57 protein-coding genes, 1 riboswitch and 1 other annotated feature (2 of these 59 cut by a window edge) are annotated in these 57,671 nt (G+C 29.1%); of the genes, 54 read left to right on the top strand and 3 right to left on the bottom strand.

Features of this window, described 5'->3' with window-relative positions; translation table 11 throughout:
• From KGF46_RS15375 to KGF46_RS15350, 6 genes are all read left to right on the top strand, one after another.
• A protein-coding gene (locus tag KGF46_RS15375; protein ID WP_227829140.1) for a dTMP kinase crosses the window boundary here: on the top strand, positions 1-273 show its 3' end. It extends 417 nt beyond the left edge of the window; 273 of the gene's 690 nt are visible here — the last part of the coding sequence; its start codon lies beyond the left edge, outside the window; its stop codon occupies positions 271-273.
• Between the two features lie 2 nt (positions 274-275).
• Positions 276-1,211 carry an ATP-binding protein gene (locus tag KGF46_RS15370; protein ID WP_227436388.1) on the top strand — a complete coding sequence of 312 codons (936 nt, stop codon included), beginning with the start codon at positions 276-278 and terminating at the stop codon, positions 1,209-1,211.
• Positions 1,208-2,101 carry a stage 0 sporulation family protein gene (locus KGF46_RS15365; RefSeq protein WP_227436386.1) on the top strand — a complete coding sequence of 298 codons (894 nt, stop codon included), beginning with the start codon at positions 1,208-1,210 and terminating at the stop codon, positions 2,099-2,101. The genes KGF46_RS15370 and KGF46_RS15365 overlap by 4 nt, the downstream gene beginning before the upstream one ends.
• 76 nt (positions 2,102-2,177) lie before the next feature.
• On the top strand, positions 2,178-2,930 hold the full coding sequence (locus tag KGF46_RS15360) for a tRNA1(Val) (adenine(37)-N6)-methyltransferase (protein WP_227829139.1): 753 nt from the start codon (positions 2,178-2,180) through the stop codon (positions 2,928-2,930).
• Positions 2,931-3,764, top strand: a complete 834-nt coding sequence (gene rsmI / locus KGF46_RS15355; RefSeq protein WP_227829138.1) for a 16S rRNA (cytidine(1402)-2'-O)-methyltransferase — start codon at positions 2,931-2,933, stop codon at positions 3,762-3,764. It abuts the gene before it with no gap.
• 22 nt (positions 3,765-3,786) lie between these two features.
• Positions 3,787-4,491 carry an HDIG domain-containing metalloprotein gene (locus tag KGF46_RS15350; RefSeq protein WP_227829137.1) on the top strand — a complete coding sequence of 235 codons (705 nt, stop codon included), beginning with the start codon at positions 3,787-3,789 and terminating at the stop codon, positions 4,489-4,491.
• 178 nt (positions 4,492-4,669) lie between these two features.
• On the opposite strand, the gene KGF46_RS15345 is transcribed toward KGF46_RS15350, so the two are convergent.
• Both KGF46_RS15345 and KGF46_RS15340 read right to left on the bottom strand, forming a co-directional pair.
• Positions 4,670-5,098, bottom strand: coding sequence for an Lrp/AsnC family transcriptional regulator (locus tag KGF46_RS15345; RefSeq protein ID WP_227829136.1), 429 nt, complete (start codon positions 5,096-5,098; stop codon positions 4,670-4,672).
• 37 nt (positions 5,099-5,135) lie between these two features.
• On the bottom strand, positions 5,136-6,566 hold the full coding sequence (locus KGF46_RS15340) for a nicotinate phosphoribosyltransferase (protein WP_227829135.1): 1,431 nt from the start codon (positions 6,564-6,566) through the stop codon (positions 5,136-5,138).
• 131 nt (positions 6,567-6,697) lie between these two features.
• Between KGF46_RS15340 and KGF46_RS15335 the strand changes: the two genes are divergently transcribed.
• The 21 genes from KGF46_RS15335 to KGF46_RS15235 all read left to right on the top strand — a co-directional run bounded on the left by KGF46_RS15335 (position 6,698) and on the right by KGF46_RS15235 (position 28,131).
• Positions 6,698-7,282, top strand: a complete 585-nt coding sequence (locus KGF46_RS15335; protein ID WP_227829134.1) for a nucleoside recognition domain-containing protein — start codon at positions 6,698-6,700, stop codon at positions 7,280-7,282.
• 15 nt (positions 7,283-7,297) lie between these two features.
• On the top strand, positions 7,298-7,819 hold the full coding sequence (locus tag KGF46_RS15330) for a nucleoside recognition domain-containing protein (protein WP_227829133.1): 522 nt from the start codon (positions 7,298-7,300) through the stop codon (positions 7,817-7,819).
• Between the two features lie 65 nt (positions 7,820-7,884).
• Positions 7,885-8,133 (top strand) — a binding site (T-box leader).
• An 84-nt stretch (positions 8,134-8,217) separates the two neighbouring features.
• Complete coding sequence (gene metG, locus KGF46_RS15325) at positions 8,218-10,155, top strand: methionine--tRNA ligase (protein WP_227829132.1); 1,938 nt, start codon at positions 8,218-8,220, stop codon at positions 10,153-10,155.
• A gap of 29 nt (positions 10,156-10,184) precedes the next feature.
• The gene (locus KGF46_RS15320) at positions 10,185-10,955 is read left to right on the top strand and encodes a TatD family hydrolase (RefSeq protein WP_227829131.1); all 771 of its coding nucleotides are present in this window, start codon (positions 10,185-10,187) and stop codon (positions 10,953-10,955) included.
• Between the two features lie 274 nt (positions 10,956-11,229).
• Complete coding sequence (gene phnG, locus KGF46_RS15315; RefSeq protein WP_227829130.1) at positions 11,230-11,661, top strand: phosphonate C-P lyase system protein PhnG; 432 nt, start codon at positions 11,230-11,232, stop codon at positions 11,659-11,661.
• A 14-nt stretch (positions 11,662-11,675) separates the two neighbouring features.
• Positions 11,676-12,251, top strand: coding sequence for a phosphonate C-P lyase system protein PhnH (gene phnH / locus KGF46_RS15310; protein ID WP_227829129.1), 576 nt, complete (start codon positions 11,676-11,678; stop codon positions 12,249-12,251).
• Positions 12,252-12,253: 2 nt separating this feature from the next.
• Positions 12,254-13,342, top strand: a complete 1,089-nt coding sequence (locus KGF46_RS15305; RefSeq protein ID WP_227842877.1) for a carbon-phosphorus lyase complex subunit PhnI — start codon at positions 12,254-12,256, stop codon at positions 13,340-13,342.
• Between the two features lie 18 nt (positions 13,343-13,360).
• A complete protein-coding gene (locus tag KGF46_RS15300; protein WP_227829127.1) occupies positions 13,361-14,230 on the top strand; it encodes an alpha-D-ribose 1-methylphosphonate 5-phosphate C-P-lyase PhnJ in 870 nt (289 codons plus the stop codon).
• A complete protein-coding gene (locus KGF46_RS15295; RefSeq protein WP_227829126.1) occupies positions 14,223-15,095 on the top strand; it encodes an ATP-binding cassette domain-containing protein in 873 nt (290 codons plus the stop codon). The genes KGF46_RS15300 and KGF46_RS15295 overlap by 8 nt, the downstream gene beginning before the upstream one ends.
• 39 nt (positions 15,096-15,134) lie before the next feature.
• Positions 15,135-15,848, top strand: coding sequence for a phosphonate C-P lyase system protein PhnL (locus KGF46_RS15290; RefSeq protein ID WP_227829125.1), 714 nt, complete (start codon positions 15,135-15,137; stop codon positions 15,846-15,848).
• The gene (locus KGF46_RS15285) at positions 15,849-17,018 is read left to right on the top strand and encodes an alpha-D-ribose 1-methylphosphonate 5-triphosphate diphosphatase (protein ID WP_227829124.1); all 1,170 of its coding nucleotides are present in this window, start codon (positions 15,849-15,851) and stop codon (positions 17,016-17,018) included.
• 3 nt (positions 17,019-17,021) lie between these two features.
• Entirely contained in the window at positions 17,022-17,858 is an 837-nt protein-coding gene (locus tag KGF46_RS15280; protein ID WP_227829123.1) for a PHP domain-containing protein, read from the top strand.
• Positions 17,859-18,854 carry an ATP-binding cassette domain-containing protein gene (locus KGF46_RS15275; protein ID WP_227829122.1) on the top strand — a complete coding sequence of 332 codons (996 nt, stop codon included), beginning with the start codon at positions 17,859-17,861 and terminating at the stop codon, positions 18,852-18,854.
• An 18-nt stretch (positions 18,855-18,872) separates the two neighbouring features.
• Positions 18,873-20,561, top strand: coding sequence for a putative 2-aminoethylphosphonate ABC transporter permease subunit (locus KGF46_RS15270; protein WP_227829121.1), 1,689 nt, complete (start codon positions 18,873-18,875; stop codon positions 20,559-20,561).
• Positions 20,562-20,572: 11 nt separating this feature from the next.
• Positions 20,573-21,640, top strand: a complete 1,068-nt coding sequence (locus tag KGF46_RS15265) for a putative 2-aminoethylphosphonate ABC transporter substrate-binding protein (protein WP_227829120.1) — start codon at positions 20,573-20,575, stop codon at positions 21,638-21,640.
• 365 nt (positions 21,641-22,005) lie between these two features.
• Positions 22,006-22,536, top strand: a complete 531-nt coding sequence (rnmV, locus tag KGF46_RS15260; protein WP_227829119.1) for a ribonuclease M5 — start codon at positions 22,006-22,008, stop codon at positions 22,534-22,536.
• A 159-nt stretch (positions 22,537-22,695) separates the two neighbouring features.
• Positions 22,696-23,565, top strand: coding sequence for a 16S rRNA (adenine(1518)-N(6)/adenine(1519)-N(6))-dimethyltransferase RsmA (rsmA, locus tag KGF46_RS15255; RefSeq protein WP_227829118.1), 870 nt, complete (start codon positions 22,696-22,698; stop codon positions 23,563-23,565).
• Positions 23,566-23,630: 65 nt separating this feature from the next.
• Entirely contained in the window at positions 23,631-24,920 is a 1,290-nt protein-coding gene (locus KGF46_RS15250) for a hypothetical protein (RefSeq protein WP_227829117.1), read from the top strand.
• A 149-nt stretch (positions 24,921-25,069) separates the two neighbouring features.
• Entirely contained in the window at positions 25,070-26,185 is a 1,116-nt protein-coding gene (locus KGF46_RS15245) for a M20/M25/M40 family metallo-hydrolase (protein WP_227436340.1), read from the top strand.
• A 185-nt stretch (positions 26,186-26,370) separates the two neighbouring features.
• Positions 26,371-27,267, top strand: a complete 897-nt coding sequence (locus KGF46_RS15240; RefSeq protein WP_227829116.1) for a cation diffusion facilitator family transporter — start codon at positions 26,371-26,373, stop codon at positions 27,265-27,267.
• A gap of 69 nt (positions 27,268-27,336) precedes the next feature.
• Positions 27,337-28,131 (top strand): hypothetical protein, encoded by a 795-nt coding sequence (locus tag KGF46_RS15235; protein WP_227829115.1) that lies wholly within the window; start codon positions 27,337-27,339, stop codon positions 28,129-28,131.
• A gap of 77 nt (positions 28,132-28,208) precedes the next feature.
• Here the strand turns inward: KGF46_RS15235 and murC are convergent, their stop codons facing one another.
• Positions 28,209-29,561 (bottom strand): UDP-N-acetylmuramate--L-alanine ligase, encoded by a 1,353-nt coding sequence (gene murC, locus KGF46_RS15230; RefSeq protein ID WP_227862148.1) that lies wholly within the window; start codon positions 29,559-29,561, stop codon positions 28,209-28,211.
• 218 nt (positions 29,562-29,779) lie between these two features.
• Here murC and purR point away from each other — a divergent pair, with 218 nt between their 5' ends.
• The 27 genes from purR to KGF46_RS15095 all read left to right on the top strand — a co-directional run.
• Complete coding sequence (purR, locus tag KGF46_RS15225) at positions 29,780-30,658, top strand: pur operon repressor (RefSeq protein WP_227829113.1); 879 nt, start codon at positions 29,780-29,782, stop codon at positions 30,656-30,658.
• A 154-nt stretch (positions 30,659-30,812) separates the two neighbouring features.
• Positions 30,813-31,091: a septation regulator SpoVG gene (gene spoVG / locus KGF46_RS15220; protein ID WP_003421453.1), complete on the top strand. Its 279-nt coding sequence runs from the start codon at positions 30,813-30,815 to the stop codon at positions 31,089-31,091.
• Between the two features lie 211 nt (positions 31,092-31,302).
• Positions 31,303-32,682: a bifunctional UDP-N-acetylglucosamine diphosphorylase/glucosamine-1-phosphate N-acetyltransferase GlmU gene (glmU, locus tag KGF46_RS15215; protein ID WP_227829112.1), complete on the top strand. Its 1,380-nt coding sequence runs from the start codon at positions 31,303-31,305 to the stop codon at positions 32,680-32,682.
• Between the two features lie 94 nt (positions 32,683-32,776).
• The gene (locus KGF46_RS15210) at positions 32,777-33,727 is read left to right on the top strand and encodes a ribose-phosphate diphosphokinase (protein WP_227829111.1); all 951 of its coding nucleotides are present in this window, start codon (positions 32,777-32,779) and stop codon (positions 33,725-33,727) included.
• A gap of 850 nt (positions 33,728-34,577) precedes the next feature.
• Positions 34,578-34,663: riboswitch (cyclic di-GMP riboswitch) on the top strand.
• Positions 34,664-34,819: 156 nt separating this feature from the next.
• Positions 34,820-35,326, top strand: coding sequence for a type II secretion system protein (locus KGF46_RS15205; protein ID WP_227829110.1), 507 nt, complete (start codon positions 34,820-34,822; stop codon positions 35,324-35,326).
• 151 nt (positions 35,327-35,477) lie between these two features.
• Complete coding sequence (locus KGF46_RS15200) at positions 35,478-37,154, top strand: GspE/PulE family protein (protein WP_227862147.1); 1,677 nt, start codon at positions 35,478-35,480, stop codon at positions 37,152-37,154.
• A gap of 11 nt (positions 37,155-37,165) precedes the next feature.
• Entirely contained in the window at positions 37,166-38,374 is a 1,209-nt protein-coding gene (locus KGF46_RS15195; RefSeq protein ID WP_227829108.1) for a type II secretion system F family protein, read from the top strand.
• Between the two features lie 15 nt (positions 38,375-38,389).
• The gene (locus KGF46_RS15190; protein WP_227862146.1) at positions 38,390-40,105 is read left to right on the top strand and encodes a PilN domain-containing protein; all 1,716 of its coding nucleotides are present in this window, start codon (positions 38,390-38,392) and stop codon (positions 40,103-40,105) included.
• Entirely contained in the window at positions 40,098-41,006 is a 909-nt protein-coding gene (pilO, locus tag KGF46_RS15185) for a type 4a pilus biogenesis protein PilO (protein WP_227861419.1), read from the top strand. Before KGF46_RS15190 ends, pilO begins: the two co-directional genes overlap by 8 nt.
• A 26-nt stretch (positions 41,007-41,032) precedes the next feature.
• Positions 41,033-41,599 (top strand): prepilin-type N-terminal cleavage/methylation domain-containing protein, encoded by a 567-nt coding sequence (locus KGF46_RS15180; RefSeq protein WP_227862149.1) that lies wholly within the window; start codon positions 41,033-41,035, stop codon positions 41,597-41,599.
• A 38-nt stretch (positions 41,600-41,637) separates the two neighbouring features.
• Entirely contained in the window at positions 41,638-42,165 is a 528-nt protein-coding gene (locus tag KGF46_RS15175) for a prepilin-type N-terminal cleavage/methylation domain-containing protein (RefSeq protein WP_227829104.1), read from the top strand.
• Between the two features lie 20 nt (positions 42,166-42,185).
• A complete protein-coding gene (locus KGF46_RS15170) occupies positions 42,186-43,697 on the top strand; it encodes a hypothetical protein (RefSeq protein WP_227862145.1) in 1,512 nt (503 codons plus the stop codon).
• Between the two features lie 105 nt (positions 43,698-43,802).
• Positions 43,803-44,885: a type IV pilus twitching motility protein PilT gene (locus KGF46_RS15165; protein WP_227829102.1), complete on the top strand. Its 1,083-nt coding sequence runs from the start codon at positions 43,803-43,805 to the stop codon at positions 44,883-44,885.
• Entirely contained in the window at positions 44,866-45,648 is a 783-nt protein-coding gene (locus KGF46_RS15160; RefSeq protein WP_227829101.1) for a prepilin peptidase, read from the top strand. Before KGF46_RS15165 ends, KGF46_RS15160 begins: the two co-directional genes overlap by 20 nt.
• Positions 45,649-45,750: 102 nt before the next feature.
• Entirely contained in the window at positions 45,751-46,401 is a 651-nt protein-coding gene (locus KGF46_RS15155) for a prepilin peptidase (RefSeq protein WP_227854800.1), read from the top strand.
• 13 nt (positions 46,402-46,414) lie between these two features.
• Positions 46,415-46,975: an aminoacyl-tRNA hydrolase gene (gene pth, locus KGF46_RS15150; RefSeq protein ID WP_227436306.1), complete on the top strand. Its 561-nt coding sequence runs from the start codon at positions 46,415-46,417 to the stop codon at positions 46,973-46,975.
• A 16-nt stretch (positions 46,976-46,991) separates the two neighbouring features.
• Positions 46,992-50,378 (top strand): transcription-repair coupling factor, encoded by a 3,387-nt coding sequence (gene mfd / locus KGF46_RS15145; protein WP_227829099.1) that lies wholly within the window; start codon positions 46,992-46,994, stop codon positions 50,376-50,378.
• A 30-nt stretch (positions 50,379-50,408) separates the two neighbouring features.
• Entirely contained in the window at positions 50,409-51,404 is a 996-nt protein-coding gene (locus tag KGF46_RS15140) for a peptidylprolyl isomerase (protein WP_227829098.1), read from the top strand.
• Positions 51,405-51,527: 123 nt separating this feature from the next.
• Complete coding sequence (locus KGF46_RS15135; protein WP_227436300.1) at positions 51,528-52,067, top strand: stage V sporulation T C-terminal domain-containing protein; 540 nt, start codon at positions 51,528-51,530, stop codon at positions 52,065-52,067.
• A gap of 119 nt (positions 52,068-52,186) precedes the next feature.
• Positions 52,187-53,800 carry a polysaccharide biosynthesis protein gene (locus KGF46_RS15130; protein ID WP_227829097.1) on the top strand — a complete coding sequence of 538 codons (1,614 nt, stop codon included), beginning with the start codon at positions 52,187-52,189 and terminating at the stop codon, positions 53,798-53,800.
• Between the two features lie 106 nt (positions 53,801-53,906).
• The gene (gene mazG / locus KGF46_RS15125) at positions 53,907-55,355 is read left to right on the top strand and encodes a nucleoside triphosphate pyrophosphohydrolase (protein ID WP_227829096.1); all 1,449 of its coding nucleotides are present in this window, start codon (positions 53,907-53,909) and stop codon (positions 55,353-55,355) included.
• An 88-nt stretch (positions 55,356-55,443) separates the two neighbouring features.
• Positions 55,444-55,722: an HU family DNA-binding protein gene (locus tag KGF46_RS15120; protein WP_227436295.1), complete on the top strand. Its 279-nt coding sequence runs from the start codon at positions 55,444-55,446 to the stop codon at positions 55,720-55,722.
• Between the two features lie 71 nt (positions 55,723-55,793).
• Positions 55,794-56,036: an RNA-binding S4 domain-containing protein gene (locus KGF46_RS15115; RefSeq protein WP_227436285.1), complete on the top strand. Its 243-nt coding sequence runs from the start codon at positions 55,794-55,796 to the stop codon at positions 56,034-56,036.
• A gap of 61 nt (positions 56,037-56,097) precedes the next feature.
• Complete coding sequence (locus tag KGF46_RS15110; RefSeq protein WP_003421411.1) at positions 56,098-56,352, top strand: YabP/YqfC family sporulation protein; 255 nt, start codon at positions 56,098-56,100, stop codon at positions 56,350-56,352.
• On the top strand, positions 56,353-56,883 hold the full coding sequence (gene yabQ / locus KGF46_RS15105; RefSeq protein WP_227829095.1) for a spore cortex biosynthesis protein YabQ: 531 nt from the start codon (positions 56,353-56,355) through the stop codon (positions 56,881-56,883).
• A 5-nt stretch (positions 56,884-56,888) separates the two neighbouring features.
• Positions 56,889-57,173: an FtsB family cell division protein gene (locus KGF46_RS15100; protein ID WP_227436281.1), complete on the top strand. Its 285-nt coding sequence runs from the start codon at positions 56,889-56,891 to the stop codon at positions 57,171-57,173.
• A gap of 112 nt (positions 57,174-57,285) precedes the next feature.
• A protein-coding gene (locus tag KGF46_RS15095) for a Ppx/GppA phosphatase family protein (protein ID WP_227829094.1) crosses the window boundary here: on the top strand, positions 57,286-57,671 show its start. It continues 535 nt past the right edge of the window; 386 of the gene's 921 nt are visible here — the first part of the coding sequence; its start codon is at positions 57,286-57,288; the stop codon falls past the right edge of the window.

Genomic DNA, 57,671 nt, shown 5'->3' with positions numbered 1-57,671 from the left:
GATTGTGTTGTATTTTTAGATGTTCCTATTGAGTTTAGTGAAAAACTTATGGAGAATAGAAAAAACAAAATTACAGGAGAAAAAGAGAAAGATATTCATGAAAGTGATATAGAGTATTTAGAGAAATCTTATAATAATGCTCTATATATAGCTGATAAGTATGATTGGAAGAAAATAAATTGTGTTTCAGATAATAAATTAAGAAGTATTGAAAGTATACATAATGAAGTTTATGAAATAGTTCTTGATTCAATAAAATCTATGGAGAGATAAATATGTATTTTGAAAATATTATAGGACAAGATTTTGCAAAAAAGTATTTAATAAATTCTATAAATAAAAATAAACTTAATAATGCGTATATGTTTGAAGGAATAGATGGAATAGGAAAAAAGAAATTTGCTGATGAGCTATCAAAATTGTTACTTGACTATGTAAATCTAGAAAATAGTCCAGACTATGTACTTATAAATCCAGATGGAAATAGTATAAAAATAGCTCAAATTAGAAACTTACAATCAGATATAGTAGTACGACCTCATAAGGACTATAAAATATATATAATAAATAATGCTGAAAAGATGACTGTAGAAGCTCAAAATGCCCTTTTAAAGACATTAGAGGAGCCTCCAAGTTATGCTATAATAATTTTAGTCACAAATAATAAAGAATCACTATTAGAAACGATAAAATCTAGATGTGACATAATAAAGTTTTCGCCTATACCAATAGCAGATTTAAAAACCTATTTAATAAATAAAGGCATAGAAGAAGAAAGGGCTCAAATATTGGCTACTTTTTCAAGAGGGAGTATTGAAAATGCTTTAGATTTATCTCAGTCGGCTGAGTTTTCAGTAATGAGGGACGATATACAACAATATATCCAAATAATGCTAGATAAAAATATAGTAGAGATTCTAAATATACCAAATAACATGGAGAAATATAGAAATCAGATTATAAGTTTATTGGATATTATGATAAACTATTTTAGAGACATTATCTTATTAAAAGAGAATGTAAATAGAGATATGTTAATAAATATAGATAAACTAGTTTTTATCCAAAATATGAGTGGAAAAATTAGTTATTCTCAATTATCCAAAATTATTGATATAATAGAAGGTACAAAGACTAAAATTAAAAGTAATTGTAATTTCAATATAAGCATACAAGTTATGTCTTTAAATATATACGAGGTGATTAAATGATAAAAATAGTAGGAATTAGGTTTAAAAGTGCGGGGAAAATATATTATTTTGACCCTGTTGATTTTAATATAGAGCAAGATATGGATGTAGTTGTAGAAACTGCAAGAGGTTTAGAGTATGGTAAAGTAGTGGTTGGGCCAAAAGAAATGGACGAGAGCGAATTAGTTTCTCCTTTAAAGCCAATTATAAGAATAGCTACAGAAGAAGATAAGAAAATATATTTAGAAAATAAGGAAAAAGCAAAAGAGACTTTTGAATTATGCCAACAAAAGATAAAAGAACATGAGTTAACAATGTTTTTAATAGATTGCGAATATACATTTGATAGAAATAAATTGATTTTTTACTTTACAGCAGAAGGTAGAATAGATTTTAGAGAATTAGTAAAAGATTTAGCGGCTATATTTAAGACTAGAATAGAACTTAGACAAATCGGTGTTAGAGATGAGGCAAAGTCTATAGGAGGTCTAGGACCTTGTGGTAGAAAGCTTTGCTGTTCTTCTTGGTTAGGTGATTTTCAACCAGTTTCAATAAAAATGGCAAAAGACCAAAGCTTATCTTTAAATCCAACAAAGATATCTGGTATATGTGGAAGACTATTCTGTTGCTTAAAATATGAACATGATGTATATAGTGAAGCAATAGAAAAAATGCCTGTTGTAGGTGCATTAGTGCAATCAGATGATGGAAAAGGAAAAGTTGTAGAGGTGAATCCTCTGTTAGAACAAATCAAAGTGGAGTTCCAAGATAAAACAGTAAAAATATATACGAGAGAAGATATAAAAATACTTAAAGAGCCTAAAAAATGTGAGGGCTGTGGAGGTAAATGCAAGGGTAATGATGGATTAGATGAAGCTACACTAAAGGAGTTAAAGAAATTAGAAGATTAAATTTAAGGTAGGACTTCTCCTACCTTTTTTAAAGCAATTAATGCTTAGAGCTACTAATATTTGAGGAGAGTTATATATGGATATACAATTAAAAGATTCAGAGAGAATCGACGATTTACAATTAAAAGGTCTTAAAATTATACAAGATACTAATGGGTTTTGTTTTGGTATAGACGCTGTTTTATTAGCTAATTTTGCAAAAGTAAAAAAAGATGCTAAAGTTGTTGATTTAGGCACTGGTACAGGAATTATACCAGTTCTAATTGCAGGCAAAAGTGAAGCTAAAAAAATTATTGGTGTAGAAATACAAGATGATGTATATGAAATGGCAACTCGTTCTATAAAATTAAACAATTTGGAAGAAAGAGTTGAGATTATAAATGGAGATATAAAGTCAATAGACAAGGTTTTGGAAGTTAATGGCTATCATGTAGTTACATCAAATCCTCCATATATGCATATTGATGGTATAAAAAATCCAAATGATAAAAAAGCAATATCAAGACATGAAGTAAAGTGTAATCTAGAGGATGTAATAAAGACTGCATCCAGATTAGTTATGCCTAGAGGTAAATTTTTCATGATACATAGACCAACAAGATTGGTTGATATAATAACTTTAGGGAGAAAATACAGATTAGAACCAAAAGTTATTCAGTTTGTTCATCCAAGACCTAAAAAAGCGCCTAATTTAGTTTTGGTTCAATTTGTAAAAGATGGCAGACCAGAGCTTAAGATATTAGACCCACTATATGTCTATGGAGAAGATGGTAATTATACAGAAGAATTAAAATCAATATATAATAATGAAGATATAGGAGAGTTATAGATGAGTGGAAAATTGTACATATGTCCAACACCAATAGGAAATCTAGAGGATATAACGTATAGGACTTTAAGAATATTAAAAGAAGTAGATTTAATTGCAGCAGAAGATACAAGACACAGTATAAAGCTTTTAAATCATTTTGAAATCTCAAAACCTTTGACTAGTTATCATGAGCACAATAAAGATTCAAAAGGCGATTATTTAATCAATAAATTAATTGATGGAGAAAACATAGCTTTGATAAGTGATGCAGGTATGCCTGGTATATCTGACCCAGGAGAAGAAATAATAAGACAGGCTATACAAAATAATATAGGAATAGAAGTGTTACCAGGAGCAACAGCATTTGTAACAGCTTTGGTTGGTTCTGGTATGGATACACATAAATTTGTTTTTGAAGGTTTTTTGGATAGGGATAAAAAAGTTAGAAGAGAGCAACTAGAAGAAATAAAAGAGGAGAGCAGAACTATAATTTTTTATGAATCACCACATAGATTGAAGGATACACTAAAAGATATGCTTAAAGTTCTTGGAAATAGAAAAATTTCTGTAAATAGAGAGCTCACAAAAAAATATCAAGAGATAATAAGAGAAGATATAGAAACTGTCATAAAAATATTTGAGGAAAAGGAAGTAAGAGGAGAGTTTGTATTAATAGTAGAAGGTTTTTATGGTGAAAAATCAGAAAAAAGAGATTATGATGGTCTTACAGATAGAGAATATGTTTTAAAGTTAATTGAAAGTGGTATGAACAAAAAAGATGCAATAAAAATAGTTTGTAAAGATAGAAAATTAAAAAAGGATGTTGTTTATAAACAAGTTCTGGATTTATAAAACCTGAATCTGAGGTGATTTTATGGAAATAGGAAAAATTATAATAGAGAGTTTAAAAAGGAAAGATACACATAAAACGTTTATAGAGTTGGATAAAAAGAATGAACTAGAAAAAGTAATCCCTAAAGTAAAAGCAATGAAATCTGTAGGAGAATGTAAATATCATGTTGTTAACTGCTTTGAACATTCTATAAATGCATTAAAAGAATTAGAAGTAGTGCTAAATGACAAAGAATTTTTTCCAAATCATTTGAGAGAGCATGTGTCAAATTATTTGAATTTATATATTGAGGATGAAATAAATAAGTCACAAGTACTAAAGTTAGGAATATTTTTACATGATATAGGAAAGCCAGATAGTTTAACTTTAGATGAAACAGGTAGAGTTCATTTTACAAATCATGAAAAAATAGGTGCACAAATAGTAAATAATATGGGTACAAATTTAGAATTATCAACACAGACATATAAACTTATAAGTAAATATGTAAGATATCATATGATACTTTTATCTTTATATAAGAAAAATGATTTGAGTAAAAAAGAGTTAGCTAATGTATTTAATTTAGTAGACGAAGACACTATAGGTATAATATTACTTGGATATGCAGATATAGTATCTACTATAAAACTATTAGACAAGAACGAAGAAGTAGGAGTATTAAAGACCTATATGGAATATATTCTAACAAATTACTTATATAAGAGTAATTATACAAATGCATAAAGTTATTTAATATAATTTAAGGTTTAGACAGTTAATTTAAATTTAAAATATACAAACTTCAAAAACCTAAAAGAAGTTGTCTTTAATAAAAGACAACTTTTTTTACATCAAAACTTAAAATTTTATTAGAAATATCTAGTGGTGTATTAGCGAATAAGCCATTGATGTTCAATTTATCTTACAATATTGATTTTGCTTGTATCGGTGTTGATAATATAACAGAGGTCTTGGTAGAACCTATTTTCTTTATAGTATCAATCACGTTTTCTAATTCATACATATCTTTTACAATAACTTTTAAAAGTAAGCAATCATCACCTGTTATGTGGTGACATTCTACAATTCTAGGGTCATTTCCAGCAGACTCAATGAATTCTGTATATCCATTACTTGGAAGAGATATGTGAATAAACGCTTTTATAACTCTACCTAATGAATCTGGATTAACAATTGCTTTATATCCTTCTATAACACCAGATTCTTCTAATCTCTTGACTCTTTCTGAAACTGCAGGAGAAGTTAAACCAACTATTTTTCCTAAGTCCTTCATAGAAATTCTCCCATCATCCTGTAAAATTTCTATGATTCTGTAATCTGTAACATCCATAAATAAACAGTCCCCCTTAAATAAAAATAATTAATGCCTATAAAACTTTTTTAGAATCTATCATTTTTGTTTTTAAATACCAAAGATCTCTAGATAAATCAACCTTGTAAATGTGTGGATTCGAAAGTCTTTTGTATTGTTCCCAGATAGTACTTAATTCATATTGTACATGATTTCTTATTTCAAGAACAGCTTTTTTATTATATTTACATACACCTTTCATGTACAATGGCTTAAGAAGTTCTTTAACTTTGTAATTTGTAAAGACCTTTGTTTTCCAAGTATAAGTAGGATGGAAGATTTCTAAAGGTTTAGATTCATCTATAATTTCATCATGTAACATAATTAAATCTGCTTCTGCTTTATTGTCTTCGTTATATATTCTTATAACTTTCTTGTAACCAGGATTATTTATTTTTTCTGGATTCTCAGAAATTTTTATCTTAGGTTCAAGAGTACCTTCTTTACAAGATGCAGCTAATTTGTAAACGCCTCCAAGAGAAGGTGAATCGAAAGAAGTAATAAGCTTTGTACCTACTCCCCATGAATTTATAGTAGCTCCTTCTGCCTTAAGTGATGCTATAGTATATTCATCAAGGTCATTAGATGCAGTTATACTAATATCTGAAAAACCAGCACTATCTAGTTGTTTCTTTGCTTCTTTAGATAGATAAGCTAAGTCTCCAGAATCTAGTCTTATACCCATAGGTTTGTATCCTTTTTCAGAAATATTTTTGAAGACTTTTATTGCATTAGGTACACCACTATTTAATACATCATAAGTATCCACAAGTAGTAGGCATTTATCTGGATAAACATCAGCATATGCTTGGAATGCTTCAAGCTCAGTATCAAATTTTTGTACCCAACTATGAGCGTGAGTACCAATTATAGGAACATCAAACATCTTTCCAGCTAATACGTTTGCAGTTCCAGAACAGCCACCAATTACAGCAGCTCTAGCACCGTATATGCCCGCATCTGGACCTTGTGCACGACGTAATCCAAATTCAAGTACAGTGTCTCCTTGAGCTGCAAAGCAAACTCTAGATGCTTTCGTAGCAATAAGAGATTGAAAATTAACTATTGTCAACAATGCTGTTTCAATAAGTTGAGCTTGATACAGGGGTGCTTTAACAGTAATCAATGGCTCATTAGGAAACATTATAGTCCCTTCTTCAACAGCATAAATATCTCCTGTAAACTTAAACTCTTTCAAAAACTTTAAAAACTTATCAGAAAATAAATTTAAGCTTTTTAAGTACTCCAAATCTTCATCTGAAAAATGAAGGTTATCTATGTATTCAACAACCTGATCAATACCACAAACTATAGTATACCCTCCATCACAAGCGTTTTTTCTAAAAAACATATCGAATACAACAATGTCTTCGTGAATATTTTTTTCAAAATAGCCATTTAACATAGTAAGCTGATATAAATCAGTAAGAAGTGTTAGATTTCTCATTATTTCTCTCCTTAATTATTATTAAATATTAAAAATTATAAAAACTCCCACACTTATACTAAAACATAATATAGTACAACTTTCAAGTATAAAGTATTACCTAACTATCATAAAATTATTTAAAGAGGAGGTTGATTATAATAGGAAAAATATGGTTTTACATGGTATCAATAGGAATAATAGGAAGTTTGATTTCTAAAAATATGGGAGAATTAAATAAAGTTATATTGAGTGAAACATCAAAAGGTATAGAATTTGCAATAAGTCTAGCTGGCATTATGGCACTCTGGATGGGTATAATGAATATTGCAAAAGAGTCGGGCTTGATTGAAAAAATAGGTCAGAAATTAAATCCTATAATGAGAAGATTGTTTCCTTCTATTCCAAAAGGTCACAAAGCAATGTCTTATATAGTTATGAATATTGCCTTGAACATGTTGGGTGCTGGGAATGGTGCAACAGCATTTGGTTTAAAAGCAATGAGTGAGCTTCAGACCCTAAACAACAAAAAAGATACAGCTACTAATGATATGATTATGTTTATGGTAATAAACATATCATCTATACAGATAATTCCATTTACTATAATTAAATTAAGAATGGATATGGGAGCTCAAAACCCAAGTGAAATAATTTTTACAACTTTATTTGCAACCATAATATCTACAGCAATAGCAATAATAACATGTAAACTTTTTCAAAGAAGATATAGATAAAGGGGATGTAGATGTATGGAAGTATTTTCAAACTTACTTATACCAGTAATAATTTTGTACATAGTAGTTTATGGTAAATATAAAAAAATAGATGTATATGATAGTTTTGTAAAAGGAGCAATTGATGGTTTAAAGGCTGCATGGGATATTTTACCTTATATAATAGGTATATTTTTAGCAATAGGAATATTTAAAACTGGCAAAGGTCTTGATATGTTAGAATGGCTATTTACACCAATAGCAAATATGATGAGTATACCAAAAGAATTAATAGGTTTAATAAGTGTAAAACCTTTATCTGGAAGTGGTGCTTTGGGAATGTATAGCGAACTTGCAAATAGAGTTGGAATAGGCAGTTTAGTAGAAAAAATGGGAGCTACAATTGTAGGTTCTTCTGAGACTATTTTTTATACAATGGCAATCTATTATGGGAGTTTAAAGATAAAAAATACTAGACATACATTATCATGCGCTATGATTAGTCATGTTGCAGGAGTTATAGCAGCAGTTTTTATTTGCTATGTAATATTTGTATAATTTGTTGACAATGTGGGAAAAATTTTATAATATAGTGATTATATAGAAATAAATTGTAATATGAATTATAAGCTATGAAAAGAAGAGTAGATAAGGATTTTTTCTATCAGAGAGCTAGGTTAGGTGAAAGCTAGTGTAAAAAGATTTATTGAAGATGGTCTTGGAGCTTTTTATCTGAGCATATATGCTAGGGTAAAACGGTTGGGCACGTTATAGTCTGTTAAGATATCTATAAAGTTAATTTCTACATTTCATGTGAAACATAATCGTTATAGATGAATTAGGGTGGTACCGTGAATAATCTCGCCCCTATGATAAATCATAGGAGGCGATTTTTTATTATTTTAAATGAAATATTTATATGACTACGAACGATAAAAAATTAGGAGGTAAATAATATGAGCAAACCGAGTTTTTATGTAACAACACCAATATACTATCCAAGTGGAGGATTACACATAGGTCATACTTACTCAACAGTAGCTGCAGATACAATAGCTAGATTTAAACGTTTCTGTGGATATGATGTAAAGTTTTTGACAGGAACAGATGAACATGGTGAAAAGATACAAAAGAAAGCGATAGAACAAGGAATGTCAGAAATAGAATACCTTGACGGAATGATAAAAGATATAAAGGCATTATGGAATACTATGGATATATCTTATGACGATTTTATAAGAACAACAGAAAAAAGACATACAGATATAATACAAAAAATATTTACTAAATTATATGAACAAGGTGATATATACAAAGGGGAATATGAAGGTAGATACTGTACTCCTTGTGAGAGTTTTTGGACAGAATCACAGTTATTAGAAGGAAACAAATGTCCTGATTGTGGAAGAGAAACATACTTAGTAAAAGAAGAATCTTATTTCTTTAGACTATCTAAATATGAAGATAGATTAAAAGAGTTATTTAAAGACGATAGTTTCTGTTTCCCAGCTGCTAGAAAAAATGAAATGGTGGCAAATTTCTTAGATAAAGGGCTAGAAGATTTAAGTGTAACAAGAACAACTTTTGACTGGGGAATAAAAGTTCCTTTTGATGAAAAGCATGTAATTTATGTATGGGTGGATGCTCTATGTAACTATATAACAGCATTAGGATATATGACAGATAATGATGAAGAATTTAAAAAATATTGGCCTGCAAATGTTCAAATAGTAGGTAAAGAAATAGTGAGATTCCATACAATAATATGGCCAGCACTTTTAATGGCTTTAGGTTTAGAAGTTCCAAAACAAGTATTTGGTCATGGATGGATATTGTTTGCTGATGATAAAATGAGTAAATCAAAAGGTAATGTTGTTTATCCAGAGCCTATAATAGAAAGATATGGAATAGATACTCTTAAATACTTCTTATTAAGAGAGTTTGCATTTGGTCAAGATGGAAGTTATACTCATAGAAATTTTGTAACAAGAATAAATTATGACTTAGCAAATGATTTAGGAAACTTAGTAAGTAGAACTGTAGCAATGGTTGAAAAATACAACGGTGGTATAATACCAACAGTAAAAACTTCAACTGATTTTGATGCTGATTTAAAAGAGCAAGCTGTATCAACTAGAGAAAATTTTGAGGCTGAAATGGATAAAATGCAATTCCATGAAGCATTAGAGAGTGTATGGAAACTAGTTAGAAGAACTAATAAATATATAGATGAGACTATGCCTTGGGTTCTTGCTAAAGATGAAACTAAAAAAGATGAATTAGATACAGTTTTATATAATTTATGTGAATCTATAAGAATAATTGCAACACTAATAAATCCTATAATGAATGAAACTGCTAATAAAATATATGCACATATAGGAATAAAAGGTCAAGATGATATAACTACATGGGAAAGCACAAAGACATTTGGTCTTATTGGAGAAAATGTAAAAGTGTTTAAAGGTGAATCTTTATTCCCAAGATTAGATGTAGAAAAAGAAATAGAAGAATTAACTAAAATGTTTTCTGGGAAACCTCCAGTAGAAGAAAAAACTTTAGAGCATAAAGAAGAAATTACTATTGATGATTTGGATAAAATAGAGCTTAGAGTAGGAAAAATAATAAGCTGTGAAAAGCATCCAAAAGCAAATAAATTATTAGTATCACAAGTTAAAATTGGACCAGAAACAAGACAAATAGTATCTGGAATAGCTGAATACTATAAACCAGAAGATTTAGTTGGTAAAGAGGTTACAGTGGTATGTAACTTAAAACCAGTTAAGTTAAGAGGTGTAGAATCTCAAGGTATGATATTAGCAGCAGGAGATGATGGTGACCCTTATGTTCTACCATTTACACAAGGTGCTAAGGATGGATGCGAGGTTCGCTAATAGGCAATTAAATAGTAAGGAGATAAAAAATGTTATTTGACTCACATGCACATTTAAATGATGAAAGTTTTGATGAAGATAGAGATGAACTTATTAGTTCATTAAAAGAAAAAGGTGTAGAGTTGGTTGTAAATCCAGGAGCAGATATAGAAACGTCTATAACAGCAATTGAACTATCAAAAAAATATGACTTTATATATTCAGCAGTTGGAGTACATCCACATGATGTATCAAAACTAGATGATACAGCAATAGACACTCTAAGAAGACTTGCAACTGAAAATGAAAAGGTTGTGGCTATAGGAGAGATTGGGTTAGATTATTATTATGATTATTCTCCAAGAGAAGAGCAAAAAGAGTGGTTTAAGAAACAAATTGAGCTAGCTAATGAGTTAAAGCTTCCAATAATAATACATGATAGAGATGCACATGGGGATACTTTTGAGATAATAAAAAACACTAAGAGTCCTGAAATAGGTTGTGTGCTTCATTGTTATAGTGGTAATGTGGAATTAGCTAGAGAGTATGTTAAAATGGGATGTTATATATCAATTCCAGGAACAGTTACTTTTAAAAACAATAAAAAAACTAGAGAAGTTGTAAGAGAGATACCTCTAGAAAGACTGTTTATAGAAACGGATTCACCATATATGTCACCAGAACCACATAGAGGAAAGAGAAATAATCCTTCTCAAGTAGCTTTTGTTGCAGATAAGATATCTCAAGAAAAAGGAATATCTTATGAGGAAGTGTGTAAAGTTACTAAAGAGAATGCGAAGAAGTTTTTTAATATAAAATAGGTAAATTAAAAATAAAATTTACAATTATTACAATTATATAAAAATAATAGTTATAAATATAGAGAAAGTATACCATTCAATTTGAGTGGTATGCTTTTTTTATTTGTAATATTATAATTTTTTAGTAGTCTTACAATATATTTCTTAACATTGTTAAAAAAGAATTTACAAGATATTCATTAGAATTAACTCAAACGTAATATCTATTTAACTTAGATTGTATATTATATTCTTAGAAATAAGTAAATAGAGGAAAGATTAAGGAGGCAAAATCTTGCATACAGTTGATAGTACTAAGATATTGATAAATATGAACTATGAGAAATTGGAGCAAATATATTTAATGATAAAAAATACATCAAGCATTTCTATAATTAAAGGCCCTAGCTTAGCTACAGTGATGGTAAGAGCTAACGAAAGTGTAAAAAATACTACATTTAATTTAGGAGAAATATTAGTTACAGAGTGTAGTGTTAAGGTAGATGAAAGCTTAGGTTATGGTATAGTTGCAGAAAATAATGAAAAAAAAGCTATTTGTCTGGCAACTATAGATGCAGTTTTACATAGCAATAATAATAAATTTGATGAATTAAAGAATTACATAAATAAAAGTATCTATGAAGAAAGCTTAAGATATGAGCAAGAACTTATTAATGAATTTAGTTTAATTAATAAAACAAAAGTCCAATTCAATACTATGGATTAAGTAGGAGGAGAATCATGGTAAGTTACATGCAAGAAATATATAGAAAGTTGCTAGATAGTGCTTCATTTCCTGGGAAATTAAATAACATCAATAATATAACTATAGAAAATAATACAAAATTATCAAATGGAGCAATTGGTATAGCAATTACTTTATTAGACCAAGAAGTTACCTTCTATATAGAAAACTGTACTAAAGAAGATATAAAAAATATAAGAGCACTGACAATGTCAAGCCAAGTAAATTACAATAAATCAGACTACATGTTTTTAGATATTAATTCAGAATTAGATATACTACAAATTAAAATAGGTTCTTTTGAATATCCTGATGAAAGTACAACTATAATACATCAAGTAAACGAACTATCAACAGATTATAAAGATAAATTCATAAGACTTTATTTAAGTGGTTCTGGTATAAAATCTAAAAAGAATTTATATATAGATGGAATTAAACAAGAATTCTTAGAAAAATTACTTATGATAAATAAAGACTATCCTACAGGGGCAGATTTGATTTTAATAGATACCAAAGGAGAAGTTGCATTTATACCAAGGTCATCAAAATTAAGTTGGGAGGTATTATAATAATGGCTTATGTGGCAGTTAAAGGTGGAGAAGAAGCTATATTACAGGCTAGAAATATACTTGAATTTTATAGAATAAAAGGAGAAAGCCTACCAATAGATGTAAAACAAATTAAAGAGCAAATGTCTTATGCTGTGGATAAAGTGATTTCTGAGGGAAGTCTATACAACAAGGAATTATCTGCATTAGCTATAAAACAGGCTCAAGGTGATATATTAGAAGCATCCTTCTATATAAGAGCATTAAGGTCAACAATGCCTAGAGTAACTTATTCAGAACCTATAAATACAGAACAAATGAGAATAGGTAGAAGAATCTCAGCTACATTTAAAGATATACCAGGAGGGCAGTATCTTGGAGCAACTAGAGATTATGAAAATAGAATACTAAATATAGAGTTGATTAAAGAAGATGAAGAAAAAAATAGAGATTTTAAAGCTAACTATATAAATGACTTAGAACGAGTGAATGAAATACCTAAATTCACAAAGGTATCTAATATATTTAGAAACGAGAATTTGTTGGAAGAGGATACTTATGAAGATAAATTAGAAGAAGAAGTAATAGATGATATTACAAGAAATAGTCTAAGATTTCCAGTTTCTAGGTCAGCAAAATTGCAGGCACTTACTAGAGGTGAAAGTGGAGCAGTATCAGGGTTTGCTTATTCTATTGTAAGAGGTTTTGGTGATGAGCATCCATATATAAGTGAGCTTAGAACAGGAGATGTATATATAAAAATAAAACATCCTATTTATGAAGATGAGCAAATAACAATAGGAGAAATGTTGGTTACTGAGTGTGAAATAGTATCAAAAGCATCACAAAATAAGTCTGAAAATTCTAAAAATAAATCGGGAGATATAAATAAAATGTCTTTAGGATATGGTCTTTGTATGGGAAATAATGAAAATAAGGCTATATCTATGGCTATACTAGATAAATCTTTGGAACCAAATAGTGAAAAATTAGCCCAAGATGAAGAATTTGTATTACTTCATATAGATGGTATAGATTCATTAGGGTTTATATCTCACTTTAAGCTTCCTCACTATGTAGATTTTAAAGCAGATGTAGAAAGAATAAAATAGGATATGGAGGGAAATTAAGTGATATATAACTATGGTTTTTTAGATGAAAATACAAAAAAAGAAATCCGAAGAAAAATACTAAAAGCAGTATCAATACCTGGTTATCAAGTACCTTTTGGTTCAAGAGAATTACCTATTGCCAAAGGATGGGGGACTGGAGGACTACAATTAACACTATCATTGCTTGGTGAAAGTGATGTAGTAAAAGTGATTGACCAGGGTAGTGACGATTCTACAAATGCTTGTAATATAAGAAATTTTATTTCAAGTGTAAGTAATGTAGAAACTACAAAAGATACATTAAAAGCTACATTGATTCAAACAAGACATAGAATACCAGAAGAAAAATTAAAGTCTAATCAAATAATGATATTCCAAGTGCCAATACCAGAGACACTTAGAATAGTAGAACCTAGTGAAGTAGAGACAAGGAGGATGCATTCAGAAGAAGATTATAGCAGGATGTGGGTATATCTGTATGAAGATATAGTTAAATTTGATGATATATCAATAGCAGCAGAGTATCCATGTAAAGTAAATGATAGATATTTAATGAATCCATCACCAATACCAAGATTTGATATAAAGAAATTAAATATGTCAGATAACTTATTTTTATTTGGTGCAGGTAGAGAAAAGAGAATATACGCCATACCTCCATACACAAAGGTAGAACCCTTAGAATTTGATGACTATAAATTTGAAGAGGAAAAATTTGAAGGAAAACATTGTAGTTTATGTAAAAGTTCAAACACATTTTTAGATGAAGTATATGACAGTGATACTAATGAAAAGTACTATAGTTGTTCTGATACAAGTTATTGTGAAAAAGTTAGGTTAAGAAATGATGGCGTAGATGTGGCAATTGGAGGTGCTTGGAATGAGTAGTGCAAAACTAGGAGAAGACAAAAAAATAGAAAATATAGATAAACGAGTATTAATAGGAAAACATATCAATCTTATTTATGGAGAGGGATGTGAAAAGTGTTTTGAGAGTACAGGATATGAAAGTAATAATATATGTAAATATTGTGGTTCTATAGTTGCATGTAATAATGTAAATCTTGAACTTTATGAAGGAGAAGTTCTTGGTATTGTTGGAGAATCCGGCTCAGGAAAAAGTACATTGTTAAAGATTTTGTTTTTTCAAGAAAATGCAAATAGTGGAGAAGTGTACATATCAAATTATAACGAGTTCGAAAATATATTAGAACTCTCAGACCAAAAAAAGAGGTACATAAAGAATCATTTTATGGGTATTGTATATCAAAATCCCCATCTTGGTTTAAATTTGAATTTTAGTAGTGGTGGAAATATAGCAGAGAAATTATTAATGGCAAATATATATAATGTTGAGAAAATAAGAGATAGAGCTAAAGAACTTCTAGTAAAGACTAATATACCTGTAGAGAGAATAGACCATAAACCAAAATATTTTAGTGGAGGAATGCAACAAAGAGTTCAGATAGCAAAAGCACTTTCTAATAATCCTCCAATACTTTTATTAGATGAAGTTACAACAGGACTGGATGTTTCTGTACAAGCTGAGGTATTAGATTTAATAAGGGAAATACAAAGAGAACTTAAAATTTCTATGATAGTAGTATCTCATGACTTTGATGTTATAAAAATGCTTGCTGATAGGACAATTGTGATGAAAAATGGAAGTGTAATTGAATCTGGTTTAACAGACCAGATAATGGAAGACCCACAGCATCCATATACTCAGCAACTTATAAATTCACTACTATAAATAATATTTGTAATAAGTAAAATGGGGGTTTTAAATAAAATGGAAGAAATTATACTTGAAGTAAATAATTTTAGCAAAGATTTTGAATTACATGCATTAAACAAAACTATAAAAGCGTGTAGTGAAATAAATTTTACAATTTCTAAAGGTGAATTTTTAGGAATAATAGGAAAATCTGGAGCGGGAAAGTCTACTATATTAAAAAGTATTTATAAAACCTATATCCCAGCGACTGGAGAAATAATATTCAACTCAGAAATATATGGAAAGATAGATTTATCTACAATTGGCGATAGAGAAATGATAAATCTTAGAAAAAAGGAAATAGGATATGTATCACAGTTTTTAAAAACACTTCCACGAATAACTGCTATTGAGCTAGTAGTACATTCTCTAATTGAGAGTGGATTTGAAAAAGATTGTGCATATGATATGGCGAAAGATATACTGACTCAGTTTGAAATAAAGGAAAACTTGTGGGATTCCTATCCGAATAATTTTTCTGGTGGAGAAAAGTTAAGGTTAAATCTAGCACAAGCTATGGTAAAAAAACCTAGACTTTTATTGCTTGATGAACCAACTGCATCACTTGATAATCAATCTAAAATATACGTAAAAGAAAAAATGTTGGAACTTAAAAATCAAGGAACTACAATGATAGGGATATTTCATGATATAGAATTTATGGAGACAGTTATAGATAAAACCTTTACTATGACAAAAGGCACTATAAGTGAAAGCGGGGTAGCTTAGATGGTAAAATTAATTCATAATGCAAATATTGTATTGGAAGATAAAATATTAGAAAATGGCCATTTAATTATAGAAGGAGATACAATAAAGAAAGTCTCAAATGATAAGATTGACTACTTACTAGATTTCAACGAGATAGATGAAATAATAGATGCAAAAAATTTATATGTTATACCTGGTATCATAGATATTCATAGTGATGCTATTGAAAAGGAAATAGAGCCAAGACCAAGTACATTATTACCATTTAATATGGCATTTTATGAGCTAGATAAAAAACTACCTGCAAATGGAATAACAACAGTTTATCATTCTATATCTCTAGGTGATGGAGTAGGAGTTAGAAGTATTGATAATTCTTTAAAAATGATTGAAAATATCGATTCGTACAAAAATATAAATAGTAAGAGTATAAATCATAAAGTTCATCTAAGGTATGAAGTGTTGTACCATGAAGGCTTAGATAAGGTATCAGAGTTATTAGACAAAGATAAAATAGACTATTTATCTATAATGGACCATTCTCCAGGACAAGGTCAATATACAAATCCGAAGTTCTATAGAGAATATGCTACTAAAGTATGGGGAGTAACAGAAAATTATGTAGATACATGGTTAGATGAATTAGTAGATTTACATGATAATTTAGATTGGAATAAAATAGCTAGTGTCATAGGAAGGGCAAAAACTAAAAATATAAATGTTGCATCACATGATGATGATACATTAGAAAAAATGGATTTTATAAAAAATATAGGAGTTAATGTATCTGAATTTCCTATAACTCTTGAAGTTGCAAAATATTCAAAGAAACTGGGTGTTTTAACTTGTCTAGGTGCCCCAAATATTGTAAGAGGGAAATCTCATAATAACAACTTAAAGGCAATGGATGCTATATTGGAAGATTGTTGTGATATTGTTTGTTCAGACTATCTTCCATCAGCAATGATAAAGTCCATGTGCATAGTTGCACAAGGAACTAACAGTCTAAATAAAGCAGTTAACCTATTTACTTCAAATCCAGCTAAAGCAGTTGGTATATATGATGAAAGAGGTAGCATAAAAGAAAATAAAAAAGCAGATTTAGTTTTATTGGATATTGATAGTGAGTATCCAAGAGTTGTAAATACTATTGTAAATGGAAAAACAGTTTATAAAAGGGAGGTATAAAGATTGTTAACAGATTTACATTGTCATACAAGCATATCAGATAACAACTTCACTACAGAAGAAATAATTAAGATAGCATTAGAAAAGAATATAAGTGTTTTAGCAATAACAAATCATGATACATTGTCTGGGCTAGATGAAGCTATCGTATTGGGAGAAAATTATGGAATAACTATAATACCAGGTATAGAAATATCAGCATACGATTATAAAAACAGAAAAAGAGTTCATATCTTGGGCTATAATATAGATTTAAATAGTCAAGAAATAAAAAATTTATGTAATCCAATGGTTTGCGATAGGCATAAAGCATCTGTTAAGATGGTAAATAAAATTATAGATTTAGGATATAAAATATCTCTAGAAGATGTAAAGAAATATTCATCAAAGACTGGAATATTTAAACAACATATAATGAAAGCACTTATAGATAAAGGGTACACAGATAAAATATATTCAAGTTTATATAAAGAGTTGTTTCATAGAGGAAATGGTAAGGTGTATGTATCTTTAAAATATGTAGATTATAAAGATGCAATAAGAGCTATAAAAAGCTCTGGTGGAATTTGTGTACTAGCTCATCCTGGCCAAATGGACAATTTTAATGCTATTGAAAATATGGTGAATGTTGGATTAGATGGGATAGAAGTGTATCATCCATCTCACAATAAAGATTTAGAAAAAGAGTCACTTTCTTATGCTAAGAAATATAACTTAGTTGTTACAGGAGGCTCAGATTATCATGGGCTTTACTCTCAGCATGAGTGTGACCTAGGAAGTAAAAGCTTAAATAGAGAAGATTTATTTAAGTTTAGGTTAGCCTTAGGAGGGGTTTTATAAATGTCTTTTTTACAAGTTAAAGATGTAAGTAAAAGTTATGGACAAGCTAAAGTGCTAAAAGATATATCTATTGATATTAAAAAAGGAGAGTTTATTTGTTTATTGGGACCAAGTGGTTGTGGGAAAAGTACATTGCTTAGAATAATTGCAGGTCTTGAAGACAAACATGATGGAAAAATAATAATGAATGATAAGGATATGACGAACTTACCACCTGAAAGTAGAAATTTTGGTATAGTTTTTCAGTCATATGCACTATTTCCAAACATGACTGTTTACAAAAACATAGCTTTTGGCTTAGAAAATAAAAATATAAATAAATCTAATATTGATAAGAAAATTAAAGAAGTTTTAGAAGTTGTCGAACTAAATGGATATGAGAAAAAGTATCCATCGCAATTATCAGGAGGACAGCAACAGAGAGTCGCGCTAGCTCGTGCAATTGCTTTAGAGCCAGATTTTTTACTTCTTGATGAACCATTATCTGCATTGGATGCAAAAGTAAGGTTGAAACTTAGGGAACAGATTAGAAGTTTACATAGAAAGCTTGGAATTACCACTATAATGGTAACTCATGACCAAGAAGAGGCACTTTGCCTAGCAGATAAAATGGTTGTTATGAATAGTGGAGAAATAATACAGGTTGGGACTCCAAAAGAAGTATATAAAAATCCAGAGACACCTTTTGTAGCTGACTTTATAGGAACAATAAACTTTATAGATGATGGTATTAATAAGATAGCTATCAGACCAGAAGATATAAAGGTAGAATTTAATAGAGATTCTAAAGACAATGACATTAAAGTTGGAGAGATTTTAGATATTGAATTTAGAGGATTTAACTATAGAATTACAGTTGAATATTGTTCTAAGAAAATAAAATTAGACATAGTTTCAAAAGTTGCAGAACAAATGAAACTGTGTATAGGGTCTAAAATAAATTTCAAAATTCCCAAAGAGGGAATTGTAGAATATAAATCAGAGGGATGTGCTTAAATAGCTAGGGGTGAATAAATGATAACAACAAAAAACAAAAGAAGGATAAGTGATAGCACAATACAAAAATGTTTTCTGATTTTTTCGCTAATTGTACTAATAGTATTTATTTTGTTTCCTTTAGTATCATTATTAAAAAATGCATTTTTAGATACAAGTGGAAACTTCATAGGTATTTCAAATTTTAGTAAATATGCTGAAAATCCAAGTCTTATAGCATCATTTAAAAATTCAATTTTTGTATCCACAGTTTCATCTTTAATGTCGCTGTGTTTAGCATTTATCTATTCATATGCAATAACGAGAACAAATATAAAATTTAAGAATTTTTTCAAAACTATGGGAATGTTTCCTCTTTTTGCACCAACTATGTTATATGGTATTTCACTTATATACCTTTTTGGAAATAAAGGAATATTTACAACAATGGGATTTGAGATACCGTTATATGGACCATTAGGAATAATTGTCTCTCAAATACTGTTTACATTCCCACAAGCTTTTTTAATACTATCTGTTGCGCTTTCTATGGCAGATTATAGACTTTATGAAGCAGCAGATAGCTTAGGGGCTAGTGATTTTAAAAAGTTTTTTAAAATTACAATTCCAGGCATAAAGTACTCACTAGTAAGTTCTTTCTTTGTATCCTTTATACTTGCATTTACAGACTTTGGAGCAGCAAAGGTAGTTGGAGGAAACTATAATGTATTAGCTACGGATATATATAAGCAAGTAGTAGGGCAGTTTAATATACCAATGGGGGCAACTGTTTCTATGGTAATGTTAATTCCTGTACTAATAGCTTTTACATTAGACAAGGTGGCAAGTAAAAAACAAGGAATGACTATAACAGCAAAATCTATGCCTTATAAAATTAAAGAAAATAAATTTAGAGATAGAGTATTTTTAATAGCGTGTAGTTTTATAACTTTACTAATCTTCATTTTGATATTCGTTTCAGTTATAGGTTCAGTTATAAAATTATGGCCATATAACCTAAGTTTTACGATGGAACATTATACATTTAAAGGTATTTTAGGAAGCGGATTAAAAACTTATTTAAGCAGTTTAAAAATATCAACACTAACAGCTATATTTGGAACTATATTTGTGTTTTTTAGTGCATACATGATAGAAAAAGTGGATAAATTTCCACGATTAAGACAAACAGCTTACTTCTTATCTATGATACCAATGGCATTACCAGGTATAGTACTAGGAATATCATATATAACTTTTTTTAACTCAGCAAGTAATCCACTAAATTTCCTATATGGTGGTACAGTCATACTTGTCATAGTAAACATAGTACATTTTTATTCTGTTTGTTTTATAACTTCAAACTCATCACTAAAAATGTTGGATAGAGAGTATGAATTAGTCGCAAAATCTATAAATATTCCATTTTATAAAGTGTTTTTTAACATCACAGTACCAATGTCTATAACATCAATACTTGAGATAGTGGTATATTATTTTGTAAATTCAATGGTTACTGTTTCAGCATTAATATTTTTGTATACCCCTCAGACTCAGACTGCATCAATTTCCATATTGAAGTTAGATGAGATAGGATATATAGGGCCATCAGCAGCTATGGCAGTATTAGTGCTTTTAACAAATATAATAGTAAGACTTTGCTATGAATTCGTAACAAAAAAATTAAAAAACAATACACAAAAATGGCAACAAAAAGATGTTGCATAGGGGAGGTAAAGATGAAATTTAAGAAGCTAGTTTCTTTAGGAGTATTATCAACACTTTTATTGAGTGTAATAACAGGATGTAGCACTGCCTCATCAGGTGGAGATTCAAAGTCTGATAGTAAAACAAAAGGAGAATTAACAGTTTATACAGCAATCGAAGAAGACAGTATAGACCCATATTTAGCTACATTTAAAGAAAAATATCCAGATATTAAATTAAATGTTGTTAGAGCATCGACAGGAGATATAACAGCGAGATTATTAGCAGAAAAAGATAATCCACAAGCAGATGTTGTATGGGGGATTGCTGCCACAAGTTTGTTAGTTGCAGATGACCAAGGAATGCTAGAACCATACGCTCCAGAAGGGTCTGATAAGATAGACACTGCATTTAAAGATGATAAAGAAGTGCCTTCATGGGTTGGTATAGATGCTTGGATGACAGGTATAACTGTAAATACTAAAGAATTAAAAGATAAAAATATACCAGTTCCTAGTTCTTATGAAGATTTGATAAAGCCAGAATATAAGGGGCTTATATCTATGCCAAATCCATCTTCTTCTGGAACAGGATATTTAACAGTGTCAGCGCTTATACAAATTATGGGAGAAGAAAAGGCATGGCAATATATGGATAAGTTACATGAAAATATTGGTGTATATACTCAATCTGGTTCAGCTCCAGCTACATCATCAGCTTCAGGAGAATACCCTATAGGGATATCTTTTGGATACAGAGGCATAAAATTAAAAGAAGAAGGTTATCCAGTAGAAGTAGTGTTTCCAAAAGAAGGTTCTGGATGGGATATAGAAGCAAATGCTCTTGTAAAAAAAGAGAATATAAAAGAAGCTTCTAAGGTATTTTTAGATTGGGCGATAAGTAAAGATGCAATGAATGAGTATTCTAAGAACTATGCAGTTACTACAGTTGATACAGGAAATCCAATTCCAGAAGGATTCCCTAAAAAGCCATTAGAGCAAATGATAGATAATGATTTAAAATCAGCAGCAAAAAATAGAGAAACTATATTAAATAAATGGATATCAAAATATGATGGAAAGACAGAAAAGGAAAGTTAAATTCATTAATAAAATCCAACAAAAGAGAACCTAGAATATAAATTTTATATCTAGGTTTTTTTAATATATATTTTATATTTGTCATGAGACCCACATATTTTTTCTATAAATCATTGATATTAAAAAAGAAAATTGTATGGATGATATAATATTAATATAGGTAATGCTACAAGGGACTTATTGTTGCTTATAAGTGATTCAATAGAATATAATAGTGAATATATTTATCTAGTAGAAATAAATTTTTTTTAAACTATAGATTTCTAAATAAAAATAAATAGGTTAGTGCCTTGATTAAATCAAATAAAAACCTTAAAATAAAGAGATGTAAACAAAAACTAAAAACAAATAAAAGGTGAATTTATATGATAAAAGAGATAATAGTAGTAGAGGGAAGAGACGATGTTACAGCAGTTAAGAGAGCGATAGATGCAGAACTTATAACCACAGGTGGATTTGGATTTCCAAAAGGAGTAATGGAGCGTATAAAATCAGCTAATGAAAGACGTGGAGTTATAATATTTACAGACCCAGATTTTGCAGGTGAAAAAATAAGAAAAAAAATAGCATCAGAAGTCCCAGGATGTAAACATGCGTTTTTACCAAGAGAAGAAGCTAAAAAGGATGGAGATATAGGAATAGAAAATGCTACTCCAAAAAGTATAATAGCAGCTTTAAATAAAGTTAGAACTGAAAGTACAGAAAAAAGAGATGAATTTAAACAAGTTGATTTGATTAGAAATGGTCTTATAGGAAATGAAGATGCATCATCTAGGAGAGATGCACTTGGTAAAATACTTGGAATTGGCTATGGAAATGCAAAGCAATTTTTAAATAGATTAAATAATTATGGTGTTGAAAGAGAAGAATTTGTAAGTGCATTAAAACAAATTTAAATGTAAGCATGTATGATATGAAAAAAATATAAAAAATAAATATAAAATTACAGAGTAATTTAAAATAAATTGTCTTTAATAACTATTTTGCTTTGAATACATGTAAATAAGTATAATTAATAGGATAAAATCTTAAAATAAGTTAAAAAGGAGTAAACGATGGATAGACTATCTTCACATAGCGCAACAAAAGAAGTAGTACAAAAACATAATTTTAAATTTTCAAAGTCTTTAGGTCAGAATTTTTTAATAGATAGTAATATAATAGATAAAATATTGGATGGAGCTAGAGTGGCAGACGGAGATAATATAATAGAAGTAGGACCTGGTATAGGTACACTAACTCGTGAAATGGGTAAGGTAGCAGAAAAAGTAGTAGCTATAGAAATTGATAAAAACTTAATTCCTATATTGAAAGATACCTTATCAGATTTAGAGAACATAGAAGTTATAAATCAAGACATATTAAAAGTAGATATACAAGAGCTAATAAAAGATAAATTAAATGGTGGACCAGTTAAGCTTGTAGCAAATCTTCCATATTATATAACTACACCAATAGTTATGAAGTTTTTAGAAGAGGATATACCTGTAACAGATATAGTGGTTATGGTTCAAAAAGAAGTTGCAGATAGAATGAATGCTGTTCCAAGTACGAAGGATTATGGAGCATTGTCTATAGCTGTTCAGTACTATTGTGAAACAGAAATTGTAGCAAAGGCTCCAAGACATATGTTTATACCACAGCCTAATGTAGATTCAACAGTTATAGGTTTACATGTTAGAGCTGAAAAGAAATATGATGTTCATAATGAAGAAATATTTTTCAAGACAATAAAAGCATCTTTTGGACAAAGAAGGAAGACTCTACTTAATTCATTGGGAGGCCTTGGTTTTCTTAATAAGGACGAAATAAGAGAAATATTAAAAGAAGCTAATATAGATGAAAAAAGACGCGGTGAAACTCTTAGTATAGAAGAGTTTGCAGTTCTTTCAAATATAGTAAATACAAAAGTATCTTCTAAATAGGAGGTACTTTTTTTTATTTTATTAACATATATTGTTTAGAGAAACTGTGTTAAGGGGGGATTGCAGTGGGTTCTAAAAGAAAGTTTAAAAGAGACTATATAATACTAGAAGCTAAAGACATAAACTTTAGATACAAAGAACGAGTACTGCCAAAAGCTTTTGCAAAAGTCGAAGTAAATGATGAAAAATCAATCATTGCATTATATGTAGAAAATCTAAAATATGTTAAAGATGGGTATAAAGCAGTAGCAATAAAAGGTGACCATGGATTAATAGACTTAGGAAATATAATTTTAAATGAACAAGGAAGAGGTGAATTTGTTTTAGATTTAGAGGATTATGATGAAGAGATAAAAGGAATTGCCTTATTGTATGAAAGAAATATTCCTTTAGTTGGCTTTAAGGGAAATAAGATTGAAAATTATGAGGACATATTATTCCAAGATGTAGAAGATGAAGAATTAGCTGAAAGTGAAGAAGAGTATTTAGAAGACGATATAGATGATGCAAGTGAAGAATATAGAGAAGATGATGATGACAATGAAGAAAATAGTGATAGTGACGAAGAATATATCATAGAAGAATATGATGAAGATGAAGATGAATATGACGATTATTGGGAAGATGATGAAAGTGAAGAGGTAGAATTAAAGGCAAGAGCAGATATAGAAGATTCTAGTGATGGTGAAATTGAAGAATTTAATAACTATAAAGAAATAGAAAATTATAACAAGGCTAAAGAAAATGAATGCTATGACGATATAGAAGATGATGAGGAATATGATGAGGATGAAGAAGACTTTGAAATAAGACATGAAGAAAAGATAGTTGCTTCTCCAAAAACTACTAAGTCAAAGAAAGCTCAAAAAGAACAAAATAATATTGAAAAAGTAAAAAGAGCTAATGGGATAAGTCAAGTAGATAGTGGAAATAAGCAAGCTGGAACATTACTTATGCCTAGACAAATAAAAAAAGGGCTAAAACTATTCAGAGAAGTTAAGCCTTTTGTAGCAGATTATATAGACAATACAAGATGGTGGAAAATAGAGGTAAATCCTACAACATTGTGTGGATATTCAATGCCTTATTTAGGATATTTAAATGTATTGAATTATACAATGTATAGTGATGCAGTTTTACATTCATATAAATATAGACATTACTTATTTGGAGTACAATATGATGAATATAATAAGAGAAAGCATTATATTTATGCTATTCCAGGGAATAGAAATGAACAACCAGATAATGGAAGCACAGGATTTTTAAAATATCAAGTTTGTGACCATAGAACCAATAGTTTAGGCTACTGGTTATGCTTTATAGATTCTAGACAGAGAAATATAGTTAGATAAAACAATAAGAATGAAAGAATTTAACTTTAACTTTCATTTTAGTAAAGAAAATTAATGAAAATGATATAAAAGTTTAAAAACTATTGATAATATTTAAATATTACACTACAATATATGTTGAAATACCTATTATATTATGGAGGAAGATTATGATAAACGAGCAAAGAATTTTAAATGAGTTCCTTGAATTAATACAGATAGACAGTTTATCTTTAAAAGAGGGGAATGTAGCTAAAGTATTAGTTGAAAAGTTAGAAGAAATAGGTTGTTCAGTTGTAGTAGATAATGCTGGTGAAAAAGCAAATGGAGAAACAGGCAATATAATAGCTACTTTAAAAGGAAATAAAGAAGGAAAGAAAATATTATTTAGTTCACATATGGATACAGTAACTCCAGGAATAGGGGTAAAACCTATAGTGGATGAAGTAAATGGAATAATAAAAAGTGATGGTACTACAATATTAGGCTCTGATGATAAAGCAGGTATAGCAGCTATATTAGAGGGATTAAGACAGGTAAAAGAAAACAATATAGAACATACTGATATTCAAGTTGTATTCTCTATATGTGAAGAATGTGGATTAGTTGGAGCTAAAAATTTAGACTATGCAAAAATAGATTCTAAATATGCCTTTGTATTAGATAGTGGTGGTTCTCCTGGAGAGATAATAGTAAAAGCTCCTGCACAAGATGTAATAAATGTTAAGATATTAGGAAAGACAGCTCATGCAGGTCTTGAGCCTGAAGCTGGTATAAGTGCTATAATGGTAGCTGCTAGAGCAATAGATAATATGAATTTACTTAGAATAGATGAAGAAACAACTGCTAACATAGGAATTATAAATGGTGGAACAGCTACAAATATAGTAACAGGAGAAGTTAACATAGTTGCAGAAGCTAGAAGCCTAAAAGAAGATAAATTAGATGTTCAAACTAAACATATGGTAGAAACTTTTGAAAAAGCCGCTAAGGATTTTGGAGCTAAAATTGAAATAGATGTAAATAGAGCATATACTCCAATAGATGTTAATGAAGATTCAGAAATAATACAACTTGCAAAAAAAGCATTTTCAAATTTAGGAATAGAAGGTCATACTGAATCTACAGGAGGAGGTAGCGATACTAATATATTAAGTAAAAATGGTATTGAAGCTATAACTCTAGGAATAGGTATGAAAAATGCTCATACATTAGATGAACATATAGCTATAAAGGATTTATATGATTCTGCCAAAATGGTAATAGAGATAATAAAAGAAGCATAAATTTAAATAATAGTGTATAATATATATATCGCCTAGCTCAAGCTAGGTGATTTTTCATTTTATAGAAGATTGATAATCTCTATTGAAAGTAAAAGATATACATTTGAATATAATAATAACTTTAATTTATGTTTAAATATATGTTTTTAATAATATTTAGATTTGGTTTATGAGGAGGAATAACAATGGAAACAAGGTACGAGGAAGCAAATAAAATAACAATACAATCAATAATTTGGAATATAGTCTTAACAATAATTAAGGTGATAGCTGGTATTATTGGTAATTCTAGTGCTATGATTGCAGATGGATTACATTCCGCTTCAGATATTATAAGTTCTGTAGGTGTGCTGATAGGTAATTATGTATCTTCTAGACCAGGAGATAAGGAACATAATTATGGTCACGAAAAGGCAGAGACATTGGTATCATTCGTATTATCAATATTACTTATATTTGTTTCTATCACAATAGGTATAGGGGCTATTAAATCCTTATTTAACTTAGATGCATTGAGTGTTCCATCAATACTTCCATTAATAGTGTCAGTCATTTCAATTTTGATAAAAGAGTATCAATATAGAATAACAATAAAAGTTGCTAAAAAGATAAATTCACCCGCTTTAAAAGCAGATGCTTGGCATCATAGGTCAGATGCTCTATCTTCAGTGGCTGCATTTATAGGTATAGGAGGTTCTATTTTAGGATTTAAACCATTAGACCCAATTGCATCAGTTGTAGTAGCAGTATTTGTAGCTAAGGTAGGAATTGATATACTTATAAGTTCTGTAAATGAATTGATGGATGTTTCAGTTGAAGAAGAAGAAAGACAAGAATTAAAGTTTATTGTAGCAGATACAGAGGGCGTTAAAAATCTAGGAGATATAAAGACTAGAAAACATGGAGCTATGGCATATGTGGACTTGACTATATGTGTTGATGAAAATCTAACAGTAAAACAGGGGCATGATATTGCTACTAAGTTGGAAAAACATATAATAAAACATATGGAATTTGTAAAAGGGATAACAGTTCATGTTGAACCATGTACTAATTGCCAAGGAAATAAGTGTATAAAATAATTATGGCTTAAAAAAAAGTGTAAAAAGTTATATAATTGTTTTATGACTATAAACTCTAGGGGTGGTTAAATGAGTAAGAAAAGAAAACTAAAGAAAAAAGCTGCAATATTAATAGGAGTAGTTGTTTTCTTTATAATATACTTTATATCTTTTAAAATAGGTCTAAACATGGAAAAGGATAAGAGTGAGGTTCCAAAGAAAGTAGAAACAGAGACAGAAGATAATAGGTCTTTAATGACTCAAATAAAAGAGAAGAAGAAAATTTATGTATCAGATAAAAATGTAGAAAACATAAAAATCGAAGAAGATATGTGGAACGAGATAAAGTTCTTTTTCTCAGAATTTAAGAAAGTGAGAAATACTACTTCTTATGAAGCAATTTATGAAGGGTATTCTGATGATGGAATTAAATTTTCTACAGACCTTAATTTTTTTAGAGTCTATACTGTAAATAAAGAGGAATATTATAAAGTTCCAATTGATTCCAAGAATTCTTTTAAGAAGCTTTTAGATGAGAGCATATATACTTCATTTGACCTTTTGAGTCACTATAAAGACTGGAAAGAGGTCACTATAACTTATGGAAAAGAAACTAAGAAGATTCATAAATGGAAGTTTGATGATTTAGCACATAAGATGATTTCAAAAAGAGTTGTAGGAAAGGTTCAGCCAGAAAAAAGTAAGGAAAGAAGTGATTATAATTTCAGTATAAATATAAAAGGTGAAAATTTTGCGGTGAAAGTGGATACAATGGGCAAGGATTATGTAAAAGTTACTTCTAAGAAAACTGTCTCTTACTACGAGGTTCATACAAGTTTATTTGATTATCTTAAAAATGAAATATTTGAGATTGGAAAGAAATAAAATATTAAGAAGGCTATCAAGTGATTATATCATTTGATAGCCTAAATTAATTTTTATATGTTATTTTTAGTTACATACTATTTTTCAACTAGTAAGTCTGCAACCTTATATATTGGACCAGCACCAGCAGTTATTACTAAATCATTATCATTAACATTTTCACGTAAATATTTTACTATATCTTCAAATTCTTTTATGTAGATAGCATCTACATTGTTTTGATATAATTTTTCAACTAAGTCTTTAGAGTGTATATCTCCTGGGTCATCTTCTCTTGCAGCATATATATCTGTTATTATAACTTTATCAGCTGCATAGAAAGCTTCTGAAAATTCACCTAAAAGAGATTTTGTTCTAGTGTAAGTATGCGGTTGGAAGACGCACCATAAAGTTGATTTTTTTAACTTTTTAGCAGCAGCTAAAGTAGCCTTTAGCTCAGTTGGATGATGTGCATAATCATCTATTACTAAGGCATTTTTGTAATATCCCTTAGATTCAAATCTTCTTCCTACGCCTTTATATATTTTTATATTTTTTCTTATAGTCTCTAAATCAATACCAGAAACAAGAGCTGCCATTATAGCAGAAGAAGCATTGTATATGTTATGAAGGCCATATACAGAAAGTTCAAATTCTCCTAAATCTTTTCCTTGGTACTCTATTTTAAAGATTCCGTGACCACCATTGTCAAAATGTATATCTTTTATAACAGCATCATTGTCAGAATCTCTACCATATTTTATAATAGTAGCTTTAACATCGTACAATATGTCATCAACATTTTCATCATCACCATTTATTATGAAATATCCATCTGGAGGTAAAAGTTTACCAAATTTGTTAAACGAAGCTTTGATTTCATCTATACCAGAGAAATAATCAAGATGGTCTTCCTCAACATTTAAAACTATAGATATCTTAGGATTAAAATTAAGGAAACTATCTACATATTCACATGCTTCAGTTATAAAGTGGTTAGAATTACCTATCTTAACATTACCGCCTATCATACTTAAGTTACCACCAACCAATATAGTAGGGTCTAAGTCTGCATATTCAAAAATTGTAGACAGCATAGATGTTGTAGAAGTTTTTCCATGTGTCCCAGAAACTGCTATAGAGTTTTTATACTCCCTCATAATCTGACCTAAAAAAGTAGCTCTGTTCATTATTAATTTATTTTTTTCTCGAGCAGCTATAAGTTCTTCATTGTCTGGGTGAACTGCTGCAGTATAAACAACCATATTTACATCATCTGATATATTTTCTTTTTTTTGACCGATATAGATAGTTGCCCCTTGATCCCTAAGTTTGTCTAATAGGTATGATTCGTTTGAATCCGAACCTGAAACCTGATAACCCTTATTGATACATATTTCGGCTAATGCACTCATGCTGATACCGCCAATTCCTATAAAGTGTATATTCATAATAAAACCACCTTTCTTTTTAATTAAGTCCTACAATATGAACTATTTTTGTGGTATAATAATATAATGTTCAATATTTTATAATTAATATGCATATAATATTATATGTATTTTATTTTTGAATATAATAAAACATAAGTAATATTATACCACAATACGAATTGTTATGCATTAGTTAGTTTAACGTTATATAAAGGTACTGGCAGGAGGAAATAGTAATGAAATTTAAAAGAACAGAGAGAATTGGGGCAATAGTTAAAATACTATCTGATAACCCAAATAAAATATATACATTAAGTTATTTTACAAATCAATTTAATGCAGCAAAATCAACAATAAGTGAAGATTTATTAGTTGTAAAAAATGTATTTGAAAAACTACACTTAGGTAAAGTTATAACTATCTCAGGAGCAGCAGGAGGAGTAAAATATATACCTAAAACTTCTATAGCAGAAAATGCAGAGTTTTTAATGGAATTGTGCGAGAAAATATGTGACACATCTAGAATACTATCTGGCGGTTTTTTATACTTAATTGATTTAATTTATGACCCTACAATAGCTGCTAAGATAGGAAAAATATTTGCTTCAAACATTGAATATGTAGACGCAGATTATGTTGTAACAATGGAAACAAAAGGTATACCTATGGCACTTATGACTGCAAAGGCTATGAATTTACCTCTAGTTATAATAAGAAAAGATATAAAAGTATCAGAAGGTCCTACCCTTAGTATGACATATGTAAGTGGAAATAATTCGAAGGTTGAGAGTATGAGTTTACCAAGAAAGGCTCTTAAACCAGATAGTAAAGTTATAATTATAGATGATTTCATGAGGGGTGGAGGTACTATAAAAGGAATGGTAGACCTTATGAATGAATTTGGAGCAGAGGTTATAGGTACTGGAGTATTCATATCTACAACAAATCCTTCAGAAAAAATGGTAAAAGATTATATATCACTAATTCAGTTAGATGTTACTGGAGATAAAATAGTAGTTGAACCAAACTTAAAAACTTTTAAATATGAATATAGAAATGAAGACTTAGATGGGGAAAATGATTCAGAATTTGAATTTGAGATAGATGAAGATTAATAAAAAAATATTTAGAAAAATATGTAAAAATAAAAAGAGGATATCCCTAGTTGTCCATAGAATTACTTAAAAAACAGTTTATATTAATTTATTCCAACAATAATAATTTTAATATAAATTAATTTCTGTCAAAATCAAAGGGGGATATATTGGTATGAAGATAACTGACGTAAGAGTAAGAAAATTAACAGAAGAAGGTAAAATGAAATGTATAGTGTCAATAACTTTTGATAATTTGTTTGTAGTACATGATATAAAAGTTATAGAAGGCCACAATGGGTTATTTATAGCAATGCCTAGCAGAAAAGTAGGCGAAGGAAATTTCAGAGACATAGCTCATCCAATAAATGCAGAAATGAGACAAGTTTTAGAAGATGCAGTTTTACAAGCGTATCATGAAGCATTAGTTCAATGGGAAGTAGCTGCTGAATAACAATAAATATAAAAATGGAGAGAGCCCGAACATTTAGGCTCTTTTTAAATGTAGAATTTGCATTAAAATATGTACTTTTTAGTAAAAAAGTGCTATATTATTAGTGATAATGTATATGTTGTATACAAATTGTTAAATAAATGTATTATAATGTATATTGATTGAGATAATAATACGAATAAAATTAAATTAGATTGAATGGAGTGTATCAATGAACTTTAAAGCTATAATCCTTGCCGCTGGCAAAGGAACAAGAATGAAGTCTAAATACCCAAAAGTTATACATAAAGTATGCGGAAAAGAAATGGTCAACCATATTATAGATGTTTCAAAAAAATCAGGCGTAAAGGATACTGTTGTAATTTTGGGGCATGAAGCGGATGTAGTAAAAGAAAAACTTGCAGAAGAAACTATGATAGCTATGCAAACAGAACAGCTTGGAACAGGACATGCTGTAAAAATGGCTAAAGAATATATAAATGATGAAGATGTAATAGTTGTACTTTGTGGAGACACTCCACTTATAAAGGAAGAAACATTAAAGAAATTATTTGATTTCCATATAGAAAATAAATATCATGCCACAGTTCTTACAACAAAAGTTGGAAATCCAACAGGTTATGGTAGAATAATAAGAGATAAGAAGGGGGACCTTCTTAAAATAGTGGAGCAAAAAGATGCAAATTCAGAAGAAAAAATGATAAGTGAAATAAATTCTGGGATATACTGTTTTAATGGAAAGAGTCTTAGAGAAGCATTAGATTTGTTAAATAATAACAATGCACAAGGTGAATATTATTTAACTGATACTGCTAAAATAATGAGAGACAAAGGCTTAAAAGTTGGTGCATTTGCAGGTTCAACTATTGAAGAACTTATGGGTGTTAACTCAAGAGTGGAATTATCAAAGGCAGAAGAAATTATGAGAAAAAGAATAAATGAATCTCATATGGTAAATGGAGTGACTATAATAGACACTAACTCTACCTATATAGAATCTGATGTTGAGATAGGTAATGATACTATAATATATCCAGGTGTTATGTTACAAGGTAAAACAAAGATAGGTTCAGATTGTATAATTGGAATGAACTCATCTATAACAAACTCAGAAATAGGAACTGGAACAGAAATAAAAAATTCAACTATACTTGATAGTAAAGTTGGAGATAATACTACTGTTGGACCATATGCATATCTAAGACCAAAAACTAACTTAGGAAACAATGTAAAAATAGGTGATTTTGTAGAGGTAAAAAATGCTGTTATAGAAGATGGTTCAAAAGCATCTCATCTTTCTTATATAGGAGATGCACATGTTGGTAAAAATGTAAATATTGGATGTGGAGTAGTATTTGTAAACTATGATGGTAAAAATAAATTTAAGTCAATAGTAAAAGACGATGCGTTTATAGGTTCAAATTCTAATTTAGTTGCACCAGTAGTTGTAGAGGAAAAAGGATATATAGCTACAGGTTCAACAATAACACATGATGTCCCAGATGGAGCTTTAGCAATAGCAAGACAAAGACAAGTTGTTAAAGAAGGATGGGTAGAAAAGAAGAATCAAAAAGATAACCAAAGTAAATAGTTATTTAGTTTATTATTTTGGCTAATAAAATTAGCTCGAAATTATTATAAATTATATTCATTAGGATTTTAAAATTTTCAGGAGGGTTACATAAATGAATACTAGCGGAAGCGAGATTAAAATTATTGCAGGTAATTCATCGAAAGAGTTAGCACAAAAAATAGCTGACTATATAGGTGTATCAGTGCTAGACTGTGAAGTAGGTACGTTTAGTGATGGTGAAATATGTGTAAACATGAATGAGACAGTAAGAGGTTGTGATGTGTTTGTAGTACAATCTACTAATAGTCCAGTAAATGATAACTTAATGGAGTTATTAATCTTAATTGATGCATTAAAGAGAGCATCAGCAGGAAGAATAACAGCAGTTATTCCTTACTATGGATATGCAAGACAAGACAGAAAGGCTAAGGCAAGAGATCCAATCACTGCTAAATTAGTTGCAAACTTAATAACTGCTGCTGGAGCAGATAGAGTATTAACAATGGATTTACATGCTGCTCAAATACAAGGATACTTTGATATACCATTAGACCACTTACTAGGTGGAACAATATTAGCAAATTACTTCAATGAAAAGAAAATAGAAGATTTAGTAGTAGTATCTCCAGACTTAGGAAGTGTTACTAGATCAAGAAAATTTGCTAATACTTTAAATGGAGAAGTTCCAATAGCTATAATAGATAAGAGAAGACCAAAAGCTAATGTATGTGAAGTTATGAACTTAATAGGTGATGTTAAAGGTAAAAATGTTATACTATTAGATGACATGATAGATACAGCAGGAACAATAGTTAATGCTGCAAATGCACTTAAAGAGTTTGGGGCAAAAGATGTTTATGCTTGTTGTACTCATGGTGTATTATCAGGACCAGCTATTGAAAGAATTTCTAATTCAGAAATAAGTGAGTTAATAGTTCTTGATACTATACAACTTCCTAAAGAAAAAAGAATAGATAAGATAAAAATAAAAACAGTAGCTCCTTTATTTGGAGATGCTATAAGAATGATATTCTCTAATGAATCAGTAAGTAAATTATTTTAATTAATTAGATTTATAAGAGTTGCTTAAAAAAGATATAAGTTTTTTAAGCAACTCTTTTTTGATATCTAATTTATGTATTATTATAATTTATTGGATCTGTATGTGTGTATGTAAAAGTAAATGTTTCTTGTAAAACATGTAGATAAGTAATTAAAAACTAAATTTAATAAAAAATACAAAATTATGAATTTTATGAATATAAAAAATATTTAGAAAAAGTATTGAAAAAAATTGAATTATGTAGTATTATGTAAATATAAATTAAAGAAAGAGGTGTTTCCAATGGGAAGGAATGAAGATGAACCCCTAATAATTAAGTGATTTAGTCACAATCTAAAGTAAATATAAAAATCTATTGAAAGTTTATTTATAAGAATTGAAAATAGTATCTATTCTATATCTTTAGTGTTTGTGATAGGGTTCTGGATTATATAAAGTTACTGTAAAGAAAGTAATTTTGCACAATAAGCATACCTGTAAATGAAGAGTTTCATTTATATAGTGATTGTGACTGAATCATAACTGCAAGAATATAGAATGTTTATATATAGATGTTTTTAATAAAATACTATATTGTAATAGCTTTTAGCTTTCAAATAAATATTAGCAAAGGATGGAAATGACAATGATAAAACTAAATGATAATTTATAAATATCTCCTTACGATATATGATAATTGTAGGGAGATGTTTCTTTTTTTGTATAGTATAGTTACTTTAAGAAATTATGTTTGAACATGTGAAAATTTGGTATATATAAATAATATAAACTGTATTGCTAAAATGTGGTAACTATTATATAATATAAGTGGATATGTATCTCTATTATGAGTTATATATCATTCTAAATTTAATAAAATAGAAACGTTGATGTATGTTCTGTAATGTGGGCACCTTGGAACATATTGAGTTAGTGGTGCAACCGGCTATGAAATTGTATTTATGATACTTTTATTTTCATAGCTTTTTTTGTTCAAAAAAATGGTTATATGCTAGAAATAAATCTGGTTAGTACGTGTAAATAATTTTACTTAGATTTTTAACCAGATATATTATAAGTAAGTATTAATTTAAAAATTGAGGGGGAATAAAAATGAAGTTAAGAAAGAATAAAAAAGGTTTCACTTTAGTGGAATTATTGGTAGTAATTGCAATTATAGGAATATTAGCAGTGGTAGCAGTTCCAGCTTTATTTAGTAATATAAACAAGGCTAAGGTAGCAAGTGTTGAGTCTGATTATAGTTCAGTTAAGAGTGCAGCATTATCTTATTATTCAGATACAAATAAGATACCTACTGGAACTTTAACTACTTTAGAGAGCTATATGGAATCTCTTCCTGATAAAGCTGATATAGGTGGAAAATATTCACTGATTAAAGTTGGTAATAGATTAGTATTACAGATAGGTGAAGATGGTGATGGAGTTACATTAACAGAAGCACAATCAGCAAAATTATTGAGTGATATAGGCAAAAAGAAAATATATACAGGTGTTACAGGAGATAATTTTGGGGACGAATTAACAAGTAATACAAAAATAAATAATAAAGTTCTATATATGGTACTTATAGATAATACTGTTATGGATTCAACAAAATAATTAAATCTATTTTTTTATAAAAAATATTATAAACTTAATGAAAAATATAATATAAAAAACAGGAAGAAAATCTTCCTGTTTTTTTATACTATTTTATTTAATACCAAATCATAAATGGTGGTATAATTAAAATAGTAAAGGAGTGAAATCTGTGGCTAAAAAAGTTAGAATAGGAGACAAACTGGTTGAAAAAGGATACATAACAGAAGACCAGCTTAAATGGGCATTATCAGAGCAAAAAAATAGTGGAAAAAGACTAGGAGAATTTCTAGTACAAGAAGGACTTATAGATAGTAACTTATTAATAAGTGTATTAAAAGAACTTTTAGATATAGAAAGTGTATTTTTAGAAGGAACAGAAATAGATACATTAGCTACAAAGATGGTTCCAGAAAATATATGCAAAAGATATACTGTATTTCCATTCAAAATCGATGGAAATAAAATATGTTTAGCCATGTCAGACCCACAAGATAGAGAAGCAGTTCAAGATGTAAGACGTATGTCAGGGAAAGATGTCGAAATATTTATATCAAGTGCAGAAGATATAAACAAAGCAATAGGTCATGCCTATGCACATTCAGAAATAAATAAAGCAATGACTGAATACAACAAAAACAAGACTGGTGGAATTAGAGAAACAGTAATCCTTGAAGAGGATGTAAATGCTGCTCCAATAGTAAGGCTAGTAAATAATATACTAGAAAATGCTGTTAGGATGGAAGCAAGTGATATACATATAGAACAAAGTGAAAATTACATGCGTGTTAGATTTAGGATAGATGGAATGTTAAGAGAATATATGAGGATGAACTCTGCGCCATACAAGGCAGTAATAAGTCGTATAAAAATAATGTCAGATATAAATATATCTGAAAAGAGGATTCCACAAGATGGTAGAATATATTTAAAAGTAGATAATAAACCGATAGATTTTAGGGTTTCTACAATGCCAACCAATAGGGATGAAAAGATAGCCATGAGGGTACTTGATAAGAGTAATTTTATGGTAAGTAAAGAAGTACTAGGAATAGATGAACATGGCTCTAAGATATATGACGAGTTAATAAATACCCCTTATGGACTTATATTAGTTGTTGGACCTACTGGAAGTGGAAAAACTACTACATTATATTCAATGCTAAATCAATTGAATACAGAAAATAGAAATTTATTGACAATAGAAGACCCTATAGAGTATGAATTACCTGGTGTAAATCAATCTCAAATAAATGAAAAGGCAGGACTTACTTTTGCTAGTGGGCTTAGAGCTTTTATGCGTCAAGACCCAGATATAATAATGGTTGGAGAGATAAGAGATACAGAAACTGCCGAAATAGCAATTAGAGCCTCTCTTACAGGACATTTAGTTTTAAGCACATTACATGCAAATACAGCAGTTGGAGCAATTTCACGTCTTTTGGATATGGATGTGGAAAGTTTTTTGATAACTTCATCTCTTTTAGGGGTAATATCTCAAAGACTGACACGAAAAATATGTGAGCATTGTAGAGTTCCATATGAGGCAGATACTGGAGAAAAAAAGGCTCTTGGTATTGATATAAACGAATCAGTAACTATCTATAAAGGGCAGGGCTGTGAAAGATGTAATAATACTGGATATAAGGGACGTCTAGGTATATTTGAAATGCTTGAAATTACACCAGAAATAAAAGAGCTAATAGATTCCTCTGCAAATCAAAGAGAAATTTTAAAGTTAGCTAAAAAACAAGGTATGGTTAGTCTAAAAGAGGATATAGTTAAAAAGGTTTTAGGTGGAAAGACAACAGTAGAAGAAATGATTAGAATAATTTTGATGACTGATTAAAGGATGATATTATGAAAAGTTTTAAGTATACAATAATAAAAGAGGATGGGAAAAAGCAAACTGATGTGATTGAAGCTAATGATTTTAATGAAGCTAAAAGTCTTCTTAGAAAAAGAAATCTTAGAGTTCTTGAAATCAAAGAAAGTAAAAGTAAAAATATAAATATATCTTCTAGAAAGAGAAGAAAAGACTTAGGGGCTGACCAGATAAGCCACTTTTGCAGACAGTTTGCTATTATAGTGTCTTCTGGTATAAATAGTATTTCTGGATTAGAAACATTAGCAGGAAGGTCAACTAATGTTACATTAAGAGAAGAAATAAATCGTATAGTAGCAGAGATAAAAGTAGGTTCTACTATTGCTGATTCAATGCTTGCACCAAAGTCGAAGTTTCCAAAGTTACTTGGTGCCATGGTAGCTACAGGTGAAGCTACAGGTAAACTAGATGAAGTATTAAAAAGTATGGCTTCATTTTATTCCAGTGAGCATAGAGTTAAGCAAAAACTTAGAAATGCGGCTACATATCCATTAATAGTTTTGATTTCTTCATTTATAATGATTTTTATATTTACAGCATTTATGGTACCTAAGATGATTAATTCAATTACAACAGTAGGTGCTACTCTTCCACTTATAACAAGGATTGTTATGGGATTTGGTACGTTTATGAAGACATTTTGGCCAATAGTACTTTTAGCTATTATATTGTCTATTTACCAATTTAAGAAGTATCTAAAAACACCAGTTGGTAGAGCTCAAAAGGATAGAGTTATAAATAAAATTCCTGTTTTGGGAAAAGGGATAAACTGCATGGTGGCTACACGATTTTCAAGAGCATTGTATCTATTTGTATCAACAGGATATCCATTAGTACAAGGGCTTGATTATATCATAGATAGTGTAAATAATACTATGGCAGAAAAGATTTTAACATCAGCAAAAGATGGAATAACAAGAGGTGAAGGTCTAGCAGAAAACTTACAAAGATATACGTATTTTGATTCAGTTTTAGTGCAGATGATAGCAATAGGGGAGCAGACAGGGGAATTAGAGAACATAAGTAGACAGATGGCCGAATTCTATGAATATGAATCCGAAATTTATCTAAATAGAATGGCATCAATGATAGAACCTGTTTTAATAATTGCAGTTGGTATTATAGTTGCGGTACTGGTTGTATCAATATTCATGCCAATGCTTAGTATATATGATGCTATGTAGGAGGGAAAACAACAAATGAATAAGGTTTATGTATCATATTATGGTGATTCTATATCCATAGTTGAAGGCAGATACAAACATGATAAAGATACGTTTTATATAAAAAACTTTAATGTATTTTCAATAGAGGATATTGCTCAAGATTTTTCTAAAGAAAAGTATGCTCTATTGAGATATGCATTAGAAAATGTAAAGTTAAAATCAAAACACATAGTGTTTTGTTTGAATACGAGAGATGTAATTCTAAAACCTCAAAAGTTGCCTAAGATGGATAAAAAAGATTTAGATGGATTTATGAAGTTAGAAATGGATGAAATGATGGCTTTAGAATCGGATGAGTATGTATTTTCATATGAAGTATCTAGTGAGATATCTGATAGGTCAGAAGGTGAAGAGGCTAGTTTAAATCTGATTATTGGAGCTATAAAAAAAGAAGAAATAAATGCAATTGTAGATATAATACATGAATTTGATTTGGTATTGGATAGAATAGATACATTATCAACTGCCTATTTAAGAATTCTCAAGAACTTAGATTACAATGATATAATGGTGACAAATATAAGCGATAATAGCACAATTATAAACATATATAAAAAAGATACTTTATTCATTAGTGATAATATACCGATAAGAATAACTGCTAAAGATATGGAAATACAATTATTAAATGTGGTCGAAGAGTCAAAAGGACTTATGAATTACTATTCGTCAAGAAACTTTGGTAAGGTAACAGATACTATATTGATATTGGGGAAAAGGTACTCTAATAAATTAATTTATGAGGCTTTTAGTTCTGCATTTTCAAACTATGTTTCTCAAGGTCTTACAGAGATAATGGATATAGCTGATATGGTATCTGGTGATATAGATGAAGATGATATAAATTCAATTGTAGAACTTTTAGGTTGTATGATAGAGCCTAAAGGAAAAAAAGATTTTGAAAATATAAATTTTCTACCAATGGATATACTCAGAAAACAAATGAAAGCTAAACAAATAAAAAGTGTAATGAAGATAGCACCCGTATTTATTTTAGTGGTTTCTATTCCATATTTATGTTTAATTTTTTCAAACAGTTTAGCTAATAAAGAACTTGAAAATGTAAATGATGAAATAAGGAATATTGAATCTGCTTACTATCAAATTGGAAATATAGAAAAAATGATACAAAGTAAAACAGAAGAAATAAAGGTATATGATATGTTAATTGGGAAAAAGGTTAAATGGGAAAATCTATTGGATGATATAGATAAAAATACTCCAAGTAGGGTTGAACTGACAAGCTTATCAACAACATATCAAGGAGTAGGAACAACTAATAAAACTGAAAGCTCAGACAACAGTAAAACTAATACAAATAAATCAAATAATGATGAAGCTAAAACAAGTACAAATACAAAAAGTAATAATAATGAAAGTAAAAATAGTAATGACTTAAATGAAGATAAAACTGTAAATGTGGCAGAGGCGTTAAATGGTAATGAGGAGTCTGATAGTAATACAGAAGCAGATGATAAGACTCCATTATATGATAAGATACCAAATGTTTTGAATATAGAGGGAAATGCTAAGGATTCTTCTTATGTAGGGCAATTTTTATATAAATTAAAGGGATTGTATTATTTTGAGGATGTTAAACTGCACAGTATAAAAAGCAATGGAGAGGATTCCAACTATACATTTAATATGACATTATACCTGAAAGAAGGTGTATTAACTAATGAATAAGGACATATTTAAAAAAGATATAAAAGATATATTTAAAATGGAAGTTAGTCTAAAGGGAATTCTTATAAAAGTTGTAATTTTACTTGCTATTTTATCCTATGGATATTTTGGACTTTATCCACAATATGAGAAATATGTTTCTACAAAAAATTCTGTAAAACAAGCTACACAAAAATTAAATACATATAAAGAGAAAACAGCTCTTATGCCAAAATATGAAAAACAACTTAAAAATATTGAGAATGAATTAAATGAAAAAAGTAAAAATCTATTATATGATATGCAAGATGGTCTGTTTCTAATTGGTTTAGACAAGAAAATGAAAACATATAATATTGACTTAACTAGCTATGATGTTGGAAACATTAGAGAATATGAACATTTTTATGGAATATCAACAACAATAAGTGTTAGAGGAGACTATAGAAATGTTAAAAAATTGATGGCTTATTTAGAAGAACAAAAAAATGTTACTCAGATATTAGACTATACTATGACTTCATATATAGAACCAGAAAAAGAAGAGCAAGAGACAACAAGTAATAAAGATCTAATAAAAAATGTGAACATAAATAAAGATACAAAAATATATTGGGTAGAAGGCGAAGATAAATGGCATTTATATAATGACTGTCCATTGATAAAAGAGGGAGAAATTCTTAAGAATGACAAACTTTTAGATAGGTCAACAAGTTATCTATGTAATACATGTGTACTTAGAGCTGCAACAGAAAAAGAAACAAAAAAAGAAGTAGCGACTCCAGAAGCAGAAGGTGTAGTAGAGGCTACGTTTAAATTTATAATGTATACGAAAGAAAATACTACAATGGTACTTGATACAGATAATCCATCTTCATGGAGACCAGGAAAATATAATCCATTTAAATCTAGTGCAAAATAAAACCAAAGAGGTTTTAAAGATAGGTGATGAACTTGTACAAAAACAATGAAAAAGGTCTTACTTTATTAGAAATAATAGTGGCTGTATTTATATTGACTATAGTTTTAAGCATTTCTTATAAAGTATTTAATGGTATAACATCAGCAGTAAAAAAACAACAAATCATTACAGATGGTCAGGTAAATATTAATTTAATTAATAAATATTTAAATAGAGACTTAGAAAACTGTAAGGATGTAATAAAGAACAGTTCAGGTAGTGGCTATGAATATAATATAGAAACTCCAGAGAATACAGTGAAGTATGAAGTATCTATAGAGACCAAAAACAATACAGGAGTATACTCTGTAACAAGAATTCAAGAAAATACTACTAATACTGAAGATGGGCTTAGAGAAGAAATAATCTCTAAGCAACCATTAGTTCAAAACAATAAAGAAATGAAGGAAACACCATTTAAAATAGAAAAACAAGCTGATAAATCTATTTATACGGTAAGTGTATATTATAATGAATCAGCTCAAGAAGGCCAGAAAAGCAGTAACTTAAATAATAAGACTTATACATTTGATGTTATGTCAAGAATTGGGTAAATGGGAATTTATTTAAAAAATAAGTAGGTTGATAAAATATGGATAAAAAGAGTAATGAAAAAGGATTTTCTTTAATTGAAGTATTAGTAGCTATGGCGATTATGGGAATTATATTATTTGCATTTTTTAATATTATCAATACTAATGAAAAGGCCAACACTAAAAATGAAGCAGATATAAGTTCCTTAAATTATGTTCAAAGTGAAATAGAGAATTTAAGAGAGAAAATAAAAAGTGGGACATTTGATTTTGACAGTCTAGATAAGCGAGAAGATGGAACGGTGGAATATGAAAAATTAATAGATAAATCAAATAAAGTTGTATATGATAAAGTACTTAACAAGGATGATGTGAGCTTGTATGATACTCCATATAAAGAGATTACAACAATAGAAGATAAAGATGGCAATATAATTGACAAGGAAAGTATTACAAACAAAGTAAAGGTTATTGTAGAGGATAAAAGTGGTCAAATATACAAAATAACTGCAACAGGGAAAAGCATGAATGACTATTCAAGTAAAAAAGAAGTTAAAATTGTAACTGAAATATTTAAAGATAAATAATTTTACTTGGGGGTGAGATTTTGAGGAAGTGGAATAAGATAAAAAACGAAAGAGGAGCGGCGTTAGTTTTAGTTTTGGTTGTAGTAGCATTGCTTTCTATTGTTGGGGTGACATTTTCAAATCAAATAGCTAATAGAATAAAGTCTACAAAGACTACTAATGAGGTGATACAGGCCAAGTATTTAGCAGAGACCTGTGTGGAAAATAGTGTTGATAAAGCATATGAAAAATTGTATGATGAGCTTGAAAAAATAGACAATGAGTTTAAAAAAGATAACAATAAGGAAAATAAGGTAACTTCAAGAACAGTAGCAAATGAGGATAAAGAGGAAAATCTTGAAGAAATACAACTTAATTATATGAATAATATAAAATATTATCTAGCTACAGCTTGTAAAGAGTTAGAGAAAGCAAGAGATGAACTAATAGAAGTAGAAAAATTAGGTATTATGCAAGATGGTGATGCGAATATGGTTTACTCTTCTATTGATTCAAATAAAAAATTTATATTAGCGTTGGGTGAGAAATACAATACTGGTGATATTTCTAATATAACACGACAAAAATTAGAATCAGATATTGATAATATGGTTAATTATGAATCAAAGCTTTTAGGAAATGATATGATGTTTAAATTCTTTTTAGAAGATGGTAATGTTGAAAAAGATGAACATATTGATAATGCGTTTATACACACATATAAAGCTTTGGATAAAATTTCTTTAGCTATACAAAATATGAATGAATATAGGCATACGATATTTCATCGTAATTCGTCAAAAGTAGAAGTTTTAGATGAAATTCCAAATCAAACACAATATTTAGAATTGATACAAAGGGATTTGATTGATAGAAATTGGAGTAAATGTTGGGATGAATTGAATGAATATATAGAAGAAATTCCAAATAGAAGCAAAGAATTAAATGATTTGAGAACTAAATTATTTGATAATGTACAAAAGTTTGAAGTTCTAAGTTTAAATATATCTAAAGGAGAAAAAAATACATCAGAAAATTATGTACAATACAAGAATTTATTATATGAAATTATAGAGCAGTTTAATAAAATTAAAATTGAAATGTACAGAGAGCTACCTTCAAATTTTGATGCATTTGGATTAAGTGAAACTTTGAAACAACTTCAAAGAGAAACACTGACAGAGATAAAATGTAGAATAAAAGAACTAAAACCTCAAGAGGTGGCTAAAACAGAAGATATATCTTTAAAAATACCTTTTTATAAAGCTGAATATGATGCGACAAAAGAAGATTGGTTAAATCTAATTGAGAATGGATATAGCACAGAGATGAAATTTACAGTTACTGGAGATAAAAATGGAATAACTGAGATAGAACCAGAGAAAATCGAAAAAATTATTCCTGGATTAGGTGAGGAAGTAAATTCAAATTCAAAATATAAAGTTCAGGCAACTGTAAACTTTAAAATCAAGAAAAATGAGTCAGATAACGATAATATAAAAGATATAATTTCAATTAGCCATGACATAAGTTCATATAAAAAAATAAACTAGATACAAATAAAAGATAATTTAGTGTAAATTAAGTAATAAAATAACCTTATGTATTTATTACTAAAAAAGTAAGTAAACTAATAGAAGATATGGAGAATAAATATTATGTATATTTATGATTTATTAGAACAAGGTATAAGATTGAACGCATCAGATATACACATAACAGTTGGTACAAATCCTGTAGCTAGAGTCAAAGGAGGATTTGTAAAGCTAAGTGAACAAATCTTGACACCAGAGATAACAATGCAAATGGCCAAAGACATAGCTGGGGAATCTATGTTTAAAGTAATAGAAGAACATGGAGAAGCTGACTTTTCAGCTTCTCTAAAAACTGGAGAAAGATTTAGGGTAAATTCCTATAGACAAAAAGGAAATTATGCAATAGCAATAAGAACTATAACAGCAGAAATACCAACTTTTGAGAAACTAGGACTTCCAGAAAACATAAAATCCTTTACTGAAAGACATAAAGGATTAGTTTTAGTTACAGGGCCTACAGGAAGTGGTAAAAGTACAACACTTGCAAGTATGATAAATATAATAAATGAAACACAACAAAAACATATAATTACACTAGAAGACCCAATAGAGTATGTCCATCACCATAAACAAAGTTTAGTAAACCAAAGAGAAGTAGGAACTGATACAGAAAGTTTTCACTCAGCTCTTAGAGCTATTTTACGTCAAGACCCAGATGTAATTCTAATAGGGGAAATGAGAGACCCGGAGACTGTGTCAATAGCATTAACAGCCGCAGAAACAGGACATCTAGTATTTTCAACACTACATACAGTTGGTGCTGCTAAGACAATAGACAGAATAGTGGACATGTTCCAGCCAGCTCAACAACAACAAATAAAAACTCAATTGTCTACAGTTTGTGAAGGAGTAGTATCACAACAATTACTTCCTACATCAGATGGGAAAGGTAGGATAGCTGCAATTGAATTGATGTTTGCAACACCAGCAATAAAAAACCTAATAAGAGAAGGAAAAACATATCAAATTCCAAATATGATACAAACTGGAGTTAAAGCAGGTATGAAAACTATGGATCAAGATTTGATGGAACTTTATAAAAATGGAAAGATTACAAAAGATATGGCACTTAGTAGATGTACCGACCAAGAATTTATGACTAGAATGATAGGTGGCGTAAATTATAATGGAAATTATAGTCGTTAATTTATATGTATTTGTAATTGGTATAGTATTTGGAAGTTTTTTTAATGTTTGTATTTTTAGGATTCCAGAATGTATATCTATCTCTAGCCCCCCATCTCATTGTATGAGTTGCAATACTAGACTAAAACCTATGGACTTAATACCAGTTTTTAGCTATTTAATGAGTGGTAGAAAATGTAGGTATTGTGGTGAGAAAATTTCTAGCAGATATGCTATAGTAGAGTTAATTACAGGAATTTTATTTTTAACAGTGTTTATGGTTTATGGAATATCTATATCGACTATTTATTATTTGGTTCTTGTATCTTTATTAATTGTAATAACATTTATAGATATTGACCACTTTATAATACCAGATAGGATACTAGTTTTTGGAGCTATATTTGCTATAATTTTTAATCTCCTACTAAAAGAAGTTTCAATTAAAGATTCTATTATAGGTGCTTTTGTATGTGGAGGAAGTGTTTGGCTTATAGTAGCTCTAATTGAATTTATAATAAAAAAAGAATGCATGGGTGGAGGAGATATTAAACTATTCGCAATGTTAGGATTATATATGGGCACTAAAAATGGTCTTTTAACAGCTTTAGTGAGTGTTTATGTAGGAGCAGTATATGGAGTTTGTGTGATAGTTTTCAGTAAGATAAAGGGAAAGAAATACAACTCTGTTATACCTTATGGGCCATTTATATCAATTGGAGCATTGATAACAATTTTATTTGGAAGACAATTACTTGAATTTTACTTTTCTATACTTATGTAGATGATAGTTAAATTTAATGTAATTTTAATTTTTATAAAAGTGAATTAAAGTAATCAATAAGGACAATATTATTATTAACCCTACTACAGAGTACTGTAGACTATGGAGTATATAATAATAATTTCCTTATTTTTTGCATATTTGATAAATAAATCCTTATATATTTTTTGTGATGGAGTAAAGAAAAATTCGTATAATATGTTTTTTATTTACATAATAACTGTAGTTTTATCTGTATTAATATATCTAAAATTTGGGATTAGTGCAGAATGTGTACAATATATAGTATTAATTCCATTTTTAATAATTATATCTATTATAGACTACTACACAATATATGTATATGATATAACAATAGTTAGTGGTATAATAGTTCAAGGTGTAATTTTTTTAATCTTTTGCAATATAGTGCAAATTGACTATATAAGTCATATATTTGGACTGGCAATAGGTTTTATTATACCTTATATTATTGCTAAATTTACAAAAGGATTAGGCTATGGAGATGTAGGTCTCTATAGCTTATGTTGCTTTGCATTGGGAAATAATTATGGATTTTATGTGATAGTTTTATCATTTATTTTAGCATTTTTATTTTTTGTTATTTTATATGGAATTAAAATTTTTAAAAATATAAATATCAAAAAACAAATTCCTTTTACACCATTTATTTCTCTAGCGACAATTATAATAATATTTACAGAGTATAATATATTTGATTTTTATTATAGTTTGTTATATAAATTTCTATAACAGGAGGTAAAAAATGTACGTAGTAGTAGGGTTAGGAAATCCAGGAAAAAAATACGAAAAGACTAGACATAACGTTGGATTTGATGTCATAGATATTCTTGCAAAAGAATACAACATTAGTGTTACTAAAATAAAACACAAAGCTTTAATTGGCGAAGGCAGAGTAGGTACTGAAAAAGTATTACTAGTAAAACCACAAACTTATATGAATTTAAGTGGAGAAACATTAATAGATATATATAAATATTATAAGGTAGATTTAAATAATATAGTAGTAGTGTATGATGATATAGATTTAGATGTTGGAAAGATACGCATAAGAAAAAAAGGAAGTGGTGGTACTCATAATGGAATGAAATCTATAACGAAGTGTTTAGGTTCAAATGATTTCCCAAGAGTAAGAGTAGGTGTATCTAAGCCAGAAGTTGGCCAAGACTTAGCAGATTTTGTACTTTCTAGATTTAGAAAAGAAGAATCTGATAATATAAATGAAGCACTAGAAAAAGCGGCGTGTGCTGTTGACTCAATAATAAGAGAAAATATAGACATGTCTATGAACAAATACAATGGATAGTGAGAGGGAGATTTAAATGAATGATGTTTTTTTATATCCTTTGCAGAACTCAAAAGAGTATAAAGATATAATAAACTGCATAAAAAATACAAAAGGCTCATTATTGGTTAATGGACTTTTACCAGTACAAAAACCTCATATATCATATTCTATGTTTAATGATTTGTCACGACAAATGATTTTTATCACAAGTAGTGATTTAGAAGCAAAAAAAGTATATGAAGATTTAAATTTTTATGTTGGGGATAAAGTCGAATATTTAGGATTTCAAGATATTTACTTTTATCATTTAGATGCAAAGGACAGAAACGAAGAAGCAAAAAAATTAAAGGTATTGTTAAAACTAGCAAAGAAAGAAAAAATAATTTTAGTAACTTCTATTGAAGCAGTTTTAAGAAAATATATACCAAAACAAGTTTTACTTGATAGTGTATCTCATTACAAAGTGGGGGATAGTTTAGATTTAGAAAAATTAACTGAGAAGTTAGTTTCCTTAGGATATGAAAGAGTTTCAAAAATAGAGGGGTTTGGTCAATTTAGTATAAGAGGTGGAATTATTGACGTATTCTCACTTGAGTATACAAATCCGATTCGTATGGAATTATTTGATGATGAGATAGATTCCATACGAACTTTTGACGTATTTTCTCAAAAATCAATTGATAAGTTACAACAGTTCTCTATAACTCCTTCAAGAGAATTTATTTATCCAGAAAAAACTACAGATGCATTAGTTAGGTTAAAAAAAGAAACAACTAAAAATACTGATGAAGGAACCTTTCAAAATATAGAATATATATCAAGTAAGACTTATTTTGAAGGTGTAGAAAACTATATAGATTATATCTATCCAGAAGAAAACAAAAGTATATTTACTTATCTAGCAGATGATGCAATAGTATTTATCAATGATATAACAAGACTTAAGGAAAGATGTGAAAATTACTTAAATGAGTTTAGAGAAAATTACAAACTAAACCTTGAAAGAGGTTTGGCTGTTAAAAATCAAGGAAAACTATTATACCATTATACAGATTTGGAGTACCTAGTAAAAGACAAGTCTGTAGTCTTAAATTCACTATTACCAAAGTCTATAAATAACTTTTCTGTAAAATCCATAATAAATTTTGAAAGTAGAGAAGTACCTACATTTAATGGAAAAGTAGACTTACTTGTAGAAGAATTAAATCGGCTGAAATACAATGGTTATAAAATAATTTTGGCTACAAATACATTGGAAAGAGCAAATAAATTAGGAAAAGATTTATTGGATAAAGGCTTAGAAACGACTGTTTCTAAAGATAGAGATATTGAAATTAAATCTTCTCAAATTGTAATTGTACCTGCACATATAAATAGTGGTTTTCAGTATAAATCTATAAAATTTGTTGTTATAACAGATAATGAAATGATAGGTGTTTATAAAAGAGCCTCTAAGACTAGTAATAAAAAAGCAAAAAAAGGAAAGAAGATAGAGTCATTTTTAGATTTAAGCGTTGGAGATTATGTAGTACATGAAAATAGTGGTGTAGGTAGATACACAGGAATTGAACAGATTACAGTTAATGCAATCAAAAAAGATTACATGAAAATAGTTTACCAAGGTGGAGATAATTTATATGTACCAATAGACCAGATGGATAAAGTACAAAAATATATTGGTGCAGAGGTAGAAAAAGTTAAGTTAAATAAGCTTGGAACCAATGAGTGGACAAAGGCAAAGGCAAAAGTCAAAAAAGAAATTGAAGATATGACAAAAGACTTAATTGAACTCTATGCAAAACGTGAAAAGATACAAGGGTATAAGTTTTCAAAAGATACACCATGGCAGGCAGAGTTTGAATCCTTGTTTCCATATCAAGAAACAGAAGACCAATTAAAAGCAATAGAGGAAACTAAAAAGGATATGGAATCAAGTAAAGTAATGGATAGACTTGTCTGTGGAGATGTTGGCTATGGAAAAACAGAAGTAGCAATTAGAAGTATTTTTAAGGCATGTATGGACCAAAAACAGGTTGCAGTATTAGTTCCAACAACAATACTGGCTCAACAGCATTACAATACATTTAAAGAAAGGTTTGAAAATTATCCTTTGAGAGTGGAAGTTTTAAGTAGATTCAAGACTCCAAAACAACAAAAGCAGATTATTGAAGATGCTAAAAAAGGGTTAGTAGATATTCTAATTGGTACTCATAGAATAATATCTAAAGATATAAATTTACCAAACTTGGGTCTTGTAGTTATTGATGAGGAGCAAAGATTTGGTGTAAAACACAAAGAAGCTTTAAAGAAAATTAAATCTACAGTAGATGTGCTTACACTTTCAGCAACTCCTATACCAAGAACTCTACATATGTCTTTAAGTGGGATAAGAGATATGAGTGTTATAGAAGAACCCCCACAAGAAAGACATCCTGTAATAACATATGTTACTGAGAGTAAGGAAAGCGTAATTCAAGATGAAATAGAAAGAGAATTAAGTAGAGGTGGACAGGTATTCTTTGTATACAATCGAGTTGAGCATATTGAAGAAATGGCAAGTATGATTCAAAAGCTTGTCCCAGATGCTAGAGTAGCTGTTGCACATGGAAGAATGACTTCTAAGTCACTAGAAAATATAATCTTAGGATTTTTAAATAAAGACTATGATGTGCTAGTGTGTACTACAATAATAGAAACAGGTATGGATATATCCAATGCAAACACCATGATTATATACGATGCAGATAAAATGGGATTAGCTCAGTTATATCAGTTAAGAGGTAGAGTTGGAAGAAGTTCCAGACAAGGATATGCCTATCTCATGTATGAAAAAGATAAAACTTTAAGTGAAATAGCAGAAAAAAGATTAAAGGCTATTAGGGAATTTACAGAATTTGGCTCAGGTTTTAAAATAGCGATGAGAGACCTTGAAATCAGAGGGGCTGGAAATATTTTAGGTTCTCAACAACATGGTCATATGGCAGTTATAGGTTATGATTTATATGTCAAAATGCTTAATGATGCAATTAAAAAGGTTAAAGGTGAGCCTATTGTTGAAGAAATTGATGTTGAAATAGATTTAAGTGTAAATGCATATATTCCAGACAATTATATTAAGGATGAATTGATTAAGATTGAAATGTATAAGAAAATTGCTTCTATTGAAAATAGGGAAGATATGTTGGATATACAAGAAGAACTTGAAGATAGATTCTCTGATATACCTAAACCAGTACAAACACTACTTACAATAGCTTATATAAAATCGTTGTGTAAGATATTAAAAATAGAAAAAATTAGACAAGTAAAAGATGAAATATTATTAGTTCCAATAACAAAGTATAGAACTAAACAAAAAATAGGTTATAATATAGTTACAGAATTAGAAGAACTGTTAGAAAAAATGTGCAAGGTCAAATAACTTGTAAATTTAAGAAGGGATGTTTTAAATTTGAAAAAAGTAATAACGTTAGTAATAGCTATGATAGTTGTAGTATCAATAACAGCTTGTAGCGCAAGCACAGATGGAACTGTAGCAACAGTAAATGGTACAAAAATATCATCAGATGAATTTAAAAAAACTATAGCTCTTTACAAAGATTCTATGGAACAAACTTATGGAAAAGACATCTGGGACAAAGAAGTTGAAAAAGGAGTAAAGTATAAGGACAAGTTTAAAGACTTAATTCTTGAACAACTTATAACTACAGAAGTTATATATTCACAAGCTAAAAAAGATAACTTACTTCCTAAAAAAGAAGATGTTGAAAAAAGTTTTAAAGATTTAAAAGATGCTATGAGTAAAGATGAAAATTATAAAAAACAACTTGAAAAATTAGGTATAGATGATACATTTTTAAAAGACCAACAAGAAAAAGATTTAGCTATGCAAAACTATCAAGCTAATTTTACTAAAGAAACTAAAATATCAGATGAAGAAATGAAAAAATACTATGATGCACATAAAGATGAATTCAAAAAAGATGAGGTAGAAGCTTCTCATATTTTATTAAAAACAGTAGATGACAACAATAAACCACTTTCAGAAGAGAAAAAGGCAGAAGCTAAGAAAAAAGCTGAAGAAGCCCTTAAAGAAGTTAAATCAGGTGAAGATTTTGCAAAGGTTGCAAAGAAATATTCACAAGATGCTTCAGCAAGTGATGGTGGTAAATTAGGATTCTTCTCAAGAGGTCAAATGGTCGCTGAATTTGAAGAAGCAGCATTTTCTATGAAAAAAGGTGAAATATCTAACTTAGTTGAAACTCAATATGGATACCATATAATCAAAGTAACAGACAAAGTAAATGAACAAACCCCATTTGAAGATTCTAAAGAAACTATAAAAGATCAATTATTAAAAAACAAATATCAAGAGAAAATAGAAAAATTAACTAAAGAAGCTAAAGTAGAAAAAGATGAAAAAGTAATAAATACAATCACAATCTAAAAACTAAAAAAATAGTAATATGCTTAAAAAAGCTATATCTGGAGAAGATATAGCTTTTTTTGTATATTTTTCTTAACAATGGTAAAAATAAACTTAAAGTAATTTATGGAGGGATTAAAAAATATGAAAGCAACAGGTATAGTTAGAAGAATAGATGATCTTGGAAGGGTAGTTATCCCAAAGGAGATAAGAAAGACATTAAGAATTAGAGAAGGAGATCCTTTAGAGATATTCACAGCAAAAGATGGAGAAGTCATACTTAAAAAATACTCTCCAATAGGAGAATTAAATGAATTCTCCCAAGAATATGCTGAAACATTAGCAGAAGTATTAGGATATGGTGTATTAATAACCGATTTAGATTCTATAATAGCTGTATCTAAACTTCCTAAAAAAGATTATAAAGAAAAAAGTATAAGTGATGAGTTAGAAGCAATAATAAGTGAAAGAACAGTAAAATACTCAAAAGATAAAAATATTTTACCTTTATTTAAAGAAGACCAAAAGGAATATATTAGTCAAGTTATTATGCCTATAATTAGTGCATCTGGTGACTGTATAGGTTCGATTGTAGTTGTTTCAAAAGATAAAGATACAATTGCAGAAAGTGAAGAAAAATCTTTAAAAATAGCTGCTAACTTTTTAGGAAAACAAGTTCAATAATTTTATCATAAAGACCTTTTACGTGAAGGTCTTTTGAAGTTTTTGTTTAAAATATTGAATATAGCATTAAAAATATGGTATATTAAAGTTTGTTATATAAACAGTATGGAGGTTATGTTATGAACAATAACAAAAACAAAGACTCCTTTTTAAAAGGAGCCCTTATACTTGGGCTAGCAGGTGTAATCGTAAAAATAATGGGTGGATTTTTTAGAATTCCCCTTGGGAACATGATTGGTTCAGAAGGAATGGGATACTATCAGGCTGCTTATCCTGTGTACACTCTATTTTTAACATTAGCTACTGCTGGATTCCCAACAGCTGTGGCAAAATTGGTTTCGGAAAAAGTTGCTATTGGAAATTATAAAGGTGCAAATAAGATATTTAAAGTATCGCATACAGTTTTATTTATAACTGGTATAATATCATTTTGTATATTGTTTTTTGGGGCCGACTACATAGTAACAAACATAATGAAAAATCCTGGTGCATTGTACTCTATGAAAGCTATTGCTCCAGCTTTATTATTTGTTCCAGCGATGTCAGCATATAGAGGATATTTTCAAGGTAGACAAGACATGACTAAGATTGCTGTGTCTCAAGTTGCAGAGCAATTTTTTAGAGTTGTATTAGGTCTTACTTTGGCCTACCTACTTATGAAAAGTTTTGGGCAAACTTTAGGAGCAGCAGGTGCTATATCAGGAGCTACAATAGGTTCAGTAGCATCTATGGTTTATCTGATGTTTGCTTATATGTTAGGAAGAAGAGAACGTAGAGCTGAGATAGATGCGAGTCAAAGGTTCAAGGATGAACAAGTTTCTTATATCTTTAAAAAGCTTTTAACAGTTGCTATTCCGATAACAATAGGTGCATCAGTAATGCCACTTGTAAATATGATAGATAATGTTATTGTAATAAGAAGACTTATGGAAGCAGGCTTTACATATAAAGTAGCAAATTCAATGTTTGGTCAATTGACAGGTATGGCAATGGCAACAATAAATTTACCAGCCGTTATAACAACTGCAATGAGTATGAGCTTAGTTCCAGCTATTTCTAAAGCATATGCATTAGGTAATAAATCAAAGGCTAGAAAAGATACTAAAAATGCTGTTAAGGTGACTTTGCTTATAGTATTACCTTGTGCGTTTGGTATGGCATCATTAGCGATACCAATAATGGGTCTTTTATTTCCACATGAGCCATCATCTGTAGGAACTATCTTGTTTACTCTTACTCCATGTGTACTGTTCCTAGGATTAATACAAACATTAACAGGTATAATTCAAGGAATGGGAAAACCAATAGTTCCCGTAATTGCTCTATGTGTGGGTATGTTATGTAAGATTGTTATAAGTTACACATTGACAGGTATACCAGATATCAATGTATTAGGTTCAGCTTTTGGAACAGTTACAGCATACTTTGTGGCAGCTATGATTAACTTATTATATGTTAAAAAATATATGAATGTAAAATTTCCTAAGAAGGAATTTATAATAAAACCATTTATAACAGTTATGACAATGTTTATAATGGTTAAGTTGAGTTATGGTGCTTTAGTTGGATTATTGGGCAATAGTCTGTCTACAATAATCGCAATAGGTGTTGGTGGGATTGTATATGTAGTAGTTATTCTTGGAATAGGCGGAATTAAAAAAGAAGAGATATTAACTATGCCAAAAGGTGATAAATTATATAAATTGTTAAAAAAAGTTAAACTTATAAGATAATATAGGAATATATATGCAAATAAAGGAAATACTATACAAATAGTAAAGCTCCTTATTTGTATAATAATACAAAAATAAAGTGAAATTTGCTAATGGGAGTGATGTTATGGGTAAGATAAGTATTGTAGGGCTTGGACCAGGAGACTATTCTCTTATAAGCCAAGGTGTACTGGAATCTTTAAAAAATAGCCCTAGAGTCTTTTTTAGAACAGAGAAACATCCAATAATTGATAAACTTAAAGAAACTATACAATACACTTCTTTAGATTACTTTTATGAAAATGAGGAAAACTTTGAGAGTGTTTACTTAAAAATATCTGAATTTATTATAGAAGAATCTACAAAAGGTGATTTAGTATATGCGGTTCCTGGTCATCCAAGGGTCGCAGAAAAGACTGTAAGTATAATAGAGAGACTTGCCGATGAAAAGCACATAAAAGTGGAGATAGTACCTTCTATGAGCTTTGTAGACGCTATGTTTAACTATTTAGCTATAGACCCATCTGATGGATTTAAATTGATAGATGCTTTTGAGATAGAAAACTCATACATAGATTTAGATACAAGTATGATAATAACTCAAGTGTATGATAAATTTATAGCATCAAATGTAAAGTTAAAACTTATGGAATATTATGACTATAATCAAGAAATATGTATAGTAAATGGAGCAGGTGTCAAAGATTTAGAAAGTAAAAAGTTTATAAAATTATGTGAATTAGACAGAAATGAAAACTTTTTTGACTATTTAACTAGCTTATATATACCCAAAAGTTCTAAAAAGATGTATAATACAGTACATGACTTAGAAATAATAGTTAATACATTAAGAAGTCCATCTGGATGTGAATGGGATAAAAAACAAACACATCAATCATTAAAAAATTCTGTTATAGAGGAAGCATATGAACTTTGTAATGCAATTGATAATAATGATATAGATGAAATGGTAGAAGAATTAGGAGATGTTCTTTTACAAGTTATATTCCATTGTCAGATAGGTAATGAGGAAGGCTACTTTGATTTAAAAGAAGTGGTAAATGGTATATGCAAAAAATTAATTCATAGACATCCTCATATATTTAATGGTGTAAAACTAGATATGTCTAAGTTTGAAAAAACTTGGGAAGAGTTAAAGCAAGAAGAAAAAGGCGAAAGCACTGTAACAGATGGCCTTAGAAGAATACCAAAACATTTACCAGCTCTTATGAAGGCTAGTAAAGTTCAACATAAAGCAGCTCTTGTTGGCTTTGATTGGGACAATGTAGAAGATGTATTTAAAAAAATTGAAGAAGAATATCAGGAATTACTTGACGAACACAGGGTCGGGAATATAAAATACATAAAGGAAGAACTAGGCGATTTATTATTTTCGATAGTAAATCTAGCTAGATTTTTAGACATAGACTCAGGAGAAGCCTTGAACTGTACTACAGATAAATTCATAAATAGATTTGAGTTTGTAGAAAAAAGTGCAATGAATTTAAATAGAAAATTAGAAGACATGACACTTGAAGAGATGGATGAATTTTGGAATCAGGCTAAAAAACAATAAAATTGTGGAAGGAAATTTGTCAAAAATCTAGAACTTTTATCAGAAAGATAGGAGTCTATATTATAAACATTTTTAGGAGGTAAATATCGTGAATAAAGCTGAATTAGTATCAAAGATGGCAGAAAAAAGTGGATTAACAAAGAAGGAAGCAGAGGCTGCGTTAAACGCATTTATGAGTTCTGTTCAAGATGCACTAGTAAATAATGAAAAAGTTCAATTAGTTGGATTTGGAACATTTGAGACAAGAGAAAGAGCTGCTAGACAAGGAAGAAATCCAAGAGATCCAGAGCAAATTATAGATATACCAGCTTCTAAAGCACCAGTTTTCAAAGCTGGAAAAGGATTAAAGGATACAATAAATGGATAATTAGAAATCTTGTGAAAAAGTGTGGATAAATTTACCACACTTTTTCTATAGAGCTAAGGAAGGTGATAATTATGAGATTAGATAAGTTTTTAAAAGTATCTAGGATTATAAAGAGAAGAACTGTTGCTAAAGATGCATGTGATAAAGGAATTGTCACTATAAATGGAAAAGTCGCTAAATCTTCTTCAGAAGTGAATATTGGAGATACACTAGAAATACAATTTGGAGAGAAGAAGATGAAGTTTAAGATAAATGAAGTAAGAGAGCATGTATTAAAAAATGATGCAAAAGAAATGTACGAAATTTTAGAATAAAATTAATAGTCCTCTAGTATATTAATAGTAGTATTAGTGAAATATTTACTGGGGGGATATTATGGAACAGAACATAACTTTGAAAGATAGATCAAAGCTGGTTATTTCAGGAGTCGAGCACATATATTCTTTTAATGATAAAAGAGTAGAGCTTAAAACTTCTGTAGGCGAGATGGTAATTGAAGGCGAAAACCTAGATATGAGCAAGCTAAGTATAGACGAAAATATAATTAGCATAGATGGAACTATAAATTCTATGGTATATGCAAAGCCTAAAAAGCCACAAGAAAGTTTTTTGAAAAAGGTATTTAGATAGATGATACCTTTTACTCAAGATGTAAGTATTTTCTACGCTACTATTTATGGTGGAATACTCATAGGAGTGTTGTTTGATTTTTATAGAGGCCTGAGAGGGAGTTTTAAATTCATCAATTATTTTGCAATAATTTTTGATGTATTGTTTTGGTTTCTGGCAACCATTATAATATTTATAACAATAAACCTTACAGAGTTTTTTAATTTAAGATATTACCATTTTGTGGCTTTGTTTATTGGTTTTATTTTATACTATAACACCATAAGTAAAATTGTTTTATCAATTATCAATAAAATAATTCGTTTTGTGAGGAATTCTTTTAAAAAAGTTACACACTACATAGTCAGTTTTTTAAACAATTTGTATTACGTTATAATCTATTCACTACACCTACTATTTGATATTATATTTTATATACCAAACATATTTATGGCAACAAAAAAAAGTATAAAGAGAAAATCAAATAAAAAATCAAAAAACAAGAAAAAATCAAAATCTAAGAAAAAAACTAAAACTAAAAAAAGGGTGTAGGAAAAATGAACTTAAGAAAAAAATTTTCAGGACAAATTATTGTTATCAGTTTATTTTTAGGAATATCAATTTTTAGTATAATGACAGGATTTGTATTTGAGTACGAAAAAGCTAAAGAATATAAAACAGAAATAGCAAGTCTAAATAAACAATTAAAAAAGACTGAAATACAAATAAACAGCTTAAAGAAAGATGAAAAATCATATGAAGGAGACTTAGAAGAAATAGCTAGAAAAAGATTAAACATGGTAAAGCCTAATGAAACCGTTTATGTAGATATAAATCGTTGATTAAAACTGGCTAATAAGTCTACAAGAATATTGATTTTAAAATTTAAGATTAAATAAAAAAGTCATTCAGTTTAAGGATGACTTTTTATTTTGATTAAGGAGGAATTTTATAATGAAAATAGGAGCTATTGATATTGGGACGAACTCAATGAGATTGTTGATAGTAGATTATGTGGATGGAAAGCTTATAAATAGAAAAAAATTTGTTAATACAACTAGAATTGGGCAAGGCGTAGATAGCAAAGGATATATAAAGGAAGATGCGATTCAAAGAAATATAAAAGCATTAAAAGAATTCTCTGACAAGTGTAATGATGAAAAATGTGAAAATATTTATTGTATGGGGACATCTGCCCTTAGAGATAGTAAAAATGGAGATTACTTTGTTAAACTAGCAAAAGAAGAAGCTGGTATAGATGTTGATATAGTTACGGGTATAGAAGAATCAAATTTGGGCTTTAAAGGTGTTTTAGAAGGTATACAAGAGGATAATGATAT

The sequence above is a fragment of the Clostridioides sp. ZZV14-6153 genome, assembly GCF_020657855.1.
GTDB lineage: Bacteria > Bacillota > Clostridia > Peptostreptococcales > Peptostreptococcaceae > Clostridioides.
This window is presented reverse-complemented; position numbering and strand designations above follow the sequence as displayed.

Excerpts from the sequence above, each read along its gene's own strand:
- KGF46_RS15370 (WP_227436388.1), top strand. The coding sequence starts at position 276 with ATGTATTTTGAAAATATTATAGGACAAGATTTTGCAAAAAAGTATTTA.
- KGF46_RS15365 (WP_227436386.1), top strand. The coding sequence starts at position 1,208 with ATGATAAAAATAGTAGGAATTAGGTTTAAAAGTGCGGGGAAAATATAT.
- KGF46_RS15360 (WP_227829139.1), top strand. The coding sequence starts at position 2,178 with ATGGATATACAATTAAAAGATTCAGAGAGAATCGACGATTTACAATTA.
- rsmI (WP_227829138.1), top strand. The coding sequence starts at position 2,931 with ATGAGTGGAAAATTGTACATATGTCCAACACCAATAGGAAATCTAGAG.
- KGF46_RS15350 (WP_227829137.1), top strand. The coding sequence starts at position 3,787 with ATGGAAATAGGAAAAATTATAATAGAGAGTTTAAAAAGGAAAGATACA.
- KGF46_RS15345 (WP_227829136.1), bottom strand. The coding sequence starts at position 5,098 with ATGGATGTTACAGATTACAGAATCATAGAAATTTTACAGGATGATGGG.
- KGF46_RS15340 (WP_227829135.1), bottom strand. The coding sequence starts at position 6,566 with ATGAGAAATCTAACACTTCTTACTGATTTATATCAGCTTACTATGTTA.
- KGF46_RS15330 (WP_227829133.1), top strand. The coding sequence starts at position 7,298 with ATGGAAGTATTTTCAAACTTACTTATACCAGTAATAATTTTGTACATA.
- metG (WP_227829132.1), top strand. The coding sequence starts at position 8,218 with ATGAGCAAACCGAGTTTTTATGTAACAACACCAATATACTATCCAAGT.
- KGF46_RS15320 (WP_227829131.1), top strand. The coding sequence starts at position 10,185 with ATGTTATTTGACTCACATGCACATTTAAATGATGAAAGTTTTGATGAA.
- phnH (WP_227829129.1), top strand. The coding sequence starts at position 11,676 with ATGGTAAGTTACATGCAAGAAATATATAGAAAGTTGCTAGATAGTGCT.
- KGF46_RS15305 (WP_227842877.1), top strand. The coding sequence starts at position 12,254 with ATGGCTTATGTGGCAGTTAAAGGTGGAGAAGAAGCTATATTACAGGCT.
- KGF46_RS15295 (WP_227829126.1), top strand. The coding sequence starts at position 14,223 with ATGAGTAGTGCAAAACTAGGAGAAGACAAAAAAATAGAAAATATAGAT.
- KGF46_RS15290 (WP_227829125.1), top strand. The coding sequence starts at position 15,135 with ATGGAAGAAATTATACTTGAAGTAAATAATTTTAGCAAAGATTTTGAA.
- KGF46_RS15285 (WP_227829124.1), top strand. The coding sequence starts at position 15,849 with ATGGTAAAATTAATTCATAATGCAAATATTGTATTGGAAGATAAAATA.
- KGF46_RS15275 (WP_227829122.1), top strand. The coding sequence starts at position 17,859 with ATGTCTTTTTTACAAGTTAAAGATGTAAGTAAAAGTTATGGACAAGCT.
- KGF46_RS15270 (WP_227829121.1), top strand. The coding sequence starts at position 18,873 with ATGATAACAACAAAAAACAAAAGAAGGATAAGTGATAGCACAATACAA.
- KGF46_RS15265 (WP_227829120.1), top strand. The coding sequence starts at position 20,573 with ATGAAATTTAAGAAGCTAGTTTCTTTAGGAGTATTATCAACACTTTTA.
- rnmV (WP_227829119.1), top strand. The coding sequence starts at position 22,006 with ATGATAAAAGAGATAATAGTAGTAGAGGGAAGAGACGATGTTACAGCA.
- rsmA (WP_227829118.1), top strand. The coding sequence starts at position 22,696 with ATGGATAGACTATCTTCACATAGCGCAACAAAAGAAGTAGTACAAAAA.
- KGF46_RS15245 (WP_227436340.1), top strand. The coding sequence starts at position 25,070 with ATGATAAACGAGCAAAGAATTTTAAATGAGTTCCTTGAATTAATACAG.
- KGF46_RS15240 (WP_227829116.1), top strand. The coding sequence starts at position 26,371 with ATGGAAACAAGGTACGAGGAAGCAAATAAAATAACAATACAATCAATA.
- KGF46_RS15235 (WP_227829115.1), top strand. The coding sequence starts at position 27,337 with ATGAGTAAGAAAAGAAAACTAAAGAAAAAAGCTGCAATATTAATAGGA.
- murC (WP_227862148.1), bottom strand. The coding sequence starts at position 29,561 with ATGAATATACACTTTATAGGAATTGGCGGTATCAGCATGAGTGCATTA.
- purR (WP_227829113.1), top strand. The coding sequence starts at position 29,780 with ATGAAATTTAAAAGAACAGAGAGAATTGGGGCAATAGTTAAAATACTA.
- spoVG (WP_003421453.1), top strand. The coding sequence starts at position 30,813 with ATGAAGATAACTGACGTAAGAGTAAGAAAATTAACAGAAGAAGGTAAA.
- glmU (WP_227829112.1), top strand. The coding sequence starts at position 31,303 with ATGAACTTTAAAGCTATAATCCTTGCCGCTGGCAAAGGAACAAGAATG.
- KGF46_RS15210 (WP_227829111.1), top strand. The coding sequence starts at position 32,777 with ATGAATACTAGCGGAAGCGAGATTAAAATTATTGCAGGTAATTCATCG.
- KGF46_RS15205 (WP_227829110.1), top strand. The coding sequence starts at position 34,820 with ATGAAGTTAAGAAAGAATAAAAAAGGTTTCACTTTAGTGGAATTATTG.
- KGF46_RS15195 (WP_227829108.1), top strand. The coding sequence starts at position 37,166 with ATGAAAAGTTTTAAGTATACAATAATAAAAGAGGATGGGAAAAAGCAA.
- KGF46_RS15190 (WP_227862146.1), top strand. The coding sequence starts at position 38,390 with ATGAATAAGGTTTATGTATCATATTATGGTGATTCTATATCCATAGTT.
- pilO (WP_227861419.1), top strand. The coding sequence starts at position 40,098 with ATGAATAAGGACATATTTAAAAAAGATATAAAAGATATATTTAAAATG.
- KGF46_RS15180 (WP_227862149.1), top strand. The coding sequence starts at position 41,033 with ATGAACTTGTACAAAAACAATGAAAAAGGTCTTACTTTATTAGAAATA.
- KGF46_RS15175 (WP_227829104.1), top strand. The coding sequence starts at position 41,638 with ATGGATAAAAAGAGTAATGAAAAAGGATTTTCTTTAATTGAAGTATTA.
- KGF46_RS15165 (WP_227829102.1), top strand. The coding sequence starts at position 43,803 with ATGTATATTTATGATTTATTAGAACAAGGTATAAGATTGAACGCATCA.
- KGF46_RS15160 (WP_227829101.1), top strand. The coding sequence starts at position 44,866 with ATGGAAATTATAGTCGTTAATTTATATGTATTTGTAATTGGTATAGTA.
- KGF46_RS15155 (WP_227854800.1), top strand. The coding sequence starts at position 45,751 with ATGGAGTATATAATAATAATTTCCTTATTTTTTGCATATTTGATAAAT.
- pth (WP_227436306.1), top strand. The coding sequence starts at position 46,415 with ATGTACGTAGTAGTAGGGTTAGGAAATCCAGGAAAAAAATACGAAAAG.
- mfd (WP_227829099.1), top strand. The coding sequence starts at position 46,992 with ATGAATGATGTTTTTTTATATCCTTTGCAGAACTCAAAAGAGTATAAA.
- KGF46_RS15135 (WP_227436300.1), top strand. The coding sequence starts at position 51,528 with ATGAAAGCAACAGGTATAGTTAGAAGAATAGATGATCTTGGAAGGGTA.
- KGF46_RS15130 (WP_227829097.1), top strand. The coding sequence starts at position 52,187 with ATGAACAATAACAAAAACAAAGACTCCTTTTTAAAAGGAGCCCTTATA.
- mazG (WP_227829096.1), top strand. The coding sequence starts at position 53,907 with ATGGGTAAGATAAGTATTGTAGGGCTTGGACCAGGAGACTATTCTCTT.
- KGF46_RS15115 (WP_227436285.1), top strand. The coding sequence starts at position 55,794 with ATGAGATTAGATAAGTTTTTAAAAGTATCTAGGATTATAAAGAGAAGA.
- KGF46_RS15110 (WP_003421411.1), top strand. The coding sequence starts at position 56,098 with ATGGAACAGAACATAACTTTGAAAGATAGATCAAAGCTGGTTATTTCA.
- yabQ (WP_227829095.1), top strand. The coding sequence starts at position 56,353 with ATGATACCTTTTACTCAAGATGTAAGTATTTTCTACGCTACTATTTAT.
- KGF46_RS15100 (WP_227436281.1), top strand. The coding sequence starts at position 56,889 with ATGAACTTAAGAAAAAAATTTTCAGGACAAATTATTGTTATCAGTTTA.